The 57,671-nt window shown below is 55.1% G+C and carries 51 protein-coding genes, 1 tRNA gene and 7 pseudogenes (1 of these 59 running past the window's edge); 24 read left to right on the forward strand and 35 right to left on the reverse strand.

All coding sequences use genetic code 11. The features are described from left to right. Positions 1-52 precede the first annotated feature (52 nt). A complete protein-coding gene (locus JCM17844_RS11780) occupies positions 53-1,807 on the reverse strand; it encodes a M2 family metallopeptidase (protein WP_210431892.1) in 1,755 nt (584 codons plus the stop codon). A gap of 462 nt (positions 1,808-2,269) precedes the next feature. Between JCM17844_RS11780 and JCM17844_RS11785 the strand changes: the two genes are divergently transcribed. The 4 genes and pseudogenes from JCM17844_RS11785 to uvrB all read left to right on the forward strand — a co-directional run bounded on the left by JCM17844_RS11785 (position 2,270) and on the right by uvrB (position 8,251). Next, positions 2,270-3,658: a CHASE2 domain-containing protein gene (locus tag JCM17844_RS11785; protein WP_210431893.1), complete on the forward strand. Its 1,389-nt coding sequence runs from the start codon at positions 2,270-2,272 to the stop codon at positions 3,656-3,658. A 159-nt stretch (positions 3,659-3,817) separates the two neighbouring features. Beyond that, positions 3,818-4,315, forward strand: a complete 498-nt coding sequence (locus JCM17844_RS11790) for a hypothetical protein (protein ID WP_150001143.1) — start codon at positions 3,818-3,820, stop codon at positions 4,313-4,315. 228 nt (positions 4,316-4,543) lie between these two features. Continuing rightward, positions 4,544-5,959, forward strand: coding sequence for a M48 family metalloprotease (locus JCM17844_RS11795; RefSeq protein WP_210431894.1), 1,416 nt, complete (start codon positions 4,544-4,546; stop codon positions 5,957-5,959). Between the two features lie 100 nt (positions 5,960-6,059). Then, positions 6,060-8,251 (forward strand): annotated as a pseudogene (gene uvrB, locus JCM17844_RS11800) (excinuclease ABC subunit UvrB). A gap of 103 nt (positions 8,252-8,354) precedes the next feature. Here the strand turns inward: uvrB and rpsU are convergent. Further along, complete coding sequence (rpsU, locus tag JCM17844_RS11805) at positions 8,355-8,561, reverse strand: 30S ribosomal protein S21 (RefSeq protein WP_150001145.1); 207 nt, start codon at positions 8,559-8,561, stop codon at positions 8,355-8,357. 322 nt (positions 8,562-8,883) lie between these two features. Between rpsU and JCM17844_RS11810 the strand changes: the two genes are divergently transcribed. Further along, the gene (locus JCM17844_RS11810; protein ID WP_150001146.1) at positions 8,884-9,543 is read left to right on the forward strand and encodes a COQ9 family protein; all 660 of its coding nucleotides are present in this window, start codon (positions 8,884-8,886) and stop codon (positions 9,541-9,543) included. Here JCM17844_RS11810 and JCM17844_RS15285 read toward each other — a convergent pair. The 7 genes from JCM17844_RS15285 to JCM17844_RS11840 all read right to left on the reverse strand — a co-directional run bounded on the left by JCM17844_RS15285 (position 9,528) and on the right by JCM17844_RS11840 (position 15,067). After that, entirely contained in the window at positions 9,528-9,722 is a 195-nt protein-coding gene (locus JCM17844_RS15285; protein WP_371864764.1) for a hypothetical protein, read from the reverse strand. The genes JCM17844_RS11810 and JCM17844_RS15285 overlap by 16 nt on opposite strands. Next, complete coding sequence (locus JCM17844_RS11815) at positions 9,692-10,111, reverse strand: TetR/AcrR family transcriptional regulator (RefSeq protein WP_210431896.1); 420 nt, start codon at positions 10,109-10,111, stop codon at positions 9,692-9,694. The genes JCM17844_RS15285 and JCM17844_RS11815 overlap by 31 nt, the downstream gene beginning before the upstream one ends. Positions 10,112-10,149: 38 nt before the next feature. Further along, entirely contained in the window at positions 10,150-10,821 is a 672-nt protein-coding gene (locus JCM17844_RS11820) for a DJ-1/PfpI family protein (protein ID WP_150001147.1), read from the reverse strand. 132 nt (positions 10,822-10,953) lie between these two features. Further along, entirely contained in the window at positions 10,954-11,721 is a 768-nt protein-coding gene (locus JCM17844_RS11825) for a Bax inhibitor-1/YccA family protein (RefSeq protein WP_150001148.1), read from the reverse strand. A gap of 99 nt (positions 11,722-11,820) precedes the next feature. Then, positions 11,821-13,719, reverse strand: coding sequence for an ABC transporter permease (locus tag JCM17844_RS11830; protein ID WP_150001149.1), 1,899 nt, complete (start codon positions 13,717-13,719; stop codon positions 11,821-11,823). Then, the gene (locus JCM17844_RS11835) at positions 13,716-14,354 is read right to left on the reverse strand and encodes an ABC transporter permease (protein ID WP_150001150.1); all 639 of its coding nucleotides are present in this window, start codon (positions 14,352-14,354) and stop codon (positions 13,716-13,718) included. Before JCM17844_RS11835 ends, JCM17844_RS11830 begins: the two co-directional genes overlap by 4 nt. Then, positions 14,351-15,067, reverse strand: coding sequence for an ABC transporter ATP-binding protein (locus JCM17844_RS11840; protein WP_210431897.1), 717 nt, complete (start codon positions 15,065-15,067; stop codon positions 14,351-14,353). Before JCM17844_RS11840 ends, JCM17844_RS11835 begins: the two co-directional genes overlap by 4 nt. 136 nt (positions 15,068-15,203) lie before the next feature. Here JCM17844_RS11840 and JCM17844_RS11845 point away from each other — a divergent pair, with 136 nt between their 5' ends. Further along, entirely contained in the window at positions 15,204-15,809 is a 606-nt protein-coding gene (locus tag JCM17844_RS11845) for an arylesterase (protein WP_210431898.1), read from the forward strand. Positions 15,810-15,834: 25 nt separating this feature from the next. Further along, the gene (gene thpR, locus JCM17844_RS11850; RefSeq protein WP_210431899.1) at positions 15,835-16,371 is read left to right on the forward strand and encodes an RNA 2',3'-cyclic phosphodiesterase; all 537 of its coding nucleotides are present in this window, start codon (positions 15,835-15,837) and stop codon (positions 16,369-16,371) included. A 2-nt stretch (positions 16,372-16,373) separates the two neighbouring features. Here the strand turns inward: thpR and JCM17844_RS11855 are convergent, their stop codons facing one another. From JCM17844_RS11855 to JCM17844_RS11875, 5 genes are all read right to left on the reverse strand, one after another. Further along, complete coding sequence (locus JCM17844_RS11855; protein ID WP_150001153.1) at positions 16,374-17,900, reverse strand: UbiD family decarboxylase; 1,527 nt, start codon at positions 17,898-17,900, stop codon at positions 16,374-16,376. Positions 17,901-17,988: 88 nt separating this feature from the next. Continuing rightward, on the reverse strand, positions 17,989-18,516 hold the full coding sequence (ppa, locus tag JCM17844_RS11860; RefSeq protein ID WP_150001154.1) for an inorganic diphosphatase: 528 nt from the start codon (positions 18,514-18,516) through the stop codon (positions 17,989-17,991). Between the two features lie 254 nt (positions 18,517-18,770). Continuing rightward, positions 18,771-19,658 carry a 4-hydroxybenzoate octaprenyltransferase gene (ubiA, locus tag JCM17844_RS11865; protein WP_210431900.1) on the reverse strand — a complete coding sequence of 296 codons (888 nt, stop codon included), beginning with the start codon at positions 19,656-19,658 and terminating at the stop codon, positions 18,771-18,773. Continuing rightward, positions 19,655-20,029, reverse strand: a complete 375-nt coding sequence (locus JCM17844_RS11870) for a VOC family protein (RefSeq protein WP_150001155.1) — start codon at positions 20,027-20,029, stop codon at positions 19,655-19,657. Before JCM17844_RS11870 ends, ubiA begins: the two co-directional genes overlap by 4 nt. Before the next feature lie 112 nt (positions 20,030-20,141). Next, positions 20,142-20,648 (reverse strand): low molecular weight protein-tyrosine-phosphatase, encoded by a 507-nt coding sequence (locus tag JCM17844_RS11875; RefSeq protein WP_210431901.1) that lies wholly within the window; start codon positions 20,646-20,648, stop codon positions 20,142-20,144. Between the two features lie 414 nt (positions 20,649-21,062). On the opposite strand from JCM17844_RS11875, the gene JCM17844_RS11880 reads away from it, so the two are divergent. Both JCM17844_RS11880 and JCM17844_RS11885 read left to right on the forward strand, forming a co-directional pair. After that, positions 21,063-21,356 (forward strand): hypothetical protein, encoded by a 294-nt coding sequence (locus tag JCM17844_RS11880; RefSeq protein ID WP_150001156.1) that lies wholly within the window; start codon positions 21,063-21,065, stop codon positions 21,354-21,356. 149 nt (positions 21,357-21,505) lie between these two features. After that, positions 21,506-21,793: a 4a-hydroxytetrahydrobiopterin dehydratase gene (locus JCM17844_RS11885; protein ID WP_150001157.1), complete on the forward strand. Its 288-nt coding sequence runs from the start codon at positions 21,506-21,508 to the stop codon at positions 21,791-21,793. Positions 21,794-21,821: 28 nt separating this feature from the next. Here the strand turns inward: JCM17844_RS11885 and JCM17844_RS11890 are convergent, their stop codons facing one another. The 9 genes and pseudogenes from JCM17844_RS11890 to JCM17844_RS15295 all read right to left on the reverse strand — a co-directional run bounded on the left by JCM17844_RS11890 (position 21,822) and on the right by JCM17844_RS15295 (position 30,495). Further along, positions 21,822-22,427: a septation protein A gene (locus JCM17844_RS11890; protein ID WP_150001197.1), complete on the reverse strand. Its 606-nt coding sequence runs from the start codon at positions 22,425-22,427 to the stop codon at positions 21,822-21,824. Positions 22,428-22,849: 422 nt separating this feature from the next. Further along, a complete protein-coding gene (locus JCM17844_RS11895; protein ID WP_150001158.1) occupies positions 22,850-23,632 on the reverse strand; it encodes a succinate dehydrogenase iron-sulfur subunit in 783 nt (260 codons plus the stop codon). 34 nt (positions 23,633-23,666) lie between these two features. Beyond that, a complete protein-coding gene (gene sdhA / locus JCM17844_RS11900) occupies positions 23,667-25,457 on the reverse strand; it encodes a succinate dehydrogenase flavoprotein subunit (RefSeq protein ID WP_150001159.1) in 1,791 nt (596 codons plus the stop codon). 5 nt (positions 25,458-25,462) lie between these two features. Next, entirely contained in the window at positions 25,463-25,846 is a 384-nt protein-coding gene (gene sdhD, locus JCM17844_RS11905; protein ID WP_150001160.1) for a succinate dehydrogenase, hydrophobic membrane anchor protein, read from the reverse strand. Between the two features lie 14 nt (positions 25,847-25,860). Then, positions 25,861-26,256 carry a succinate dehydrogenase, cytochrome b556 subunit gene (gene sdhC / locus JCM17844_RS11910; RefSeq protein ID WP_150001161.1) on the reverse strand — a complete coding sequence of 132 codons (396 nt, stop codon included), beginning with the start codon at positions 26,254-26,256 and terminating at the stop codon, positions 25,861-25,863. Between the two features lie 337 nt (positions 26,257-26,593). After that, positions 26,594-27,955: an anti-phage deoxyguanosine triphosphatase gene (locus tag JCM17844_RS11915; RefSeq protein ID WP_210431903.1), complete on the reverse strand. Its 1,362-nt coding sequence runs from the start codon at positions 27,953-27,955 to the stop codon at positions 26,594-26,596. A gap of 421 nt (positions 27,956-28,376) precedes the next feature. After that, positions 28,377-29,248, reverse strand: a pseudogene (locus JCM17844_RS11920) (HpcH/HpaI aldolase/citrate lyase family protein). Positions 29,249-29,296: 48 nt separating this feature from the next. Next, entirely contained in the window at positions 29,297-30,049 is a 753-nt protein-coding gene (locus JCM17844_RS15290; protein WP_210431904.1) for an amidohydrolase family protein, read from the reverse strand. Continuing rightward, entirely contained in the window at positions 29,983-30,495 is a 513-nt protein-coding gene (locus JCM17844_RS15295) for an amidohydrolase family protein (protein WP_210431905.1), read from the reverse strand. The genes JCM17844_RS15290 and JCM17844_RS15295 overlap by 67 nt, the downstream gene beginning before the upstream one ends. 187 nt (positions 30,496-30,682) lie before the next feature. Between JCM17844_RS15295 and JCM17844_RS11930 the strand changes: the two genes are divergently transcribed. From JCM17844_RS11930 to JCM17844_RS11940, 3 genes and pseudogenes are all read left to right on the forward strand, one after another. Then, positions 30,683-31,459, forward strand: coding sequence for a 16S rRNA (uracil(1498)-N(3))-methyltransferase (locus tag JCM17844_RS11930; RefSeq protein WP_150001162.1), 777 nt, complete (start codon positions 30,683-30,685; stop codon positions 31,457-31,459). A gap of 55 nt (positions 31,460-31,514) precedes the next feature. Next, positions 31,515-32,869: pseudogene (locus JCM17844_RS11935) on the forward strand (glutamate--cysteine ligase). A 47-nt stretch (positions 32,870-32,916) separates the two neighbouring features. Further along, on the forward strand, positions 32,917-33,621 hold the full coding sequence (locus JCM17844_RS11940) for a phosphorylase family protein (RefSeq protein ID WP_150001163.1): 705 nt from the start codon (positions 32,917-32,919) through the stop codon (positions 33,619-33,621). On the opposite strand, the gene hpnH is transcribed toward JCM17844_RS11940, so the two are convergent. The 4 genes from hpnH to JCM17844_RS11960 all read right to left on the reverse strand — a co-directional run bounded on the left by hpnH (position 33,571) and on the right by JCM17844_RS11960 (position 37,938). Beyond that, the gene (gene hpnH, locus JCM17844_RS11945; RefSeq protein ID WP_150001164.1) at positions 33,571-34,740 is read right to left on the reverse strand and encodes an adenosyl-hopene transferase HpnH; all 1,170 of its coding nucleotides are present in this window, start codon (positions 34,738-34,740) and stop codon (positions 33,571-33,573) included. The genes JCM17844_RS11940 and hpnH overlap by 51 nt on opposite strands. A gap of 465 nt (positions 34,741-35,205) precedes the next feature. Further along, the gene (locus tag JCM17844_RS11950) at positions 35,206-36,315 is read right to left on the reverse strand and encodes a hypothetical protein (protein WP_150001165.1); all 1,110 of its coding nucleotides are present in this window, start codon (positions 36,313-36,315) and stop codon (positions 35,206-35,208) included. Next, the gene (locus tag JCM17844_RS11955) at positions 36,269-37,279 is read right to left on the reverse strand and encodes a general secretion pathway protein GspK (RefSeq protein WP_150001166.1); all 1,011 of its coding nucleotides are present in this window, start codon (positions 37,277-37,279) and stop codon (positions 36,269-36,271) included. The genes JCM17844_RS11950 and JCM17844_RS11955 overlap by 47 nt, the downstream gene beginning before the upstream one ends. After that, positions 37,276-37,938 (reverse strand): prepilin-type N-terminal cleavage/methylation domain-containing protein, encoded by a 663-nt coding sequence (locus tag JCM17844_RS11960; RefSeq protein WP_210431906.1) that lies wholly within the window; start codon positions 37,936-37,938, stop codon positions 37,276-37,278. The genes JCM17844_RS11955 and JCM17844_RS11960 overlap by 4 nt, the downstream gene beginning before the upstream one ends. A 502-nt stretch (positions 37,939-38,440) precedes the next feature. Here JCM17844_RS11960 and JCM17844_RS11965 point away from each other — a divergent pair. The 5 genes from JCM17844_RS11965 to JCM17844_RS11985 all read left to right on the forward strand — a co-directional run bounded on the left by JCM17844_RS11965 (position 38,441) and on the right by JCM17844_RS11985 (position 42,432). Then, entirely contained in the window at positions 38,441-39,094 is a 654-nt protein-coding gene (locus JCM17844_RS11965) for a hypothetical protein (RefSeq protein WP_150001168.1), read from the forward strand. Beyond that, on the forward strand, positions 39,084-39,647 hold the full coding sequence (locus JCM17844_RS11970) for a hypothetical protein (RefSeq protein WP_150001169.1): 564 nt from the start codon (positions 39,084-39,086) through the stop codon (positions 39,645-39,647). The genes JCM17844_RS11965 and JCM17844_RS11970 overlap by 11 nt, the downstream gene beginning before the upstream one ends. Positions 39,648-39,791: 144 nt before the next feature. Further along, the gene (locus JCM17844_RS11975) at positions 39,792-41,960 is read left to right on the forward strand and encodes a secretin GspD/PilQ domain-containing protein (RefSeq protein ID WP_150001170.1); all 2,169 of its coding nucleotides are present in this window, start codon (positions 39,792-39,794) and stop codon (positions 41,958-41,960) included. 20 nt (positions 41,961-41,980) lie between these two features. After that, positions 41,981-42,247 carry a type IV pilus modification PilV family protein gene (locus tag JCM17844_RS17375; RefSeq protein WP_210431907.1) on the forward strand — a complete coding sequence of 89 codons (267 nt, stop codon included), beginning with the start codon at positions 41,981-41,983 and terminating at the stop codon, positions 42,245-42,247. Next, positions 42,172-42,432, forward strand: coding sequence for a hypothetical protein (locus tag JCM17844_RS11985; RefSeq protein ID WP_210431926.1), 261 nt, complete (start codon positions 42,172-42,174; stop codon positions 42,430-42,432). The genes JCM17844_RS17375 and JCM17844_RS11985 overlap by 76 nt, the downstream gene beginning before the upstream one ends. Positions 42,433-42,465: 33 nt before the next feature. Here the strand turns inward: JCM17844_RS11985 and rfbD are convergent. The 6 genes and pseudogenes from rfbD to JCM17844_RS12015 form a co-directional block, all read right to left on the reverse strand. After that, a pseudogene (rfbD, locus tag JCM17844_RS11990) lies at positions 42,466-43,352 on the reverse strand (dTDP-4-dehydrorhamnose reductase). Then, positions 43,349-43,894: a dTDP-4-dehydrorhamnose 3,5-epimerase gene (gene rfbC, locus JCM17844_RS11995; protein ID WP_150001173.1), complete on the reverse strand. Its 546-nt coding sequence runs from the start codon at positions 43,892-43,894 to the stop codon at positions 43,349-43,351. Before rfbC ends, rfbD begins: the two are co-directional and overlap by 4 nt. Beyond that, positions 43,891-44,779 (reverse strand): annotated as a pseudogene (gene rfbA / locus JCM17844_RS12000) (glucose-1-phosphate thymidylyltransferase RfbA). Before rfbA ends, rfbC begins: the two are co-directional and overlap by 4 nt. A 76-nt stretch (positions 44,780-44,855) precedes the next feature. Continuing rightward, the gene (locus JCM17844_RS12005; RefSeq protein ID WP_150001174.1) at positions 44,856-45,503 is read right to left on the reverse strand and encodes a LysE family translocator; all 648 of its coding nucleotides are present in this window, start codon (positions 45,501-45,503) and stop codon (positions 44,856-44,858) included. Then, positions 45,500-48,267, reverse strand: a pseudogene (gene polA, locus JCM17844_RS17380) (DNA polymerase I). The gene JCM17844_RS12005 and the pseudogene polA overlap by 4 nt, the downstream one beginning before the upstream one ends. Before the next feature lie 78 nt (positions 48,268-48,345). After that, positions 48,346-48,540, reverse strand: a complete 195-nt coding sequence (locus JCM17844_RS12015; protein WP_150001175.1) for a zinc-finger domain-containing protein — start codon at positions 48,538-48,540, stop codon at positions 48,346-48,348. 171 nt (positions 48,541-48,711) lie between these two features. On the opposite strand from JCM17844_RS12015, the gene JCM17844_RS12020 reads away from it, so the two are divergent. From JCM17844_RS12020 to JCM17844_RS12030, 3 genes and pseudogenes are all read left to right on the forward strand, one after another. Next, positions 48,712-49,656 (forward strand): ABC transporter ATP-binding protein, encoded by a 945-nt coding sequence (locus JCM17844_RS12020; protein WP_150001176.1) that lies wholly within the window; start codon positions 48,712-48,714, stop codon positions 49,654-49,656. Positions 49,657-49,658: 2 nt separating this feature from the next. Further along, a pseudogene (nadB, locus tag JCM17844_RS12025) lies at positions 49,659-51,288 on the forward strand (L-aspartate oxidase). 130 nt (positions 51,289-51,418) lie between these two features. Beyond that, a tRNA-Arg gene (locus JCM17844_RS12030) sits at positions 51,419-51,495 on the forward strand. Positions 51,496-51,603: 108 nt separating this feature from the next. Here JCM17844_RS12030 and JCM17844_RS12035 read toward each other — a convergent pair. Beyond that, on the reverse strand, positions 51,604-52,947 hold the full coding sequence (locus tag JCM17844_RS12035) for an arylamine N-acetyltransferase (protein ID WP_150001177.1): 1,344 nt from the start codon (positions 52,945-52,947) through the stop codon (positions 51,604-51,606). 191 nt (positions 52,948-53,138) lie between these two features. Then, complete coding sequence (locus tag JCM17844_RS12045; RefSeq protein WP_150001178.1) at positions 53,139-53,900, reverse strand: sulfite exporter TauE/SafE family protein; 762 nt, start codon at positions 53,898-53,900, stop codon at positions 53,139-53,141. Positions 53,901-54,033: 133 nt separating this feature from the next. Between JCM17844_RS12045 and JCM17844_RS12050 the strand changes: the two genes are divergently transcribed. The 4 genes from JCM17844_RS12050 to JCM17844_RS12065 all read left to right on the forward strand — a co-directional run. Continuing rightward, positions 54,034-55,122, forward strand: coding sequence for a bifunctional transcriptional activator/DNA repair enzyme AdaA (locus JCM17844_RS12050; protein WP_150001179.1), 1,089 nt, complete (start codon positions 54,034-54,036; stop codon positions 55,120-55,122). A 225-nt stretch (positions 55,123-55,347) separates the two neighbouring features. Then, positions 55,348-56,448 (forward strand): dTDP-glucose 4,6-dehydratase, encoded by a 1,101-nt coding sequence (rfbB, locus tag JCM17844_RS12055; RefSeq protein ID WP_150001180.1) that lies wholly within the window; start codon positions 55,348-55,350, stop codon positions 56,446-56,448. Positions 56,449-56,487: 39 nt separating this feature from the next. After that, on the forward strand, positions 56,488-57,459 hold the full coding sequence (locus JCM17844_RS12060; protein ID WP_150001181.1) for a Wzz/FepE/Etk N-terminal domain-containing protein: 972 nt from the start codon (positions 56,488-56,490) through the stop codon (positions 57,457-57,459). A gap of 30 nt (positions 57,460-57,489) precedes the next feature. Continuing rightward, positions 57,490-57,671, forward strand: partial view of an oligosaccharide flippase family protein gene (locus tag JCM17844_RS12065; protein ID WP_150001182.1) — the beginning only. 352 nt of this gene lie beyond the right edge of the window; only the first 182 of its 534 coding nucleotides appear in the window; it begins with the start codon at positions 57,490-57,492; the stop codon falls past the right edge of the window.

The raw sequence follows: 57,671 nt of genomic DNA on the forward strand, positions 1-57,671 counted from the left end.
AGCGCCAAAAGCGCTCCCTTTTTATTGTCAAATCAAAGCCTTCATGAAGGGCTTACCAGCCGCACTCACGGTCGGCATTCTGTTCATCCAACCATTCTTTCAGCGGTGCGAAATAGGCAAGGATCGCCGTGGCATCGGCTTCAGACTTGCCGGTAAAGGCAGCCAAAGCATCTTGCCAGGGTTTGGATGCGCCCATTTCCAGCATTTCGTTGAATTTTTCACCCACGGCTTCATTGCCATAGATGGAGCAACGATGCAGTGGCCCTTCCCAACCGGCCAGATCGCATGCGGCTTTCTGGAACTGGAACTGGAAAATATGCGACAGGAAATAGCGCATATAAGGCGTGTTGCCCGGAATATGGAACTTTGCACCGGGATCAAAGGCATCGGCGGGGCGATCATTGGGGGCCCGCACGCCCTGATATTGTTCGCGCAGCTTCCACCAGCCATCATTATAGCTATCCGGTGTCAGTTCGCCGGAGAACACTTGCCAGCGCCATTTGTCCACCATCAGGCCAAAAGGCAGGAATGCCACTTTATCCAAGGCTTGGCGGAGCAAAATCCCCAGATCCGCCTCTGCGGGAGGCAGATCTTCCAACAGGCCGATCTGCTGCAGATAGTCCGGCGTGATGGACAAGGCGATCATGTCGCCAATGGCTTCATGGAATCCGTCATTGGGATCATTGCGGAACAGCGGATCCTGCACCGAATAGGCGCGCTGATAGATATTATGGCCGATTTCATGATGGATGGTCTGGAAATCTTCGGCATCCACCTTGATGCACATCTTGATGCGGATATCGTCGATATCGTTCAGATTCCACGCCGAGGCATGGCACACCACATCGCGGTCTTCGGGTTTGAGGAACAGTGACCGCTCATAAAAGGTTTCGGGCAGGGGGTCGAAACCCACCGAGGTGAAGAAGCCCTCGGCGGTTTTTACCATGTCCAATTCGCTATAGTTCTTTTCCGCCAGCAAAGCGGTCAGATCATAAGCGGGGGCGGTGCCTTCGGGGGCCACTTTATCATACACATTGCCCCAGCTTTGCGCCCACATATTGCCCAGAAGATGCGCCGGGATTGCTTGATCCAGCGGCACCACCTCGTCGCCATAGCTTTCATTGAGCTTGGCCCGCACATGGCATTGAAGCGCATCATAAAGCGGTTTCACTTCGCCCCATAAGCGATCCACATCACCTGCGAAGGCATCGGCATCCATATCGTATTTGGAGCGCCACATGGTGCCCACATCTTTAAAGCCCAGCCCTTCGGCCCCGGCATTGGCGATATCCACCATACGGGCATATTTGTCTTTCATGGCGGGCGAGATCGTGCGCCAGCCGCTCCATGCTTCCAGCAATTCATCGGGGTTGCTGGAACTGCCGATCACATGCTCAAGCTCGGTAAGGCTAAGGCAGCCATCGGGGCGGGCATAGGAGCCAAGCACCGTCTTGCCGTCTTCGGGGCAGTATTTGCCCTTCCCGTAAGACGCTTCAAGGTCGGTGGTGATTTGGGCCAGCTCGGCGGTGGCTTCGGTGTCACCAGCGGGAGCGGGCAGGGTCAGTCCCAGCCGCAAAAGATTGATCTTGCGAGCCACATCGGCGGGAAGGTCCAGATCGCGGAACGTGCTGGCTTTCTGTGCCAGCTCCACGCCCAGAGTGGTCATTTTCTCGCTGCTTTTGGCGCTCAACCAGTTGGTGTCATAGGTGATGAAATTGGAATTCACCCAAGCGGTGCGCGCCGCCGCTTCCGATTCGCGCGATACCGTGGCTTCGGCCTCCTTGACGAACTGGATGGCGTCTTCCACCGTTGGCGCCGCTTTGGTGGCGTCGGCATTTTGCGCCGTGTTATTGTCACAGGCTGCCAGCAGGCCAAGGCTGCCATGCTCAGCACCAGCCGAGAGGCCAGCCCAAAGCGTTTTTTCCCCAAATAAGCTGTCATTGTCCTTACTCCCTTCTCACCGCACATGGATCGCGCGGCCTTTGTCGGTGCTTAATGGAAACCGGACAGCCTCTCTTGTCAACGGAGCATGGTAGAGAGATGGATTTGGCTCATTATTGTGAGGGGGGGAGGAACTGGTTATGATTTGCTGTCGAGTGATGGCTGTATCGGGGGGCTGATATGGCTTTAGGGGAAAGCGATGTCAGACAAGAATGGGAAAACATGCCAGAAAGACCGGGCGGAGAAGTCGGTCAGGAAGATGTCATGGGGCGATCGATGCGAGGAACTCGCTAAAATTTTTATATTTGCCGCATCCTTGTGGACGATTATGGCATTGGACCCCTTGGGGCTTGTCAGTGCCGCGGACCATTTTTCGCAAGATGCTTTTAGCAAGCTGACAGGACCGTTTCATTCTCAGGACGCCGTGGACCGGATCACTGTGGTGCTGATCGATGATGCAGATATTCCAATCTGGCCCGGTGAATCACCCGATAATTGGCCTATTTCCCATGCCGACCATCTGTGTTTATTGCGCTTGATCTTGTCTTACGAACCGCAATCGGTGTTTGCCGATATTTTATTGGCCGGGGAAAGAGAGGATGAAGGAACCGGACCGTTGATTTCGTTTCTTTCTGCCTATGCTCAAGGCACCTCCTTACCAGACGACGCTCTGTGTGGAACGGATGTGCCTGCCTTTGAAATGCGCCCCCCCATACTTTTCGCAGATATTCCCCCTATTCTTGATGCTATGGGGAATGCGGAAACCGGGCGGGTTCACAGCCGTGAACGCGGGCTTCGGGCTGATATTGCCAAGAGCGGGGTAGAGCGTGTGATGGTGAAATGGGCCGGGTATGGAAATCTATATCCTTTCCAAGTGCCCGATGGCACGGGGGGCAAAATTATGACGCCCGCAGTGCGCATGTGGCAGGCTTCGCTTGAGGATGAACGCCTTGCAGCTGATCTTGTTCAGGCGATCGAGACGGGAAATGATACATCCGGGTTGGGGCAGCCCTTGGAGCTTATGTGGAATGCGCGGCCATATCCGGGGGCGCCTGTGCCACAGAATATGCACCGATGCCCTTTTGGAACGCCTTCTGTCGTCGGACGTTTTTTTGAAATGCTTGGTTTGTTGGCAAAAGGCATTTTTCATTCTTCCGCACCGGGGACAAAATGGGATATTCCGCAAATTTGCCAAACATTTGATACCGTGCATGCCAGCGAATTGGTGCGGCAGGATCTGGTGGCGCCTGAGCAGCTTTCACAACGCCTGAAGGGGCGCCATGTGTTGATCGGTGCCAATGTATCCAGCTATCCAGATTTGATTGAATCGCCGGTTTCCGGGCTTGTACCTGGTGTGTATTTGCATGCCACGGCGCTGGATAATTTGCTGCTTTACGGGGCTGATTATATGCGCAAAGCCCCTGAAAAAATGGCCAATTTCATCGAGGTTATATTGGCCGTCATATTGGCCATACTCCATGCACCGATGCAGGGCCTTTGGAAGTCATCAAAACAATCTTTTTTGGGCCAATGTGGCGGTATATTGGCGTGCCTTTCGGCATTTGTCGGGGTTGTTTTTCTGATCGTGTGGGTGGAGGCGTCTTTGTGGGATTATATGCCTGCCAATTGGGCGCTTTTGGTGGCGGCAGCCATGGGAGGAGCGTTACCACCACTGGATTGGATCACGAAGCGTTTGCGGGGCGGGCTTTCTAGATAGGTGCGGCTCAGTCGGACTGTCCTGTCTATGCTAAGGGTGTGTTGGGGGATGAATTTTTTGAAATTTTTTGCATTTTTTTAAGAAATAGAGTCAAAGTAATATGTGCTCTGTGGTTGTAGTGGACGATGCTGGATGTGGGGCAAAGTCATGGGGAATACAATGACCAATTGGCTGGTTTCAAGGCATGTAAAAGCTGTCTGTCTTTTGGGCTGTGGCGTTTTGCTTGGCATTGGCAGCTTCGGGTTTGTTTTAAGTGAAGATGCAGATGCACTTGCCGCTACAATGGAAGCCAAAGCATCAGAGCCCGCGTTGGTTATCAGCGGATTTCGTGAGGTGCCGCTTCAGACCTACCATATGAATGGCAGCTTTGCGGAAAAGTTGGGTGCGGAGCAATTGGCCGATCCGCAAAAGCGCGTAACCGTGCGGGGGTTCAATAACCGGTCCAAGTTGATCCTGATTGAATTGGCAGATCAGGGATATTTTTTTGTGCATCGTGATGATGTGATCGCCAGTGATGAAGAGGCATTGAAGGCGCATACGCGCAAGAAAAGCCGTGGACTTGTGTGCTTGGCGCGTAGTGATAATCACAGACAAATCTCGCAACCGCGCGATACACGCCGAGCTTATACCAAGGGGCTGTCTGACAATCCTTGTTAATCATCTTGCTAAGAGGGGTTAGGTTGTGTTTGGGGGATTTATGATGAAGCGGCCATGGATAGCATTTGGCTTGTTATTTGGTCTGTCCGGCTGCCTTGGCAGCACGAGCGGTTCTGAGACCCGCTATCTGGTGAGAGCAGAAGCCAATCCTGTCGATTATAGTCGCTTAAAGGAACGTCGAGCAGACGCCTTTTCTCAAGTTGATGGGGGCGAATCGGGTACCTTGGCTTGCGGGCGGACCCCACCATTGAATTGCCACCTGGGGTGAATATTCTTGTTGATGAGAAGGTGGAAGAGCATCTGGCTAAAAATCTGCAACAATTGCTGGCACATTGGCCTGGTGATGTGCCGGATATCACATTGGTTTTGAATGATGGCTCCGCTTATCACGCCAGTGCTGTGCCCACCGGGCAGATTGTGTTGCAGCTTGGTGTTTTGAAAAACGTTGAAAGCTTTGACGAACTGTCTTTCGTTCTTGCTCATGAAGCGGCACATATCTTGAAAGATCATTTCCGGTCTGTGGAAAAGCGTGAAGAGTTGGATTCAGCCATGGTTTTGGGGCTGCAACTCGTTGCAACCGGCGATTCCCTTGCCCATGATGGCTCAGCGTCGGAGGTTACCCAAAAGGCTGCGTTGGCAACGCAATTGGGGGCTGTGGCCAATGATTTGATGGGGTTTGGCTGGGACCGTGGACAGGAAATAGAAGCGGATGGAATTGCCTATGAATTGCTGCTTGATGCGGGATTGTCCGGGGATGGGGCGATGGATAGCATCGACCGGCTGATCTCCGAAGAAGATAAGGTAGAAAAAGCGTTGGAAGAACGCTGCGGTGGCAAGCCATCGATCGCCCGTGATTTTTTGGGTGGCCTTACAAAGAGTTTTTCAGACGCTATCGCTAAAAAAGAAGCTGTTCCTGCTGATCCTTTATGTTCCGGTGTGAAGCGGACTTTAGCGTCTTTTACCAAATCGCACCCCAAAGCATCAGATCGGCGTAAAGCGCTAGAAGCTCATAATGATCTGCATTTTTCGGACCGTGCGGTGGTGTTGCAACAGGTTTTTGAGGAAGGGGGCTATCTGGCCCAAATTTCTCCCAATGGCAGTATTTCCCGTACAGAGCGGGCGCGGTTGGTTTTAGCGGCGCTCGAGCGGGATGATGTGAGCCAAGCTAAAAGTCTGGTCTCTGGGGTGCTTCTGGATGAAAATGATCCACTCCCATGGGGGCGGTATGCACGGTATCATTATCGTATGCGTACCGGTGATCGCGCCGGTGCGATCAGAGATTTGGAATTCTCTGTCGCTGATGGGGGCGCTTTTCGTGAAATATATAAAGAATTAGCGGAACGCTATGCACAAGATGGCCGTTTTCATGATGCCATTGCGCATGTGGATATGGCGGCAAGCCGTTTTGGCTATCCCGAACTCCATTATGTAGCAAAGCTGCGTTACCTGATCCTTGCTGAAGATATCCCGGGTGCATGGACAATTTACGGCCAATGCACCCGTCAGCGTGCGCTTGCTGAACAGTGTGGGCAAGTGGCAGACATTCATGACTTGGATACCCGCTATAAAGCATATAAAGCCGAAAAAGAAGAAACGGAGCTTTTGAAGGGGGAAGGCGGTGAAGTGGTTTCTGGTTCTTTCTGAGGAGTGAAGGCAGGAGGGGGATTTAGGATGCTGGCTGCTTATTTGGGATCAGTATAAGGGCCGTCTTCCATTCCGCAGGAGAAGACTCCATATTGGGGGCATGTCAGCATCACAGCCCCATATCAATCCCCATGTGTTTATCCCGAAAAAGCCGGTGCGTCCGGAAAAGTCCGAAGGCGGTATCCGGTTTCGGCTGGATAGCGACTATGAGCCCGCCGGCGACCAACCCACCGCCATTGCCGAGCTTTTGGAAGGCTTTGGCGATGGCGAGCAAAACCAGGTGCTTTTGGGGGTCACGGGATCGGGTAAAACCTTCACCATGGCGCAGGTGATCGCTGCCAGCCAGAGGCCCACCCTGATTCTGGCCCCCAATAAAACGCTGGCGGCACAGCTTTATGGGGAGTTCAAAAGCTTCTTCCCCGATAATGCGGTGGAATATTTCGTCAGCTATTATGATTATTACCAGCCCGAAGCCTATGTGCCGCGCACCGACACCTTCATTGAAAAAGAATCCACCATCAATGAGCAGATCGACCGCATGCGCCATTCCGCCACGCGGGCGCTTTTGGAACGAGATGATGTGATTATCGTTGCCTCCGTGTCGTGCATTTATGGCATTGGCTCGGTGGAAACCTATTCCAATATGACGCTGAAAATCGCCATTGGCGATGAGATCGACAACCGGGCTTTGCTGCGTCAGCTTGTGGCTTTGCAATATAAGCGCAATGATCAAGCCTTCCAGCGCGGGGCTTTTCGTGTGCGCGGCGATGTGATCGAGATTTTCCCCTCGCATCTGGAAGACCGGGCGTGGCGACTGTCCATGTTTGGCGATGACGTGGAAAGTATTCAGGAATTCGATCCCCTGACCGGTGAGAAATTCCGTGGTCTGGAAGAGATCAAGCTCTACGCCAATTCCCATTATGTAACGCCAAAACCGACGCTGGATCAGGCCATTATCCAGATCAAGGCGGATATGTTGGCGCAGGTGAAACGCTTTACCGAAGAGGGCAAGTTGCTGGAGGCGCAACGGCTGGAGCAACGGACCCAATTCGATTTGGAAATGATGATGGCCACGGGCGCTTGTCCGGGGATTGAAAATTATTCGCGCTATTTATCGGGGCGCAATCCCGGGGAGCCCCCGCCCACCTTGTTTGAATATCTGCCCGATAATGCGCTTTTGTTCGTGGATGAAAGCCATGTCACCGTGCCCCAGATCAATGGCATGGCGCGGGGCGATTTAAAGCGCAAGGCAACATTGGCGGAGTTTGGATTCCGGCTGCCTGCCTGTGTGGATAACCGCCCGCTGCGGTTCGAGGAATGGGATGCGATGCGGCCGCAAACGCTGTTTGTATCGGCAACGCCGGGTCCGTGGGAAATGGAACAGACGGGCGGTGTGTTTGCCGAACAGGTGATCCGCCCCACCGGCCTTGTGGACCCGCCGGTGGAAATCCGGTCGGTGGAGCATCAGGTGGATGATTTGATGCGCGAAACCCACGAGATGGCGAAGCGGGGCCTGCGGGTTCTGGCCACCACCTTGACCAAGCGCATGGCAGAGGATCTGACGGAATATCTGCACGAAAACGGTATTCGTGTGCGCTATATGCATTCCGATATCGATACGGTGGAACGAATCGAACTGATCCGCGATCTGCGCCTTGGCGTTTATGATGTGCTGGTCGGGATCAATCTGCTGCGTGAGGGGCTGGACATCCCCGAATGTGGCTGGTGGCCATATTGGATGCCGATAAGGAAGGATTTTTGCGCTCGGAAACGTCCTTGGTGCAAACCATTGGTCGTGCAGCGCGTAATGTGGATGGCCGGGTGATTCTCTATGCGGATAAGCGCACCGGCTCGATCGAGCGCGCTTTGGCGGAAACCGAACGCCGCCGCACAAAGCAGGTGGCTTATAACGAGGCGCATAATATTACGCCGCAAAGTATCAAGCGCGGTATTTCCGATGTGATGGCCCATGTGGCCAATGCGGACTATATGACGGTGGATACCGGCGTGGATGAGTCCCTGCACCGTACCGGCGACAATCTGAAAACGGTGATTGCCGATCTGGAAAAACGCATGCGGGAAGCGGCGGGCAATCTGGAATTTGAAGAAGCGGCCCGGCTGCGCGATGAATTGAAGCGCCTGGAAGATGCGGATCTCGGAATTTTATCCGGAGCCCTGACCAAATTGCATCCACGGGATGCAGACCGTCCGGCAGCGTCCGGCAAGGGGCGGTCTACCGCAGGCCGTCCGGGCACCCGCACCCATAAGGCCAAAGCCAAGGCCAAATGGTGAAGGTTGTTTTCGGTCCGGGATGATGCATTGCGATGGCACAAAAAAAGCCGCCCTACCAAATGGTAAGGCGGCTTTTTGCTATCAACCCAAAGGGGACAGCGTTTTACCGGACGCCGTCACGCTCGGCACGCTTGCGCTCCAGCTTGCGGGCGCGGCGTACAGCAGCAGCCTGCTCACGAGCGCGGCGCTCGGACGGCTTTTCATAAAAGCGGCGCAGCTTCATTTCACGATAAACGCCTTCGCGCTGCAGCTTCTTTTTGAGCGCGCGCAGGGCTTGATCAACATTGTTGTCCCGAACGGTAACTTGCATGTGGTCGGTCTCTCCTATCTGGTCTTTTGGGCTGGCCAGCAGCGTCTTCTGTGGGCCAAATTAATGGGCGCACACTGACAGAGTCACCCAAAACGCTCGCCCCGATACCACAAGGACGCGCGCGAGGACAAGTCAGATAACGCCTGATACGAAAAAAGGTTCCGTGCCGCCGATAAATGGTGCACGAAAACCACAGGTGCTTTGATCTCGTATCTCCCTTATAACACATCCTGAACGATTTACGAATAGCCAAGGCAAACAAAAGGGACGGCGCTTGCTGCGGATCATATGCAGCGATAGGGTGCAAATAAAGGAGCCATCCATGACCACATCCACCGATCGTACGCCACAGGAATGGCAAGACGACCTGATCGAAGGCACCATGATGCATGCCGCTTTCGATGGCTGGACATGGACCGCCATCGAGCGCGCGGCGTCTGAACTTGGTTTGCCCGAAGGCTATGCGCGGCTGGTGTTTCCCGGCGGTCCTTTGGAGGCCATCGAGCATATGATGCGCCGTGCCGACCGGATGATGCTGGTGGAATTGGAACGTCGTGGCGGGGCAAGCATGCGCATCCGCGAACGCATCACCGCAGCGGTGCGTATCCGGCTGGAACAGGCCATTCCCCATCGGGAAGCGGTGCGACGGGCATTGGGTGTGCTGGCCCTTCTGCAACATGCGGCCTTGTCTGCCAAAAGCCTGTGGCGCACGGCGGATGTGATCTGGCGTGCCGCCGGTGATACGGCCACGGATTATAATCACTATACCAAGCGGGCGACATTGAGCGCCGTTTATTCTTCAACCTTGCTGGCCTGGATCGCCGACAGCTCCGAAGGATTTGTCGATACATGGGCGTTTCTCGACCGCCGCATCGACAATGTAATGCAATTTGAAAAGGTGAAAGCCTCTTTGCGCAACAGCACCGTCAATTTGCCATCGCTGACCCGTTTTTTGGGGCGTTTGCGTTATCCGGCGCGTTGACGGGCGGACAAAAGGGCGGTGATTTTCGCTTCCTGATGGGCCACCGCCTCCATAAAGGCATCCGGATGATCCAGCCCCCGCGCCAAGACCAGCCCGCCTTGAATGGCCACCAATGTTTCCCGCGCCAAGCGTTGGGCATGGGCTTGTTTTAGCCCGCCGCGCATAAGGCAGGCCGCCATGGCATCGCACCAACGCCCGAAATATCCGCTGATTTGTTCGGGAAAACGATCATGCTGTCATCCATTGCGAAGGCCCCCATCAGGCAGATACGCTGGCCGCTGTGGAAATAGTGGCGCACCGCTTCAAACATGGTTGCAAAGGCCGCCGCTGGGTCGCCTTGTTGTTCCAAAACGCTGAAAACGGTGTTTGAAAACCAGTCGTCAATGCTGCCCAGCACCGCATTCGCCATGTCTTCTTTGCCGCCGGGGAAGGCATTATACAGGCTGCCCTTGCCCAACCCCGTTGCCTGGGTGATGCGCGATAGGCTGGCACCATGATAGCCATAATGGCGAAACACCTCGCCAAGGCGGGCAATCACCTCATCATGATCGAAGCTGGGGCTGGGCACGGGCTGTTCCTAACAAGTTCCGGGCAAATCGGTTGGGCTTATGACTGGTCGATGATGTGGCGATCCGACCGGTACAAAGCATAAGCATCGGCATATTCCATGATTCGCGCCACATCTTCAATAAAGCTCTGGTCATAGCCTGCGCGTTCCAACAGATAAAAGCCCATCTCCATACCACTGGCAATGCCGCCCGCCGTGATGATACGACCGGCATCCACCACCCGTGACCGCGAGATCTGCGCTTTCGGGGCAATCTGTGCCAATCGGTCAATGGGAACCAAGCCCGCACCCGATGCTTCCAGCCGGTCCGGCTCTTTGCGGTTGGTGGCGGGGAGTTCGTCCAGCAAGCCCATCTGGCCATAAATCCAGCTGCCGGTACACACACTGGTCAACAGGCATTGGCTTGGGAGACTGCGGATATAGCTATGAAGGCGGCCATTATACATTTCTTGCCGCGTGCCAAAACCGCCGGGAATCAAAAAGGCATCCATGGCCGGCGCATCGGCAAAGCTGTAATTGGGTAGCACCGTCATCCCCGCTTGGGTCTGTACGGGGCGCAAGGCATCGGCGATCAAAAAGGCATCCAAAGCGGGATCAAGCCGCCGGGCTACGGAAAAGACACCATAAGGCGCTGCATAATCGACAATTTCCGCATCCTTGAACACATAGATGCCAAGGCGGAATCCGGCTTTGGGGGTGGAGCGTGACATGGCGCAAACCTCTTTTGTACTGTTCGGTAAATGTACCATATGGTACAAATGGAACGTCGCGCAAGAGGGGGAAGACACAAAAAAACCCGGCCTGTTTCCAGACCGGGTTTCAGATCATTATGCGCAAAAGGCTTAGTCGCGGGACGCACCCATGAAGCGCAACAGGAACAAGAACAAGTTGATGAAATCCAGATACAGGTTCAAGGCCCCCATGATGGCGTGCTTGGCGACGGCTTCGCCATTGCCACCGATCTGGAAATACAGGTTTTTCAGGCGCTGGGTGTCATAGGCGGTAAGACCTGCGAAAATCAGAACACCGGCGGCGGAGATGATGAAATCCATCATTGACGAGCCGATGAAGATATTCACCACCATGGCAATCAGCATGCCGATCAGCCCCATGAAAAGGAACTTGCCCATGGCGGTCAGATTGCGTTTGGTGCTGTACCCATAAATGCTGAGCGCGCCAAAGGTGGCGGCTGTCACAAAGAAGGTGCGGGCAATGGACACGCCGGTATAGGTGAAGAAAATCGACGACAATGACAGGCCCATCACCGCGGAAAAGGCCCAGAACAAGCCTTGGGCTGCACTGGCGGAGAGTTTGTTGATCCCGAAGGACATCACCAGCACAAAGCCAAGCGGTGCAAAAGTGACGATCCAGCCAAGTCCGGTCATGCCGGCAATGGCGGGGCCACTGGGCGTCAGCACGATATTGTAAAGCATTTCCTGCATGGCCGGAACGCGGTAGGTCAGCATGGCCATGATACCGGTCAGCAGCACACCGCCGGTCATATAGTTATAGATGCGCAGCATGAAAGACCGCAGGCCGGCATCGACCTCGGCCTGTGTCTGCGCAGGGGCTCGGCCTGTAGCAAAGCGCGGTTCAAATCTTTGGACCATTATTCGCCTCTTCCTTCTTAACAGATGCGCATTATGTTGTTTCCAATATCGGTGTCTTCACCGCGATCTTCAAGTAAAACCGAAAGAAATTCGTGATCCTTATGCCGCGCGGAGCAATCGCGCCGGACGGATGGAAAGCGCTGCCCATGTACTGATCAGTCCAAATGCGACTGTTGCCAGCACAGACAAGGTCACCACCAGCGCCATGATACCGGGCATCACCACAAAATCGATTTCCAGCACATGCTGCACCACCAGATAGCCGCCAATTCCCCCCAGAACCAGGGCCACAAGCCCGGTCAGGGCGCCCAGCAGAGCATATTCAAGGCAATAGGCGCGCAGCACATCCTTTCGCGTTGCCCCCAAAACCTTCAGGATCACCGAATCATAAACCCGGTTGCGGTGGCCTGCCGCCATGGCGCCCGCCAGAACCAGAATTCCGGCGATGATGGTGACGGCAGCGGTTGCCCGCACCGCCGTTGCGATATCGCCCAGAATATCGGTGACAGAGGCCAATACCTCGCGGATGCGCACCGCTGTGACATTGGGGAATTTGTCGGTCAAAATGCGGTAGGCGCGTTCTTCCGCGTCTCCTTTGGCTTCCAAGGTGGCCATAAAGCTGTGGGGCGCAGATGCAAGGGTTTTGGGATCAAACAGCACCACGAAATTGAATTGGAAGCTGTCCCATTCCAAATCGCGCAAAGAGGTGATTTCCCCTTCGATTTCCCGGCCCAGAATAGAAATGGTCAGCCGATCCCCAAGGCCTATGCCCAATTCTTGCGCTTCTTCGGCAGAGAAGGAAATCAGCGGCGGCCCCGCATAGTCCTTTGGCCACCAGGTGCCTGCGCTCACCACATTGTCTTTTGGAATGTCCACCGCATAGCTAAGGCTGCGATCACCGCGCAAAACCCAGCCCGATCCATTGCTGGTATCCCAATCTTCGGCGAGCGTATCGTTGATTTTGACGATGGTGCCGCGCAAGGATGGCACGGTTTCAAGGGCTGCCACACCGGGGATGTTTTGGGCGGTTTCGATGAAGTCATCGATTTGCCAAGGCTGGATATCCACAAAGAAAAACGCCGGGGCGCTTTTGGGGATTTGCCCCGTCACTTCGCGGGTCATATTGCCTTCCACCAGCGCCATCAGGGCAAAAAGGGTCAGCCCTAGCCCCAAAGACACGATCACAGGGGCAGTGGCTGCCCCCGGGCGATGCAGATTGGCGATGGCAAGGCGCAAGCCCGGCGAACGCACATGCTTGATCCGTGCGGCCGCTTTCATCAAAAGCCAGCCCATAAAGCGCAACACGCCCAAACACACCGCCGCGGCAACCATGAAGCCCATGGCCAGCTTTGGCTGCGGTGATAATAAAAGCGTTGCCACCACAATCAGCGCCACTGTCAGCGCCAGCATCAGCACATAAACCCGGCGTGGTCGCGCACCCGATCCCGCCACCAATTTGCGGAACAGCCGTGCCGCCGGAAGATCGCGCGCCCGGCCCAAGGGCCAGATGGTGAACGCCAATGTGATGAGAAACCCATAAAGCGCCGCACTTAAAAGCGGGGCCGGATATAGCCCGAATTGGGGTGGCACCGGGAGACGGTCGCTTAAAAAGCCTTGCAGGGCAAAGGGCAATCCCGCCCCCACCAACAATCCGATGGCAACCGCAAGGGCCGCCAATAGCATCACCTGCATCAGATAGATGGCAAAAATCATCCAGCCAGAAGCCCCCAGCACTTTGAAGGTGGCGATGGTATCGGTTTTACGGTCCAGATAGGCGCGCACAGCATTGCCCACGCCCACGCCGCCGACCACAAGTGCCGTCAAGCCCACCAGTGCCAGAAAAATTCCCATCTGGTTGACGATGCGGCGAATGCGCGGTGCCGAGTTTTCATGGGTGCGGATACGCCAGCCGGAGCCGTCAAAGCGGTCACGGGTATTTTCGGCCCACTGTTTGATATCCACCGTATCGGGCAGGCGTAATTTATAAACATAGGTCACAAGGCTGCCCGGCTGTACCAAGCGGTTTCGGGGATGGACGCCAGATTGATAATGACCGCCGGGCCAAGCTGGAAGCCGAAATTGGCCCGGTCCGGTTCGTTTTCAATGAAGGCCCGTAAGGTAAAATCCACCTGTCCCAACCGGATGGTGTCGCCCAGCGCGATTTTCAAGCGATCCGCGAGTGTTTCATCAATGGCAATGCCCCAGCGTCCGTCCTGCTTTCCAAGCAGATCCGCACGATCAAGGGCAGGGCGTGTTTCAAAGCGGCCATAATGGGGGTAGATATCATCCACCGCCCGCAGCTCTACCAAAGTGCGCTCGCCGGTTTTTTCCGCAAAGGCATTGGTGCGCATGGTGAGAGAGCGCGAGACCTGCCCTTGCTGTTCCATCCATTGGCGGTCTTCCGGGCTGAGTGTGTGGTGAAGGATGCGAATTTCCGCATCGCCCGCCAGCAAAACCCGGCTGTGATCGGCCATTCCTGCCAATAAGGCTGCACTGAGCGACCCCACCCCGGCAATGGCGGTGATCCCCAGAATAAGGCAGGCAAGAAAAATACGGAATCCGCGCAGCCCTTCGCGCATTTCCCGCAAGGCAAAGCGTAAAACCAGAGGCATGGTTTGCGAGCGCCCGATCATTGGGCGGCCTCGTTTTTGCTGTTTATGCCGCGGTCTTCCCGGACAATCACACCGTCCGCCATATGTAACACCCGGTCACAGCGGGCCGCCAAGGCCGGATCATGGGTTACAAGGATCAGCGTGGTTTGTCGTTCTTCATGCAGTTGAAACATCAAATCGATGATGGTGGACCCTGTTTTGGTATCAAGATTGCCCGTTGGTTCATCGGCAAACAAAATTGCTGGATCGGGGGCCATGGCACGGGCCAGGGCAACGCGCTGCTGCTCGCCGCCGGAAAGTTGTGCGGGATAATGCTCCAACCGGTGTGACAGCCCCACCTGTTCAAGCTCTGTGCGGGCGCGTTCAAAGGCATCTTTGCGCCCGGCAAGCTCCAGGGGTACCGCCACATTTTCAAGGGCCGTCATGGTGGGGATCAGATGAAAGGATTGTAAAACAATGCCGATGCGTTCGCGCCGATGCAGGGCCAGCGCATCTTCCCCCATTTTGGTCAGATCATGGCCATCCACCTCAACATAACCGTCGGTCACCTGCTCCAGCCCGCTCATCACCGCCATCAGGGTGGATTTTCCGGAACCGGATGGGCCGACAATCCCCACGGTTTCGCCTTCATGGAGCGTAAGATCAATGCCGCGCAGGATGTGGACCGGGCCAGCAGCGCTATTTAAGCGCAGGTCCACATTTTGCAGATTGATTATCGTGCGCAACACCGCCATCTTTTTCTCCATGATGAAAATAAGCAAACTGCGTGCATCATGCCCTGAAATGGGCTGGTCCCGATATAAACCATCGTTGAAACGATACACGACCGCTTTGTTGATTGGGTGGCTAGCCGTCTTCACGTTTGCGCGAATGGACAATGCCCTAGCCCAGGATGATCGGGAAGAAACGGTGATCGTCGGCTTTGGCGATAGTCTGATGGCCGGCTATGGCTTGGGGCCGGGGCAGGGCTTTCCTGCCCAGCTTGAACGCCGCCTGAATGGATATTTTGACAGTTCGGTCAAGGTGGTGAATGCGGGCGTATCGGGCGATACCAGCACTGGCGGACGGGCACGGCTCGATTGGGTTTTGTCGGCGCTTGATACCTCCCCTGATCTGGTGATTCTGGAATTGGGGGCCAATGATGCCTTGCGCGGCATTGCCCCTGAAATCACCCGTGCCAATATGGATGCGCTTATTGTCGCCGTGCAAAGCCGCGGCATTCCCGTGCTTTTGGCGGGCATGTTGGCCCCTCCGAATATGGGGGTGGATTATCAAAAGCGCTTCAACAGCATTTTCCCCGATCTGGCCGAAAAATATGATGTGACACTCTATCCGTTTTTTCTCGATGGCGTGGCCGCAGATCCATCGCTTAATCAGCGCGACGGTATCCACCCCACCGCCGAAGGCATTGCCATCATGGTCGATCGCATTCTGCCTTATGTGGAAAACGCTCTCTCCATGGAGGATGCGTCCTGAGACGACCATCGTCCAAGGGGGCCTTATGATGATTCGCTTGTTTGTCGGGCTGGAATTGCCAAATGAGGTGAAACAATCGCTTCTTGTGATGGGCAGCGGGGTTGATGGGGCGCGCTGGCAGGCTTTGGATCAATTGCATCTGACCTTGCGGTTCATCGGCAATCTGGACCCGGTTGCGGCCCAAGAGGTGCGCTTAAGCCTTCAGGGTTTGTCTGTCCCCGCCTTTTCCGTAACGCTGCAGGGGATGGGCCTGTTCGGAAAACCGCGCGCGCCCCGTATTCTTTATGTGGGGGTTTCAAATCCCGCCCCGCTGATTGCCTTGCATGAGAAAATTGACCGAAGGCTGATCAGGGCAGGGCTTGCACCGGAACGCCGCAAATATATCCCCCATGTCACCTTGGCGCGGTTCAAGGGCCGTTCATTGCGGGCCGCGGGCTATGTGGCGCAGCATATGGGATTTTCCTCTCAAGCCTTTGATATGTCCCATATCACCTTGTTTCAAAGCCATTTGGGCCATGAAGCCGCCGCCTATGAGGTGGTGGAGTGTTATGGGACGGCTTGATGTTATGAGGTCTTTTTTGCGCCTTTCCAGATGGGTGTGCCTGTGCCGGGCAGGCCAAGGCGGGACCATTTTTCCGTGACCTGATCCACGATATCGGTTTCCATGGCGATTTCCCGGCCCCATTCCCGGTTGGTTTCGCCCGGCAGCTTGTTGGTGGCATCAAATCCGATCTTGCCGCCAAGGCCGGAAACGGGAGACGCAAAATCCAGATAATCGATGGGGGTGCCTTCCACCATGGTGGTATCGCGCACCGGATCCATGCGGGTGGACATGGCCCACATCACATCGGCCCATGAACGGGCGTCGATATCGTCATCCACCACAATCACGAATTTGGTGTACATGAACTGGCGCAAATAGGACCAGACCCCCATCATCACCCGCTTGGCATGGCCCGCATAGGCTTTTTTCATGCTGACAACGGCGATGCGGTAGGAGCAGCCCTCCGGCGGCAACCAGAAATCCGTAATTTCGGGGAATTGTTGGCGAATCAGCGGAATGAACACTTCGTTCAAGGCTTCGCCCAAAACGCTGGGCTCATCGGGTGGGCGGCCGGTATAGGTGCTGAGATAGATAGGATCGCGGCGCATGGTGATGGCGCTTAAGGTGAACACCGGAAATGGCTCGACGGAATTATAATAGCCCGTATGGTCGCCATAAGGCCCTTCATCGCCATAGTCTTCAAGGCTGACATGGCCTTCCAGTACGATCTCGGCATTGGCGGGCACTTGCAAGGGAACGGTTTTACAGTCCACCAGTTCCACCGGCTTGCCGCGTAGCAATCCGGCAAATTGATATTCTGAAAGCGTATCGGGAACAGGTGTCACCGCCGCCAAAGTGGTGCCCGGATCGGCACCGATGACCACAGCAGCGGGCAAGGGTTCACGCTTTTCTTTCGCCCAGCGGCCATATTGCTGTGCGCCACCGCGATGCTTGAGCCAGCGCATCAGGGTGCGTTTTTGATCCAGCTTCTGCATGCGGTAGATGCCAAGATTGTAATTGTCTTCGGCCTTTTCCGTTGGTCCTTTGGTGACAACCAGCGGCCATGTGATCAAAGGCGCCGGCTCATTGGGCCAGCAGCCTTGAATGGGCAGGCTGTCAAGATTGATGTCGTCGCCGGTAAACACCAGCTCTTGGCACGGGGCGCGGCGTACGGATTTGGGCCGCATCGCCAGAACCTGTTTGGCCAAGGGAAGCAATTCCCACGCTTGGCGCAGGCCTTTTGGTGGTTCGGGCTGGCGCAGAAAGGCAAGGGTTTCCCCCACTTCGCGCAATTGGTCCGGCGTGCGGCCAATGGCCCCGGCAACGCGGGCCACAGTGCCATAAAGGTTCACCAGAACCGGCATTGTGGCAGGCTTGCCATGTTCATCATGCACATTTTCAAACAGAATCGCCGGCCCGCCTTCGGCAATGACGCGGGTCTGGATTTCTGTCATCTCCAGATGGGTGGAAACAGGTTCCGAAACCCGCACCAGATCACCGGTGCGTTCCAGATGGTCGATGAAATCGCGCAGAGAGGAAAAAGCCATGGCCGGGCGGTGCCTCCGATCAAATCAGGTCCGGCCCAGCCATAGCCCTTTGCCTTAGGCCGGGCAATGCATCACGAGGGAAAGGGGATTATCCCTTTGCACGCTCGATGGCTTTGACAATGGTTTCGGCCGCCACATCGGCATCTTTCCAGCCGGTGATCTTGGTCCATTTATCGGTTTCAAGATCTTTATAATGCTTGAAGAAATGGGAAATCTGGTCCAGCAGGATCTGCGGCAGTTCCTTATAGCTTGTCAGGCCCTTGTAAAAGGGGTGCAGCTTGTCGACGGGAAGCACCAGAACCTTGGCATCAATGCCGCCATCGTCTTCCATTTCCAAAACGCCGATCGGGCGGCAGCGCATTACCGCGCCGGGCACCACCGGCGTGCGGTTGGCCACCATGATGTCCACCGGATCGCCATCTTCTGCCAAAGTGTGGGGAATGAAGCCGTAATTGCACGGATAGCGCATGGCGGTGTGCAAGATACGATCCACAAACAAAGCGCCGGACTCTTTGTCCAACTCATATTTCACCGGTTCGGAGCCAACAGGCACCTCAATGATGGCATTGATATCCCAAGGTGGGTTTTCGCCAATGGCAATTTTAGAGAGGTCCATAACTGCACTCCTGATACGAAAATAAGATAGGCGGAAAGGGGCCGCCGGATGGCTCTTTTCCTAGCGCTCATGCTGCAATGCCACAAGGCCGAATTATGGAAAAAAGATCGTGGGCATACCCTTTTATCGGGGCGTGCGGCCTCACGAGGCTGTGAGTTTTCCGGCAATCGCAGAAAGAAACACGATCCAGCCCACCCAGGAATTGGCACGGAAAAGGGAAAGACAACGCTCTGGATCGTCGATATCAAGGCGGATCACTTGCCAGCCAGATGGCCCGCCAAAGCCACCAGACCCGGCCACCAGCCCCAGCCAAAGCCAGCCAAAGACCCGGCAAATCCGGTGGCAATCAGGAAAATCAGATAAAAGCCGGCGATCCAGCGGGCCGATTGATTTCCCAGCTTCAACGCGGTTGATTTTACACCGACAATGGCATCGTCCGCCTTATCCTGATGGGCGTAGATGGTATCATAGCCCAAGGTCCAGAACAGGCATCCCGCATAAAGCAGCAAGGGGACGGGGCCTAGCGTTCCAAAAGCGGCGGCCCAGCCCATCAAGGCCCCCCAATTGAAGGTCAGGCCCAAAACCGCTTGCGGCCAGTTGGTGATGCGCTTGGCAAAGGGATAGATCGTTACCGGAATCAGCGACAAAACGCCCAGCAAGATGGCAAAGCTGTTAAGCTGTACCAGAACAGCAAATCCCGAAAGGCTGAGGACGATGGCAAACAGAATGGCCTTTTGCACAGAGACTTCGCCCGCCGGAATAGGGCGCAAGGCGGTGCGGGCCACGGCTTTATCCAGCTTGCGATCGACAATATCGTTCCATGTGCACCCCGCCCCCCGCATGACGATGGAGCCAATGAAAAACAAGGCACAAAATCGCCAGAAATCGGGGGTGCTTGGTGGCAAGGCAAAGGCTGTGGACCACCATGCGGGCCACATCAACAACCAAAACCCTGCCGGACGGTCGGCGCGCATCAAGCGCAGATAGGGGCGCGTTGCGCGGGGCATGCGCCCCACCCAGCTCACCACACTATCCGGTGTTTTTATGGTATCGGTCATGGTGGCGACAAAGCCCTTTCCGTCCGCCCCTGTCAAGCCCGACGGGGACGGAGGGCGGTTGGTGTCGTCGATCCAGCCATTCAACCAATTTTCATATGGAAGACATTGAATTTATTGCCGTCCAGATCGCGGAAATATCCGGCATAAAACCCTTCCATACGCTCACCCGGCGCGCCTTCGTCGCGGGCTCCCAGGTCCAGAGCTTTTTTATAGACCGTGTCCACTTCCTCGCGGGATTTGGCTTCCAACGCCACCATCACGCCATTGCCAACGGTTGCGGGCTTGCCATCGAAGGGTTTTGTGACCCCAAGGCCTGCACCGTCCTGGCCTTTGCTCCAGGCGATGAAGCCGTCGCCTTCCATCATGCGCGCGCCGCCCATCAGCCCCAAAAGTGTATCGAAAAACGGGGCTGCCTTATCCAGATCATTGGTGCCGATTGTGACATAGCCGATCATTGTCGCCTCCTCGGTTATTATGAAAAAGCAGCATGGAAGAGTACGTGCCTTTGAGCAAGCCTGACTTATTGCTTAATGCGGTTTGTTTTTGGCGTTGATCGGGGGCGTTTCTTTAAGACGCATCTTGGCGATGGTCGGGGAAATGTTTGGCAAGGATCTTGTCCAAAAGCCCTTCGGCGGCCTTGTTGATCAAATGAAAGCACCGCTCAAAGCCATCCTCGCCACCATAATATGGGTCGGGGACTTCATCCAGCCGAACTTGGGGCGCATGGGACAGCATCAAGGAAAGCTTGTGCTGATGCTGTTCGGGGGCGATGCGTTCCAGATAATGAAAATTGTCGCGATCCATCGCCAAAATATAGTCGAATGTCTCGAAATCGGAGGCAAGGGCTTGCCGGGCGCGTTGGTTTTCGATGGAAAAGCCCAAGCGGCTGGTCAGGGCGATGGCGCGTGGATCGGGGGATTGCCCTGCGTGATAATGGGTGGTGCCTGCGGAATCGACGAAAATGCCATGGCTTTTTTCAAGCAGTCCAACGGCTTTGGCGCGGGCGCGAAAGGCCCCTTCCGCCATGGGGGAGCGGCAGATATTCCCCATGCACACAAACAATACCGAAACCACAATCTCTCCCTTTCCTGATTGGCTCTTTCTATATGGGCAGCGCCGGGGGCGTACTCAAGCTGTCTGTGATGCTGTGTTTTTTCAAGCCCGATAGCGGCTTGTTAAAAAAAGGCAGTGCCAATGCACTGCCCAAGTTCAGGGAGGAAAAATGCCAAATCACAAGAGGGGATCGTGTGACCTGACCTATGTGATACGCAAGCACAGTGAAAAAACCTGCGGCTCATCAACGCATAATAGGTTTGGAAGATGAAAATGCGATGAACATAGCTGTTTGAAAAAAGAGAGGGTTCTCCCTGCTTTGTTATTTGGCACGCTCTTTGCTTTTTCTTTGGGAAGGGCGCCCGGCGCTATGGCTATCTTGAAAAAGATACGTCTATGCGGCGGGCGAAATGATCGCAGAGATTAGGAAATAACATGTACCACGTGCCGTATTCTCCATTACAGGAAGTCTCCGAGGCCATGCCCGGCTACACAAAGGTCGTGGCAGACTTTGAAGTCTTTTCTCATAGCTATCATAAAGCCCGTTCAGATCTGGCGAGTTTGAGCATTGATTGCAAAAACGTCAAAGAATCCGGCGAACGTTTCAGAGAGTCGGCGCGGGCTTTGCGTCTGGCTGCCGATAAGGTGGATGTGGCTATTTCCCAATTGCAAAAAGCCGATCTTGTTGCCATGGCGCGGATGCTGATGGGTGCATCTCTTGGGCGCTAAGGCCGTATTGTTCTCCCGTGACCCCGGGCATGCTGCGTAGAAAAAGACGCAGTGTGTCCGGGGGCTATCCGCAAAGGCTTGATTGCCAATCCTTGATCGCTCACTGTGCCGCTTTATTGGTGAGGTGACCACAAGAAGGAGATGGCTCTATGGTCAAGGCATTAAGCGGCGCAGCGCGAGAAAACGCACTGGCCAGCCTTTCGGGATGGGAACAGGTGGAAGGCCGTGATGCGATCCGCAAAACCTTCCAGTTCAGCGATTTCAACGCCGCTTTCGGGTTCATGAGCCGGGTGGCGCTGCTGGCGGAAAAGATGGATCATCACCCTGAATGGTTCAATGTTTACAATAAGGTGGATGTCACCTTGAGCACCCATGATGCCGATGGGCTGTCTGAACGGGATATCAAAATGGCCAAAGCTATGGATGCCTGGGCCTAGGGGTCGTGTTCCATAGGCGGCGGATCATTTAATTTGCTTCGGTTTTTGTCGGTTGCGCCTCATCGGGGAGATGATGCCTGCTAAGAACGGGCGTTTGCGCAAGGGCGAACACAAAGGTCAGTGGGATTGCCCCGAAGGTTTTAAAGGCAACCCAGTTGTCTGTTGAGAAATTGCGCCACACAAGTTCATTCAAAACCGCCATTCCGATAAAGAACAGCGCCCAATTGCGGGTGAGAATGGTCCAGCCGCGGTCTGTCATGGGCGGGAAGGCGGCCCCCAGAACCGTGCGCAAAAACACCCGCCCGAACCACAGCCCCGTCATCAAGATGGTGGCGAAGAAAATATAGATGATGGTGGGCTTTAGCTTGATGAAGGTATCATCATGAAGCCACAGCGTTAGCCCGCCGAACACCACCACAAGAGCCGTGGATACCCACATCATCGGCGCAATATGCCGCGTTGCGTGCCAGCTATAGGCCATGGCCATCAGCATGGCGGCCATGAACGCCCCCGTGGCGGCGAAAATATCCATCTGCCAATTTACAAGAAAAAACACCAGAAGCGGGCCTAGCTCGGTCAGGAATCTTTGCCGTGCCGTGGCTTTGGGGCGGGATTGGTCGGTGGTGTTTGTCATGATCGGCCTGTGGTCCTCGTCATATCGGGCATGGTCTGTGCCATAGGATATGAGCCGGATCGGAGCCAATGGCAAGGTGGGAATGATTTTCTGTTCCCATAAGGGAAACAATGCGTTCATTTTTAATAGAATTGTATATTTTTGGCTTTGGAAGTAGGGGCTGTTTCGACCGTATAAACGAAAGGGTGGCCCCATGAGCCCGATATTTCAAAAGATAGAAGCCCCGTCGGGCCGCATTCGAGCGCCAAGGCAGGGCAGGGGGATTCTGAGGCATCGCGGCTATAATGCCGGCGATCAAAGGCGCGGGTCCAATAGCCGGGATGCCCGTTTGTCCAGCACATAAGCAGGGGCGGATAAGCCACTAAAAAGGCCGCAGCATTTTCGTGCTACGGCCTTTTTATATGGGGATCGGTACGTCGGCTTTAGATTTGCCGTTCGACCATCAGTTTTTTGATTTCCGCAATGGCCTTGGCGGGGTTAAGGCCCTTGGGGCACACATTGGTGCAGTTCATGATGGTGTGGCAGCGATAAAGCCGGAAGGGATCTTCCAGATCATCCAGCCGCTCGCCAGTCATTTCATCACGGCTGTCGGCAATCCAACGATAGGCCTGCAACAGCGCCGCCGGGCCCAGATAGCGATCGGAATTCCACCAATAGCTGGGGCAGGATGTAGAGCAACAGGCACACAGGATACATTCATAAAGACCATCGATCTTGGTGCGGTCTTCATGGGATTGCAGCCGTTCCTTACCCGCAGGATCGGGGGAGGTGGTTTTCAGCCATGGCTCGATGGATTCATATTGCGCATAGAAATTCGACATGTCCGGCACCAGATCCTTGATGATCGGCATGTGCGGCAGCGGGTGGATCGCCACATCGCCCTTCACATCATCAAGCGCCAAGGTGCAGGCAAGGGTGTTGGTGCCATTGATATTCATGGCGCAAGACCCGCACACCCCTTCGCGGCAGGAGCGGCGGAAGGTGAGGGTCGTATCCACCTCGTTCTTGATCTTGATCAGCGCGTCCAGAACCATGGGGCCGCACTTGTCCATATCCAGATCATAGCTGTCCATGCGCGGGTTTTCGCCACTGTCGGGATTGTAGCGATAGACGTTGAACCGCCGCACATTACTGGCCCCTTCGGGGGCGGGCACATGCTTGCCTTTGGTGACTTTCGAATTTTTCGGCAATGTGAATTTCGCCATGTCTCGTCCTCATTCAGCCAGAATTTGCGCGGGATTAGTAGACGCGTTCCTTCGGCTTCACATATTCAAATTCGTCCGATAACGTATAGTCGTGCACGGGGCGGTAATCGATGCTCACCTTACCATCGGTAAAGCGTGTCACCGTATGCTTCATCCATTCGTCGTCATTGCGCTTGGGATAATCTTCATGCATGTGCGCGCCGCGTGATTCATGGCGGTTTTCCGCGCAATGCATGGTGACCATCGCCTGACCGATAAGATTGTCCAGCTCCAGCGTTTCAATGAGATCGGAATTCCAGATCAACGAGCGGTCAGAGACATGCAGATCGTCCATACGAGCATAGACCTCGTCCATCTTCACCTTGCCCTCTTGCAGCACCTCCTCGGTGCGGAACACGCCGCAATTGGCCTGCATGGTTTTTTGCATATGCAAGCGCACTTCAGGGGTGGGCGAGCCGCCATTGGCATTGCGGAAATGATCCAGACGTCCCAGAGCCATTTCGGTACTGTTTTTCGGCAAGGGCTTGTGGTTGGTGTTGGCTTTCACCGTTTCGGCCACGCGGAACGCGGTGGCACGACCAAACACCACAAGGTCGATCAGCGAATTGGAGCCAAGACGATTGGCACCATGCACGGAAACACACGCCGCTTCGCCCACAGCAAACAGGCCGGGCACCACGCGGTCAGGGTCGCCAGAGGTTGGGTTCACCACTTCGCCATGATAATTGGTGGGAATGCCGCCCATATTGTAATGCACGGTGGGCACCACGGGGATCGGTTCCTTGCGCACATCCACACCGGCAAAAATCTTGGCAGATTCTGAAATACCGGGCAGGCGTTCGGCAAGGATTGCAGGATCAAGATGGTCCAGATGCAGATGCATATGATCCCCTTCATCGCCTACGCCGCGGCCTTCACGGATTTCCTGTGCCATAGAGCGCGACACCACATCGCGGCTGGCCAGATCCTTGGCCGAAGGCGCATAGCGTTCCATGAAGCGCTCACCCTTGGAATTGGTGAGATAGCCGCCTTCGCCGCGCGCCCCTTCGGTGATCAGAACGCCCGCGCCATAAACGCCGGTGGGATGGAATTGCACGAATTCCATATCCTGAAGCGCAAGGCCTGCCCGCAGCACCATGCCGCCGCCGTCGCCGGTGCAGGTATGGGCCGATGTGGCCGAGAAGAACGCCCGGCCATAACCGCCGGTTGCCAATACCACCGCATGGGACTGGAAGCGATGGATCGAGCCATCTTCCATGCAGATGGCAATCACGCCCCGGCACTGGCCTTCGTCGTCCATGATCAGATCGATGGCGAAATATTCGATGAAAAAGTCGGTCTTGTTTTTCAGGCTTTGCTGATAAAGCGCATGCAGCATGGCATGGCCGGTACGGTCAGCGGCGGCACAGGTGCGCTGTGCGGGCGGGCCTTCACCATATTTCGTGGTCATGCCGCCAAAGGCGCGCTGGTAAATCTTGCCTTCTTCGGTGCGCGAAAAGGGCACGCCGAAATGTTCAAGTTCGTAAACGGCCTTGGGGGCTTCGCGGCACAGATACTCGATGGCATCCTGATCGCCCAGCCAGTCCGAGCCTTTGACGGTGTCATAGGCATGCCACTGCCAGGCATCGTCGCCCATATTGCCAAGGGCTGCGGCAATGCCGCCCTGTGCGGCCACGGTATGGGACCGGGTGGGAAACACCTTGGTGATGCAGGCGGTTTTCAGGCCGGCTTGCGAAATACCCATGGTGGCGCGCAGGCCGGAGCCCCCAGCGCCGACCACCACGGCATCAAATGTGTGATCGATAATCGGATAGGCAGCGGACATGGGCGTCATCCCCCGAAAGACACTTTGAGAACAGACAGGATGCCGAGCAAGGCCAATCCGGCGGTGACAAGGTTGAGCGCAATGAGGCTGACGGCTTTCGTCCCCTCATTATGCACATAATCTTCGATCACCACCTGCAGGCCCAACCGGAAATGATAAAACAGGCTTGCGATCATCAGGACCAAAAGCACTGTCACGAGAGGGTCGCGTACCCACCAGATAAAGGTGGCGTAATCGGCCCCGCCCAGCGACATGATCGAGAAGGCAAACCACAAAACAAGAAAAAGATTGGCAATGGCGGTCATTTTTTGGTGCCACCAATGCACTGCGCCGGATTTAGCCGAGCCAAAGCCGCGAACTTTCGAGATCGGCGTGCGGAATTTCGACATGATCTGCCTCCCTCTTACAATGCGCCAGCGAACCAGTAGGTGCCACCCCACAGGCCCAGCGTAAGCACAATCGCGGCAAAAATGGCCGCATAGCCAAGCTTGCGGTTGGTTTCAATGTCCAGCCCGCGCCCGCTATCCATAATCAGATGGCGAACGCCGGTGCACAAATGCAGCATCACCGATAAGGTGACGCCGAACAAAACGATGCGGCCCAAAAGGCTGGTCATCACATCCATGAAGAAGGCAAAGGCTTCCGGCCCGGTGGCAAGGGCGCAAAATCCCCAGACAAGGATAAGGGCACCAACGGCATTGCCCGATCCGGTTACACGGTGGGAAATGGAAAGGCCCATATGCAGGCCCCACCGCCAGATTTGCAGATGCGGAGATAAAGGACGATGTGTGCTGGCCATCAGCAAGCTCCCTGAACGCATATGTTCCTGCGCGTATTCTTGGGCGAAAACCTTACGCGGCAACGATAAGAAACGAAACCATAGCCAGAAAGGCTAAAGGTTTCATGGATGAAGATAAAGGCCTTGAGGGGCACATTAAAAACGGTTGCACTTTGGTGTAACGGCCAGAGGGCGATGGTGCAAGGCGCGATTGCGTGAGCAGGGCAATCTTGCCCAAAATGGGGGCAATCCTATGTTTTTAGCCGAGCAATTTGGGGCGATCATCCATTCCGCCCCGCTGTTAATCGCTTACTTTGTTTTAGTCACCAAAGCAGGAGGTGTCTATATCAAGTAATGTTCAAAGTTGGTCAAATACAGACCCCATGCGCGGGCTATATAAGCGTTCAAAAATTTTTAAGAGATATGAATCTGTCATACCTGCAATATGATCACAAATAATTCTGCTATCTTTGTCATTTTCTTCGAATTTCTTATAAGTAGCCGTAGGCAAAAATCTCTTTGGGTCGTGCATGAAGGTATCAAAAACCTGAATAACCATTTGCTGTCCCTTAAATTCTAAATGTTGGACATTTGGGCTTTTTATCACATTGTTAACAACAAATTCTTGGAGTGAATCAAGAAATTTGCGTTGTTCGAGGGGGAGTGAGACGCGAAAACATAGCATTGGGTCATCAAATTTATCGCAAAAATTTCCTATTTCTATAAAAGATAAGAAGTAATTTACCATTCGACTTATTTGTCTTTTTCTGATTTTTCCATCGTTATCAAAAAGTTTTGTTGCATATTTGCTAATATCAAAGCCATCAAATTCTCCTTCGTATTTAGAGGAAAGGTATCTTGTGAAATGCTCTCCAGTTTCTTTCAATTGACATAAAAATTCGTCGAAATTTACAAGTTTGAGAGCGATAGCATCTTCTAAATCATGCACACCATAAGAAATATCATCAGCAAGCTCCATTATTGAACAATCAAAGGATTTATGTATTGTCTTTATTTTTCCATCTTCATTTTTTTTTGTCTTTATGAATTCCTCTCTATCTTTTTCTGATAACTCTCTTAATAACCATTCTACAAATTTTTCTTCTGTATCTAAATAGCACTTTGGAGGTTTGCTGTTTTTTATATCAAGTAATTTTCCACCAGAGGTAGTATATTTTAGTTGCGGATAATTATTTTTTACTTTAGAGTATGGCGCCGGATATTTAAGTATCCCGATATAAGATCTTCTCGTTAAATTTGACCCGGAGTTTTCAGAAAATTTTTCAAGTTTTGATAATATACGAAGTGTTTGTCCATTGCCTTCAAATCCACCATTATCTTTCATACAATAATTAAGTGCAATTTCACCGCCATGTCCAAAAGGTGGGTGGCCTAGATCATGAACAAGGCAAATTGTTTGCATCAATGTTTGCGAAGGAATGTATTTATTTAAATAATTAAATTCCTTACTTCTGGAGAGGTTCTGTATTATTCCGCAAGCGACTTGAGAAACTTCCATGGAATGTGTCAAGCGTGTACGGTAAAAGTCGCTATCTCCTAAGTTCAGAATCTGAGTTTTTCCTTGTAATCGCCGAAATGATGAAGAGTGAATCACTCGGGCATAGTCCGTTTCATATTCGTTGCGCTTGTCTCCAGGTTTATTTGAGAATTCTTCTGGGCGTGTGCACCATTTACGCTCCCATGCTGCCATTTGTTCCATACAGAGATTTCCTTATATTTTCTCAGAGTGGTTAAGAGTGGCCCGTATCCAAAATCGGGTCAAATTAATATTTAGTCTAATGATTCATCTTTAAGTAGGTTTGCATGTTATTAAGGTTTCTATCTATTTCTGAATAGAAATTAATGGTTCATTTGGGCCGTTACGAATTGCGTATTTAATGCAGAGCAATCTTGCCCAAAATGGGGGAGATAATACTGCACCGCCATGCCCAAACTTTTCCCCGGAATCCGGTCTATGTTGCAACGCCACGCCCTTCTGTCGCAAGGCCGGCCCTTCTAATGTCATTCCCGGGCTTGACCCGGGAATCCAGTTCTTTGTTGATGGGGCACCCCGGCCCCGCCGCACTGGACCCCCGGATCACGTCCGGGGGTGACGCAGGGATGGGGACTGGATTGTCTCCTTACCCCCGTGTTTTGATGGCATGGTCGAGGGCGAGCAGGCGTTGGGCATCCTGGATATGCAGATGCTCGATCATTTTGCCGTCCAGCGTTGCCACCCCTTTGCCTTGCGCTTCGGCGTCTTTCCATGCGGCCAACATGCGTGTGGCGTGGGCGATGGCGTCTGCCGAGGGGCGGAACAGATCATTGGCCGGGCCGATCTGTTTGGGATGCACCAGTGTTTTGCCATCAAATCCCAGCATGACACCTTGGCGACATTCCTGTTCAAAGCCTCTGCATCCTGCAAATCGCCGTAAACCCCATCCAGAATAGCCAGCCCAAAGGCGCGGGCCGCCAGCAAGGCCAGACCGAAACTGGTGGCAAAGCCTTCGCGGGCGGGGGTGGGGGCAAGGCGCAAGTCTTTTGCCAGATCATTTGTGCCCATCACAAAGCACGCCAAACGGTCGGTTCCTGCCGCGATTCTATCTGCCGCCAAAATGCCGCGCGGGGTTTCCATCATCGCCCAGATGGCCGTTTCCCGATCATAGCCCAACTTTTTCATGGCCTGATCGAGATCACAAAGCTGCTGCGGGCTTTCCACCTTTGGCAACAAGATCGCATCGGGACGGCGCGATGCGAAGGCGGCCAGATCCTCGCGCCCCCATGGGCCATCAAGGCTGTTGATGCGCACGACCACTTCCCGTGTTCCATAGCCGCCTGCGGTCAATGCCTCGGCAATTTGCTGGCGGGCCTTGGCCTTGGCATCGGGAGCCACCGCATCTTCAAGATCAAGGATGACCCCGTCGCAGGGCAGGGTGCGGGCCTTTTCCAACGCCCGGCTGTTGGCACCGGGCATATAGAGAACGGAACGACGAAGACGCGATGAGCCGGGCATGGCAAGGCTTTCTGTTAGAGGACGCACGCAATATATCATGGGTCAGGATCAGAAGGTGTTTTTCGCCACCCGTCCTGCGCCCATCACAAAGCCCACATCCAACAGGGCTTCGATATTTTCCAAAGGGTTGGTGGATACGGCAATGATATCGGCCTCTTTGCCCGGTGCCAGCGTTCCCAGACGATCGCTCATCCCCAAAAGATCGGCGGCATTCACCGTGGCGGCTGCGATCATTTCGCTGTTGCTCATGCCCAGATCGCGCATCAACAGAAATTCCTGCGCATTGGTGCCATGGGCCGACACGCCGCTATCGGTACCGAAAGCGATTTTCACGCCGGCTTTATAGGCTTTCCCGACATTTTCCATCACAATGGGCGGCAGGCCCAATGCCTTTTCGCGGATGGCGGGGGGGAGGAAATTCTGTTCGCGGATTTTATCCACCACGGTTTTCCCGGCCAGCAAGGTGGGCACCAGATAGGCCCCGCTTTCCTTGAACAGGGCGATGGAGCGTTCATCCAGCATGGAGCCATGTTCGATGGAATCGATACCGGCTTCCAAGGCGGCATTGATGCCATCGGCCCCATGGGCATGGGCGGCCACTTTGCGGCCCATGGAATGGGCGGTGGAGATGATCTCGGCGATTTCGTCGTCTTTCATCTGCTGCATCAGGCCGGTGGCGGAATCTGAAAGCACGCCGCCGGTGGAGGTGATCTTGATCACATCCGCCCCGTATTTCACCGTTTCGCGCACAGCCCTGCGGCAATCATAGGGGCCATCGCAAATGGTATCGGGGGTAAGCATATGAACGATCTCGGCATTATAGCATCCACATCCGCATGGCCGCCGGTGCCGGATATGCTGTTGCCCGCCGCAATGATGCGCGGACCGGCCACATAGCCTTTGTGGATGGCATCGCGCAGGCCGTAAATGGCTTCTGGCTCATCGCCCAGATCGCGGACGGTGGTAAAGCCCGCATCCAAGGTGCGCTTTGCGTATAGGGCGCCTTGCATGGCGGCATCGGTGGTGCTCATCTTCAGGCGTTGAAGGGCGGAAGTGGGGCTCAGCTCGAACAGGATATGGGTGTGCATGTCGATCAGGCCGGGCAGCACCGTGGCGGATCTAAGGTCGATCACCGTGTCATGGGCGGGGTCGCCTTTGACATAGCCCGCTTCGATCCGTTCGATCTTGCCATCGGCAATGATGATCGATTGTTCCTGTATTGGCGTTTCCCGTGGATCGGTAATCACGGTTCCAGCGTGGATGATGGTGTGGGCCTTGGCGCTTGAAGCATCAGGAAAAGCCCGAAAACAAGGATCAGCATGCGCATTGTGTGCCCCTTTCTTTATATTTCGGAAAGGATGCTAACCGCGCCTGTGTGCGAAGTACAGAACCCACGGGCTTGACGCCGCGCATTTGAAACGGCAGGCATCCTTGATGAGCAAAAAAGCATCGCATATCCGACTATATGTCGCGGACGACCTTTTGACCCAGCGCACCATAATTTTGGGGCGGGAGCAGGCGCATTATCTGGTGTCTGTGATGCGGCTGGCCGTGGGGGCAACTGTCTTGCTGTTCAATGGCCGCGACGGGGAATGGCTGGCGCGGCTTGTCAAGGCCGACCGCAAATCCGCGCAGTTGATGGTTGAAGGGCAAACGCGGCCGCAATCCCTTGATCCGGCATTGCCGGGGCTGACACTACTTTTCGCACCGGTAAAGCGCGCCAAAACAGACCTGATTGTCGAAAAGGCCACCGAGCTCGGGGTGGCGCGACTCATACCGGTGATCACCGAGCGCACCAATACGGACCGGGTGAAAATGGAGCGCTTTTTGTCCATCGCGGCAGAGGCGGCGGAGCAATGCGAGCGCTTGAGTACGCCGGTGATCGACCTCCCAACGGGTTTGGACGCGGCTTTGAAAGCATGGCCAGATGACAGGCCGCTTTATTTTTGTGATGAAGCGCGAACTGCCCCGCTTTTGTTGTCTGTGCTATGGGCCAAATCTTCACAATCCGGTGATGGATTAGGCCCTTGCGGACTGTTGATCGGCCCGGAAGGGGGCTTTACTGCTGCCGAGCGCGAGGCAGTTTGCGCCCACCGGGCAACCTGTTCCGTCAGTTTGGGGGCGCGGATTTTACGAGCGGAAACGGCGGCTATCAGCGCATTGTCCCTGATTGCGTCTGCCTATGAATTGGTGCGGACAGACTTGCAATAGCTGATCGCAGCGCCTAATTCGATGCGTCGATCACTCTATGCGGAGCTTAGGCTTTATGGCCGATAATGCGCACATGCCCCTTGGCAGGGCCGACCTCGTCACTTCATTGGAACGGGGAATAAAGCCAAAAGAGCGCTGGCGGATTGGGTCCGAACATGAAAAATTTGTGTTCGATCGCAAGAGCCACGCCCCCATTCCCTATGAAGGCGAGCGGGGGATCGGGGCTATTCTGGAGCGTTTGCAGCATTTTGCTGGGCGCCGAAATATGAAGGCAAGAACCTGATTGCTTTGGCGCAGGATGGGGCATCCATCACCTTGGAGCCGGGTGGACAGTTCGAGCTATCTGGCGCGCCTTTGGAAACGCTTCATCAAACCTGTCGGGAGGTGAACAGCCATCTTACGCAGGTGAAAGCCATTGGCGACGAGATGGGGATCGGTTTTTTAGGGATGGGCTTTCATCCCACCGCCAAGCGCGACGACATCCCCATCATGCCAAAAGCGCGTTACGATATCATGCGCGCCTATATGCCCAAAAAAGGCTCGATGGGCCTTGATATGATGCTGCGCACCTGCACCGTCCAGGTGAATCTGGATTTCGGGTCGGAAGCCGATATGGTGCAAAAATTCCGCATCGGTTTGGCTTTGCAGCCTTTGGCAACGGCCCTGTTCGCCAATTCCCCTTTTGTGGAAGGCAAACCCAGCGGGTTCTTGTCTTTCCGGTCGCAAGTATGGACCGATACCGATTCCGACCGCACGGGCATGTTGCCTTTCGTGTTTGAAGAGGGCTTCGGGTTCGAACGCTATGTGGATTATGCCCTTGATGTGCCCATGTATTTCATCGAACGCGATGGGGTGATGCATGATGTGTCGGGCTTGTCGTTCCGTGATTTCATGGCAGGAAAACTGCCCGGCCATGAAGGCTTGCTGCCCTGCATGAAAGATTGGGAAGACCATCTGACCACAGTGTTTCCAGAAGTGCGCTTGAAAACCTTTTTGGAAATGCGTGGCGCCGATGGCGGGCCTTGGGCGCGGCTTTGTGCCTTGCCTGCCTTGTGGGCCGGTTTGCTTTATGATGGCGCAGCGCAAGCGGCGGCGTGGGATCTGGTGAAAGACTGGACCTTCGATGAGATGCGCCAATTGCGCGATAATGCGCCCAAATGGGGCTTGGCAACACCGGTGCCGGGGAATCGCAGCTTGCGCGATCTGGCCCGTGATGTGCTCGACATCGCCGCACAGGGGCTGGATGCCCGCAACCGGCGCAATGATGCCGATGAAACGGAAGCGCATTTCTTGTGCACCTTGCGACAGATCGTTGAGGACAATCGCACTCTTGCCGATGAGATGTTGGCCGCCTATGAGGGGCGCTGGCACGGCGATGCAAGCCGGGCGTTCGAGGATTATCTGTACTAACGGCGCGCTCCTTTTGGAGGGCGATATTGGGTGTAACGAGTAAAATCATGACCAGACTTGGCATTGTAACCGGCCTTGTGTTTGAAGCGCAGGTGCTGACAGGGATGGCGCGTGCCGCTGGCTGCCTTGACCGCGTCCGGATCAAGGCCAGTGGTCCCGGGCGTTCCCGGGCCCGTGATGCGGCCAATGCCCTTTTGGACGAGGGCGTGGATATGGTGTTGTCCATGGGATTGGCAGGCGGGCTTGATCCGGCTTTACGCAGCGGTCAGGTAATTGTCGCCACCGCTGTGCGGAGTGCCGAAAATCGCATCTTGCCAGTGTCCCTTGACCATCATCGTCAGATCATGGCGGTTTTGGAACAAGAGGGATTGAACCCGGTTGCGGGGGATCTTGTGGAAGCGGTGGTGCCTGCTGCCAGCCAGGGGGCAAAGCGGGCATTGTTCCGGGAAAGCCGGGCCGTGGGCGTGGATATGGAAAGTTTCGGCGTGGCCAAGGCGGCCAGTGCGGCGGGGGTGCCGTTCCTTGCCTTGCGGGTGATTGCCGATCCTGCCGATCAGGAAATTCCGCAAGCGGCCCTGTTGGGAATGAGGCCCGATGGCAGTGTCCGTGTCTGGCCGGTTCTGCGCGGTCTTATGGCAAGCCCGGGGATGATCCCCGAGCTGCTGCGTTTAGGGCGGCAAAGCAGTGCCGCCCAAAAGGTTCTAGGCCGTCTTGGCCAAAGCGTCTTTACCGGATTTGGCCTTCGCGGCTGATGCTTTTGCCTTGTCTTCATGCACATCGCTCATGAAGTCTTGCACCTGATTGTCAAAGATGTATTTGGCCGGACGTTGATTATCCATATTGATTTCTTTGGCCATCGGCCCTGTGGTGCGCGGACCACGAAGGGCTGACATCAGGGCTTTCAGCGGATGGGCAAGGGCATCGGAGGCCGCCGTTGGCTCGTAACCGCAATGGGCCATGCAGTTGGCGCATTTTTCATAATTGCCAGTGCCATAGGTGTCCCAGTCGGTGGTTTCCATCAATTCCTTGTAGCTTGAGACAAAGCCTTCGCCCAACAGATAGCACGGCTTTTGCCAGCCAAAGATATTGCGGGTCGGCATGCCCCAGGGGGTGCAATGGTAGCTTTCATTGCCCGCCAGAAAATCCAGATACAGGCTGGAATGGTTGAGCGTCCATTTGCGGCCTTTGCCCAGGGCCAGAATGTCGCGGAACAATTCCTTGGTTTTCTTGCGGTTAAGGAAATGCTCCTGATCGGGGGCGCGTTCATAGGCATAGCCCGGCGAGATGGTGACACCCACACCGATTTCCTTGGCATAATCAAGGAAGGCCGCCACGCGCTCAGGTTTTGCACCATCGAAAATGGTGGCATTCACATTGACCTGAAAGCCTTTGTCCTGTGCCGCTTTGATGCCTTTGATGGCTTTTTCAAACACACCTTCTTGGCATACCGATTTATCATGCTCTTCTTGCAGGCCATCCAGATGGACCGAGAAGAACAGATAAGGCGAGGGCTTGAACAGATGCAATTTCTTTTCAAGCAGCAGCGCATTGGTGCACAGGGACACGAATTTCTTGCGTTTGACCAATCCGGCCACCACTTCACCAATTTCCTTATGGATCAATGGTTCGCCACCGGGAATGGCAACAATGGGGGCGCCACATTCATCGGCGGCATCCAGACAGTCTTGCACCGACAGGCGTTTGTTGAGAATTGGATCGGGATAATCGATCTTGCCGCAGCCGGCACAGGCAAGATTGCAGCGGAACAAAGGCTCCAGCATCAGCACAAGCGGATAGCGCTTATTGCCTTTCAGCTTTTGCTTGAGGATGTAGCTCCCCACGCGGATCTGTTGCAGGATAGGAACGGCCACGGATCTTCCTTTCTCGTCTACCCGATGGTGAGACGTTGCCGCATAAGCGGACTTTTCAATTGGACGGTTTCCACGATGCCGCATAAGCGGCCCCGGGTTGATATATTTTGTTCAGCGCAGGATGCCAGCCAATCTTGGCCATAGCGCCCCAGCCTTTGAAACGGCGGTCGTCAGGCGACCCTCCCTTTCCTTCTCTTTATCTGGCACGACATTTGATCCCCATGAAGCAGCCTGTCAAGGTTGCGTTGATCCGGATGGTGGTCATGCCCGATATTCCTTTTTCTCTCCTTCATCATGCCCTGATCGCCGGCGTGATTTTCTTTCCGTATTTTCTGCCTCCTTGTTCGGCTTTATGGGCACGGTCAAGGCGGTGCATCTACGGGGAGAAAAATCAGACCAAATTTGGGCGAATTTATGAACTTTATCGAGAAACGACAACCCGCTAGCGCGTTTGTGATGATTAATTCACGAGCCTTGATCACTGTCGGCGGCGGATTGTGGAGGGGCCATTTCGGGGCTGGTAAAGGCATGAAGGGTGCCACGCACGATCACCGTATTGCCGGTGGAGGGTTGCAGGCTGACATCGCTCCAGACCGGGCTGTTCTCCAATGCTTCAACAATTTGTGGGGCCTTGCTTTGTCCCTCTCCAGAGGCATAAACCGCCAGCTTGTTGTCTGAAAATTGCAGCCGCGAGATTTCCAGTTCGAAACCGTCCAGAACGCGCACCCATTCCATCAAGGCGTGCAATAACAGGCTTTCATCGCCCAAAGACATGGCCGTGTTAATGGAGCCGATGGCCGACAGGGCATCGCGCCGGTCTGCCAATAAGGGCTGGGCCGATTGGCGTTTTTGCGCCGTTTGCGCTTGATAATGCCGTTCCATCCATAAAGCGGCGCCCCATTGTGTCAGTTGATAGGTGAATGGGGCCAAAAACAGCAACAAGACGATCGGGACAAGATTGGCTGTGATGCTTTTTTTCAGCCAAGGCAGAAGCGGCCCATCAATGAAGGGCGGTGTCGTGATCTCGGCCTTGGTGGTTTTTACGGGCTGTTCCAGATTGTCCGGTGACAAGCGGCCCGCTTTTAAAAAGGCCTGCCAATCCCGCGCATTGGGCTCTTGCGCCCACCAGCGTGAGGTTTTCAGGCTGCCGTCTTTCCAGATCTGTCCTTCAACCCCGCTGAGGCATGCAAGCCTCCTTATCTGGCTGTCCGGCGCATTGATGGCGGGAAACAAGGCGCTTTCCGGGATCAGCCTTTTGCCGGATTTCGGGGGGATATGTGCGAAAACCGTATCTTGATCCCATGTCCAGACGCCGGCCCCCGATGTGCCTGCGCGCAGATACAGCCCGGGATTTTTGAAAGGGGTGTTGAATTGCACCTTTAATTGCAGCGCTTGCAAAGCCTTGGTGTTCTGGAAATCGCCGGGGAAAAACTGATGGCGGCACCATGCACGCGGCAAGACCAGCACAGACCCGCCAAAAAAACCACCGCTTTGCAGGGCTGTGACGCGACCGTCTTCGTGCAGGGCTTCAAGTGCCGGACGGAATAAGTGGTTCAGTGATTGTCGAAGCGTCATTGTAATCCTGCGGCTGTCGGCGCTCGCCGATGAAAAAACGGTAAAAAGGTCGGTCCGGTGCAATGGCCCGACGCTCCACCTCGATGATGCGTTCAATAAGGCGTGCCCCCGATGGACCGGTGACAGGGGCGTAGAAACTGAACCGTGCCCGGGCTGTGGGACTGGCCTGTCGTCGCCCGAACATGGTGTCGCTTTCGTTTAATTCCTCCTCGATCACTTTGTCTGTCAACAAGGCACGCACTTCCGGCGCGATCAGCCCGGTGACAAGCCCGATGGAACGGGTGTCTGTTGTGGTCACCGTTATTAGCCGTTCATTATGCCAGAGAACAGGCACTTCATCCCAGCCTAGAATATTTTGCGCTTCCATGGCACTGCGCAAGGGCGATTGGCTGGGGGCAGGGCGGTTGAGCAAGCGATAGGCGGGGGCTTCGGCCCCAAGAAAACGGCGGTTGTTATTGGCATCGGTATAATCAAGAAGGCGGGCTTCCAAACGGGCGGCGTCATTGCCGCTTTGGTCAAAAGCTTCCAGCAGCACCCGGATTTCCGGTTCAATATTGGAATTGAGGGAAATCAGCCCGCCCGTATCTTGGTAGCGCACCACAATGCCGGTGCTATCCAGACGCATACCGCCGCGCGCCGACCAGAAATTGCTATCGTCCGACGGGGCCTTTAATCCGTCTTGCAGGCTCAGGGCGTTGAATTTTGCATCCTCGGATAAGGTGATTCCCCCCAAAAGCGGTTGCGCCGTCAGCCAGAGAAACAAGGTGCGGGATTCGGTGGTCATAAGCGCCCGCTCGGCAGCAATGTCTTGTTGCTGCATCAAGACAAGAGCCTGTCCGGACCGGGAGGCGCGGACCCCGATCATGGCGATGGCGGCGAAGACCAGAACAAACACCAACACCATCGGCAAAACGATGCCCGCAGATCTTTCACGCGGGGGCTTTTGGCTTTGGTCCACTGTCAAAAGAGCTCTCCACTGGCAGAAGAGCCTTCCAGGCGAAAGGGAAGCCTGTGGCGGTTCTCAAGGGGGACGACCCACAAGGCCGGAGTGCCGCTTATCTGGAAGCGCAGGCGGATGGCTTCGGGCAGGGCGGGCGTTTGGAAGAACGCCTGATCCTGGAAAAAACCGTTTCCCGGATTGGCTTTTGGCGGCCATGCCTCATGCCATTGGCCATCCATTCCGAAATAGTCGAATTGGCCATTTTCGATGCCTTCGACCAGCGTTTGTTGCCCGTCGCCCGTGTCGATCACCAGTCTTTGCGGGGTGCTGTCGTTTTCCAGTGTGACTTTTATCACGGTGAGCTTGCGGTTTCCGGCAGATAGCGGACGTAAGGTCATGCCTTCAAAGCCGGCCCCGTCGCCATTGAAAACGCGTTCCGGGCTGTTGGGCCATGCGGGCACCAGTTCACGGGCCACATCACGAAAAAGTGCCGCACGTAAGGGCTGGCTTTGGGCGCGATCAAAAGCGGCAGACACCCGTTGCATATTTGACCATTGGGTGACAACCGATTGAAATAATATGGTAGAAATCAGAGATAGCAGCGCCAGTGTGACAATAATTTCCATCAGGCTGAAGCCAGCTTCAGTCCCTTGTTCTGAGCCACTTTCTACCTTGCGTTTCAACGGACTTTCTCGTAACTTGTGGATGGTCCTCGTGTGTCCGACCCATAAAAATATCCCACTTCGCTTAATTGAAGTGTGTGTGCCTTGCACGCTAAAAACGGCTCGTAGATGTTTCTGCGGGTCGTTTTTTTTCGGTGCTTTGCAATATAAGGCTGGGTCCATAGAACGCTTCGGGAATATCTTGGATACTGCATGATTTTACGGGCGATCACGATGGTTTCAAGATCGAAAATCTTGTCCGCTTTCAATATGGCGCGGGTGGCTTTACGCTCTCTTAGCATTGTTTGTGCCAGTTTGAATGATGATCTTTGGTGACCGGATCATCGTGGTGACGCGCACGGATGGTTTCTTTTATTCGATTCCCTTTGGGCCCAAGGCTATCATTGCGTCATGGTGCTTGCAATAAAAGGCCGGCTGCGATTAGGTGCATCCTTGGAAAATCTTCGTTATTCGATTTGCCATATAGGCATCAGATACCCTGTAGCTTTCTAAAGAGAAGATGATGACCGACTGGAAATCCTGGTTTAAGCAGCAAAGCAATGATCGCACGCTTCTGGGATTGAAGGTGCTGGGCTGTCTTTTGCTGTTCTGGGTTTATTTGCAGGTGCAGGATCAGGCACAAATGGCGAGCGGACGCGCACAAGCCGCACAGGCGCAAGCGCTTTCCTTGCGGGGGCTGGACGATGGCACTCTTTGGGCTTCGCGGGCAAAGCAGGCGCGTGGGGCTTTGGCCGATTGGCAAAAAGGCCAGTGGGTCGCCCCGACACCGGGCATTGCCGCCGCCATGGTGCAAGGGGAATTGGAAGCGCTGGTGAATGGTCTTGGGGCGCAGGCATCCAATATCAAGGTCAGCCCCGATGTGTTGACCGTTGATGGCCAAAGTGGCTTGCGCTTTGATCTTACGGCGCGTGGCGATCAGGCGACCATTGTGATGGTGCTGGTTTCTATGGCGCTGCATCAACCGCGCCTGATTCCCGGCGATGTGAATGCCAATTTCTCCAAACGCAGATCCAATGTCCGGCTTTCGGGATTTGCGCCGTTTCAGGCACAATCCGCTCAGGACCGGCCTGCGGCAACGGCGGCCTCTTCTGTCCTTGCTGCGCCCAAAAAAACCGCCTTTAACGGCGTAGCGGAAAGGCAGGCATATGCCGGTTGAGCGTTTACGCGGCCTTCTAGCTTTGGCCGGATTTTTGTTTTTGGCGGGGGTGATCGCGGGGGCCGGAACTTTTCTGGCATCGCAAACAGCCCATCGGCGCGACATGGTGTCCGCATCCTCGTGGCAGCCTCCCATGGCCCCCTCTGCGGTGCTGCTGGCTGTGGCGGGCCATGATCTTTATAGCCTGACCCATTTGCTGCTCAAAGACGGTGCTTTCGGGGCTGTTTCCGAAGAGGACTATGCGGCGAAGGCTGGACGTGCCGCGGGGGGAGCGGACGGCGCTGATGGGCGTCTGTCCGGACCTGAAAAAAAACCGTTTCCCGATATCATCGCGGCCGCCTTGGTTGACCGGACGCCGATGATCTATCTGCGCCATGCCGATGGCCGTGTTGCCGGTTGGTCTGAAAACACCAGTCCGGAAGAAGGGTGGGAGATCGTTTCAATCACTCTTGATGCCATCGAAGTGCGCTATAAAGACGATCCCGTACAGCATCTTCCGGTATTTGTTAAAATCCCCGATGCGGCCTTTTTGAAAGGGGTCGAGAAACATTGACCCTGCCTGTGCCGCGCCCTATCGTCCCTCGCGTGATGTGACCATAATGAACGCACAAGATATGCTCTGTTCTAATCTGATTTATTCTCGGCTCTCCCTTGTTGAAGGGGGCTTTTTGGTGCCTGCAATGCGTGGTGTTTTTCTATGATCTCATATGAGGGGGAACGTGCCGGGGCGCCTTGGGGGCGGATGCGGGTTGTTTCAACAGCGGTGGCATTTGGCTTGCTGTTGTCGAGCTGTAGCACATTAAACAAACAAGACGACCTGAAGGTGGATGAAAACACCTTGGGGAAACTGGTCCAGCGGCCAGAAGTGAAGGCGGCTCAAGATGCGCGGATTGGTAGCGGTGCCGATGATGCGCCGCGCCTGAAAAAGCCTTTCGAGGATCGTTTGCGCCGCGAGACTGTGCCGTCGGTCAAGACAACAGATCGCCGCGCTGAAGAGGATGGTGAGGCACCGCCCATTCCCGATGGGCTGGTGGATGCCTCTGTGCCGCCTTTGTCTTTGCCCGCCTTTATCGATGTGGTGTTTGGCGAAATCTTGAAAGTTCCCTATTCCACCGGCCCCGAGGTGGCATCGCGTAAAGATGTGATCCAATTGCGGTCTTCGGGAGAGATTCCGGCTCCGGATTTTCTGAGCCTCGTGTCTTTGGCCCTGAAGGATTATGGCATCCGTGTCAGCGCCCAGCATGGGCTTTATGTGGTTATTGGCGAAAGCAGTGCGCGGCAAAGACGGCCCAGCTTCATTCGCTCTCGCAGCCGACCGGGCACCCCGGCAGCTTTGCGTCCGGTGGTGCAGTTTGTGCAGTTGAAGGCCATCGATTCCAACAATATGCGCAATCTTTTGTTGCAGGCTTTTCCCCGCGGCGGTGCCTTGGAAGTGACCAATGACAGCGCCACAGGATCGGTGATTTTGTCGGGACTGCCCGAAGATGTGGATGCGGCGCTTGATATTATCGAAACGATGGATGATCTGGCTTTTGCCGATTCCGAAGTGCTGCAGTTTAAACCGATTTTCTGGCAAGTCGATGAGTTGGCCACCCAATTGCAGACCATTTTGCAATCTGAAGGGTGGCAGGCCTCTAGCGGAAACCGGCAAATTCTCCCCATTCATCTGGTGCCGGTTCCTTTTTCCAATAGCCTGATGATTTTCGTGAAGGAAGAAGAGGCCCGCAACCGGGTGCTTTACTGGCTGAATGTTCTCGATCAGCCCGCGGAAAAGGGCGATGTGGATCAGATTTTTGTTTATGATGTGCAAAATGCGGATGCCACATTGATCGCCGAAACCGCCAATGCGGTGCTGGACAATACCCGGCTGCGTGCATCGGATGACATTCCGGTATCCGGTGCCGCTGGCCCAAATACCCAGAACCGGACGGGGGGACGGTCCTCCAATTCCAGCAGTCTGGTGGTGGACCCGCAGGGCAACCGGCTGATTTTCTCTGGCTCTGCCAGCGATTATCAAAGGCTGCTGCAATTGCTGCGGCGGTTGGATCAGCCAACGCCGGAAGTGCTGATTGAAGTGACCGTGGCCGAGGTCACATTGACTGACGACACGCGCTATGGCGTTGAATTCTTTGTGGATTCCATTGGAACCAATGGTGCCGATGTGAATTTTGGCACCGATGGCGGCTTGGGGCTTGCCGGGTCCGGGTTCAATCTGGGCTTTGTCAGCGGCGATGTGTCGGCAGCCTTGAATGCTTTTGCGCAAAACCAGCAGGTGAATGTGCTGTCCACGCCGCGCTTGGTGGCCCGCTCAGGCGGCGCGGCGAATATTCAGGTGGGGTCGGATGTTCCGGTGATCACCACGCAGGCTGCAGCCGATCAGCAAAGCGGTGATGGCTCCCGCGATGTGTTGCAGTCGGTGCAATTTCGCTCCACCGGTGTTTTGCTCAATATCGAGCCGGTGGTGTACAGCACTGGACGGGTGGATCTGACCATCACTCAGGAAGTGTCCAGCGCTTTGCCCAATCCCAATACGGCCATTGCCAGCCCGATCATTTCCAACCGGAATTTGAGCACCCAATTGACCCTTGATGATGGCGGCACAGCCGTTTTGGGCGGTTTGATCCGGGAAAGCATCACCCGCGGCGATACGGGTATTCCGCTGCTGAAAGACATTCCCTGGCTTGGCAGCCTGTTCAGTGTGGATTCTCTGAATATCGAGCGGACAGAGCTTTTGGTGATCATCACCGCCTATATCATCCGGGGATCCGAAGACCGCGAGCGGTTCGTCGATTATCTGACGGACGAGATCAACCGTTCCTTGTCTGATCCGGTTCAGCTTCGCACCCGAATTCCCAAGCAGCAATGATGGGGGGGCGGCAAATCCCGATGGCCGCTTCAAGAATTGCGAAAAGGGCGGGTGCAGATCGCAGTGGCGGCTTCACGATCCTTGAGGTTCTGGTTGCCCTTGCGATTTTGGGAACGGCGCTGGCAGCCTTGTTCGGCTTGCAGCAAAGCGCATCACGCGCGGCGATTGCGGTGGAACGGGCGCAGCAAAGCATGGAGCGGATCGCACCGCCTTGGCCATTCTGGCCAGCATCAATCCCATGTTGCAGCCCGAAGGACGTGCCGATCTTGGCCATAATGCCCGCATGAGCTGGCAGGCCACGCCCATTGGGGATGCGAAAACCATCACCGCCGCCACCGGCGCACCGGGGCGCTTTTCCCTGCAACGCTTTGACGTGGCCGTAACCATCGAAGCGCCGGGCAGGGCGTCTTGGGGATGGTCGGTGGAGCGTTTGGGCTGGCGACCGGTCAGAGGCTATTCGCCGGGCGATTAAGCCCGTTCTAATCCCGTTATGGACCTGCCTTGTTTATTTTTGTGGATATGGGGCGGACTGTCGGGAAAAGGCACATAGCATCTGGCGTAGGGAAGTCCGCCAATGCACCGGCGTGGTGGCGGATTTTTGCCAACCGTCTGTGCTGTCCAGAACGGAAAAAGCAGGGCGACGGGCCGGAGTGGGATACTCGACGCTTTTGATGGGGCTGACGGGAACCGGACGGTCCAGCAGTCCAAGCGCCAGCCCTTCTTCCATGATGCGACGGCAAAATCATACCAGCTTGCAACGCCCGCATCGCTCCAATGTAGAATGCCGTTTTGCGGTTTTTCTGCCAAGCGCCATAAAGCATGCGCCAGCCCCTTCGCCCAGCAAGGGGTTCCAAGCTGGTCTGCCACCACAGATAGCTGATCGCGGCTGGCCATCAATTTCAGCATGGTTTTGACAAAATTCGTCCCATGAACGGAATACAGCCATGATGTGCGCACGATCAAAGCCCGATCCGGGATGTGGTGCAAAATAGCCTCTTCGCCGGCGCGTTTGCTTGTTCCATATACATTCAGCGGATGGGTGGGGGCGTCGGGCGTATAGGCCCTGTTGGCGGTGCCATCGAACACAAAGTCGGTGGAAATATGGATCAGTCTTGCCCCCGAAGCGCCCACAGCTTTGGCAAGATTGGCCGCGCCTTGTTCATTGACGGCGAAGGCCTGCTCTGATGCAGTTTCCGCTTTGTCCACCGCCGTATAGGCCGCCCCGTTGATCACCAGATCCGGTTTGTGTCGGTTGATGCAGTGAAAGGTGGCATCGGCATCGCAAATATCCAGTTTGCTTCGGTCCAGCGCCACCACTTCCATATCTTTTGGGGCGGTGTCTTGCAGGTCCCGGCCCAATTGGCCCTGTGCGCCGGTGATCATTATTTTCATGGATAGACCTCGGCATCTGCAAGGCATGGCGCCTTTGCATCCTTGGCAGATAAAAGGGGCTGGCGACCATTCAAAGGCCAATCAATGGCAATCTCCGGATCGTTCCAGATGACCGAACGCTCGCACTCCGGCGCATAAAAATCGGTGCATTTATAAAAAACTTCGGCGCTGTCGCCCAGCACCAGAAACCCATGGGCAAAGCCTTGTGGCACCCAAAGCTGCCGATGATTGTCCGCCGAAAGCTCCACCCCCACCCAGCGTCCAAAATCGGCGGAGTGGCGGCGCAGATCGACCGCCACATCCAGAATGGCTCCGGCAATGCAGCGCACCAATTTGCCTTGCGGTTTGCCAATTTGATAATGCAAGCCGCGCAAAACCGGGCCGGTGGAGCGGGAATGATTGTCTTGCACAAACTTGTCGGGAAGGCCGAGTTCGCCAAAACGTCGGGCGTTCCATGTTTCCATGAAGAAGCCGCGATCATCGCCAAAGACTTTGGGCTCGATGATTTTTACATCCGGCAAGGCGGTGGGGAGAATCTTCATCGTGCCCCCTCGCCGCGCAAGATTTGCATCAAATAATCGCCATAGCCGCTTTTCAGCAAAGGAGCCGCCAAGCGTTCCAGCTCCGAAGCGCTGATATAGCCCATGCGGAAAGCGATTTCTTCGGGGCAGGCAATTTTCAATCCCTGCCGGTCTTCTATCACCCGGACATAATCGGCCGCATCCAGAAGCGAGGCATGGGTGCCGGTATCAAGCCATGCAAAACCGCGTCCCAGCGTTTCCACCGATAGGGTTCGGGCTTCCAGATAGCGCTTGTTCACATCGGTGATTTCCAGTTCTCCCCGGGGGGATGGCCGGATGGATTTGGCAATGTCCACCACTTGATTGTCATAGAAATAAAGCCCGGTGACCGCATAATGGGATTTGGCTTTTGTGGCTTTTCTTCGATATCGCTGGCGCGCCTTCGGCATCAAAGCTCACCACGCCATAGCGTTCGGGATCCTTGACATAATAACCGAACACAGTGGCCCCGACATCTCGTTTGGTGGCTGTTTCCAATACTGTACGAAAGCCTTGGCCATAAAAGATATTGTCGCCAAGAATGAGGCTGACGGGGTCGTTGCCGATAAAGCGCTCGCCAATCAGGAAGGCTTGCGCCAGCCCGCCCGGTTCGGGTTGTGTGGCATAGCTTAAATCAATGCCGAATTGCGATCCATCGCCAAGCAAATGCTGGAATTGCGTCTGGTCTTCGGGGGTGGTGATGATCAAGATATCGCGGATTCCCGCCAGCATCAGCGTTGATAGCGGATAATAGATCATCGGCTTGTCATAAACCGGCATCAGTTGTTTGCTGACAGACCGGGTCAGCGGATAAAGCCGTGTGCCGGAACCGCCTGCCAGAATAATGCCGCGATAGGGCCGTGTCATAAAGCGTCCTTCACTTGCAAAGCTCCCATTGGTTGATAAAGGCACCGGGCAGGGTGTTGCAAGCATTGGCTCCCCATCAGGGGCGGTTGGAAAAGGCCAATGCGGCGGCAAATCCGAACAACAGCACGCTGGTGACATAGGATTGCCCGCGGAGCACGGTCGGATGGGCCATTACCCAATGGCGCACACGGTCTGCAAGGGCGGCCAAGAGGGCCATGATGACAAAGCCTATGCCAAAGAAAAACGCGCCCAGAACAAGAATACGCTGGGTGGGATTGTCCGCCTGCGCCGGAACGAACTGGGGCAGGAAGGCCAACAGGAACAAAATCACTTTGGGATTAAGGATATTGGTCAAGAATGCCTGACGCAAAAGCCGTGATGTGGGGCGCGGGGTGGCTTGGTCTGCATGGTTGAGATCCAGTCCGTTGCCATGGCGGGCGATCCCGATGGCCATCCACAACAGATAGGCCGCGCCCAAAAAGCGCAGAATGTCATAGGCGTGGGGCAGATTGATAAGCACAAGAGACAGCCCGAAGGCCGCGGCTGTCATGTGCATCATTCCACCCACCATGATGCCGAAAAGGGTGATCATTCCCGCCTTGAAGCCAAGGCCAAGCGAGCGGTTTATCACCAAAATCATATCCGGCCCCGGTGTCAGCCCCAGCACCAAAGTGGCCGAAAGAAACACCGATAATTGGGCGGAATCAGGCAAAAGGTCGGTCAATGTGCATCATCCCAATTTTCACCGGTGCCCACATCCACCAGCAAAGGCACGGCCAGATCAAGAACCGGTGCCGCGGCTTGCTCCATCACGCGGCGGATCACCGGAATGGCAGCTTCTACCTGATCTTTGGGGGCTTCGAAGATCAGTTCATCATGCACCTGCAAGAGCATACGGATATCGGGCAAGCCCGCATCCAAGAGCGCTTGCGGCATACGGATCATGCGCGTTTGATGATATCGGCGGCCGTGCCCTGGATGGGGGCATTGATGGCGGCCCGTTCGGCAAAGGCCCGCAAATTGGGATTTTTGGCATTGATGTCGGAGACATGGCTGCGCCGGCCGAACAAGGTCGTGACATGCCCCGTTTCATGGGCCTGTTCCTTGGTGCGCTCCATATAGGTGCGAATGCCGGGAAAGCGTTCGAAATAGGCATCGATATAGGCTTTTGCCTCGTCGCGCCCGATATCAAGCTGACGCGCCAAGCCGAAGGCGGAAATGCCGTAAATAATGCCGAAATTGATGGCTTTGGCTCGTCGGCGGGTGGCGGAATCCATGTTTTCCATGGGGACGCCAAATACCTGGGACGCGGTCAGGGCGTGAATATCCACCCCTTTGGCAAAGGCATCTTTCAAGGCATCGATATCGGCCATATGCGCCAATATGCGCAATTCTATCTGGCTATAATCGGCGGCGATCAACAGATTGCCCGTATCGGCACAAAGGCGCGGCGAATACGGCGACCTTCAGGGGTGCGGATGGGGATATTCTGCAAATTGGGATCGGTGGATGATAGACGCCCCGTCGAGGTGATGGCCATGGAAAAGCTGGTATGCACCCGCCCGGTCTTTTCATTGATGGCTTTTCCCAAAGCATCGCTATAGGTGCTTTTCAGCTTGGAAAGTTGCCGCCATGACAGCACTTTTTCCGGCAAAGCATGGCCCTCTGCCGCCAATTTATCCAGCACATCGGCACTGGTGGACCAGGCACCGGTTTTGCCCTTCTTGCCGCCTTTCAGGTCCATCTTGTCAAACAGGATATGCCAAGCTGTGCGGGGCTGGCGATATTGAAGCTTTCACCGGCCAGTTCGTGAATTTCCGTTTCAAGACGGGCCATGCCTTCGGCAAATTCCGCCGACAGGCGCGACAGTTCGGCGCGATCCACCTTGATCCCGGCGCGTTCCATATCCACCAGAACCGGCACCAGCGGGCGTTCAAGCCGTTCATAGACCGAGAGCAGCCCCGCCTCGGCCAGGCGGGGTTTCAACAGGCGATAAAGGCGTCCGGTGATATCTGCATCCTCAGCCGCATAATGGGCGGCCTTTTCTATGGGCACCAGATCGAAGGTGATCTGTTTCTTGCCCGTTCCCGCAACATCTTTGAAGGGGGTGGGGGTGATGCCCAGATGCAGTTCGGACAGTTCATCCATACCGTGGCCATGCAGCCCGCAATCGCGCACATAAGAGATCAGCATGGTATCGTCGATGGGATGAACCGGATGCCTTCATTGGCGAAAATCGCCATATCATATTTGATATTCTGCCCCACCTTCAAAATGGCGGGGTCTTCCAGGATCGGCTTCAAGGCCGCAAGGGCATCTTTGACGGGGAGTTGCCGGAGCGTATCTGTGCCGAAATCCAGCCCGTCGCTTTTGCGGTGGCGCAAGGGGATATAGCAAGCCTCGCCGCCTTTTACCGATAAAGAGATACCAACCAACTCTGCGCGCATGGGGTCCAGAGAGGTGGTTTCCGTATCCACGGCCACAATGCCGGTATCGCGGATGCGGGCGACCCAGTGCTCCAGATCCGCCATCTGGTCAACAATGCTGTAATTGGTGGCTTTGATCTCGGTGGTTTCCGCTTCTTGCGGGCTGGTGCCGGGGATGCCGTCCCCCAAATGCGACACCACACGGGCCCGCAGGGCCTTGAACCCGTTGTCGTCGGCAAATGCCAAAAGCTTTTCCGGCTCCATAGAGCTGACCGCCAGCTTATCCAGCGTCCAATCTTCCAGCGGCACATCGCAATGGAGTGTCACCAGCTTTTTCGACATGCGGGCATCATCGGCATGGGCCAGCAAATTTTCGCGCCGTTTGGGTTGTTTGATCTCGCCGGCGCGGGCCAATAATGTTTCCAGATCGCCATAATCGGCGATCAACTGCGCCGCTGTTTTAGGGCCGATGCCGGGAACGCCGGGCACATTATCTACGGAATCGCCGCAAAGCGCCTGCACGTCGATCACCTTTTCAGGGATGACGCCGAATTTATCATGCACTTCTTTTGCGCCGATGCGGCGGTTTTTCATGCTGTCAAACAGGCTCACATCAGTGCTGACAAGCTGCATCAGATCCTTGTCCGACGATACGATGGTCACTTTCCAGCCTTCGGCCCGGGCGCGGGTGGCAAAGGTGGCGATGATATCGTCAGCCTCATAGCCCTCCATTTCAATGGCGGGCACGTTGAAAGCATTGGTGGCTTCGCGGATCAGCGCGAATTGCGGCACCAGATCGTCCGGCGCCGGGGGGCGATGGGCTTTATAGGCATCGTAAATATCATTGCGGAAGGATTTGCGCGCCGCATCGAAAATCACCGCAAAATGGGTGGGGGCTTCCCCCTCATTCACGTCTTTCAGCAGCTTGAGCAGCATGTTGGAAAAGCCGTAAACCGCATTGACGGGGGTACCGTCCTTGCGGGTCATGGGGGGCAAGGCGTGATAGGCGCGGAAAATATAGCCCGACCCATCGACGAGATAGAGATGTTTGCTGTCTGTCATGGGGCAGTGCTTTCATAAAAGATGGCAGCCCGCAAAAGGGTGCCGGACGATAGTGCGAGAGACGATGTCGAAAGGGAGCTACGCGGCCTTTGATCTGCTTTTATCCGCAGGCCCGCCTTTCAGGATGAACTCCCGATCACAATAGCCACATTCCACGCGGCCTTCATCGCCCATGGTCAGATAAACGCGGGGATGGCCCAACGCGCCTTCTCCGCCATCGCAAGAGACGGTCTTTTTATCAACGATCAGGGTTTCCGGTGGAGGGGTGGTCATTGTTTGGCTGTCCTTCTTGACTTGAGAAACGCATCGCGCGCGTATTTTCTGTTTGTATAACCCTGCCAATCTGGCCACACAACTAGGGTCATGCCTTTATGGACGCATTGACCGAAGGCGGGGCTGGTGCTAGCGCAAGGGATACGATCCGATTGAAAGGAGTGTCCGGTTATGACGTCCCCCTCTGCCATCCATGTGCGTTCCCTTGAGAAAACCTATGGTGGCCCCTCGCCCAAACGTGCTTTGAAGGGCATCGATCTGGACATTCCGCAAGGCTCTATGTTTGGCCTTTTGGGCCCCAATGGAGCGGGAAAATCCACTTTCATCAATATTCTCGCCGGACTTGTGAACAAAAGTTCGGGAGAAGCGCGTGTCTGGGGCTTTGATTTGGATGAAAATCCGCGCAATGCCCGTGCCTCCATCGGGGTGGTGCCGCAAGAGCTGGTTTTTGATGCCTTTTTCACGCCGTGGGAAATGATGGAAGTGCAGGCCGGGATGTACGGCGTGCCAAAATCCGAACGGCGCACCGAAGAATTGCTGAAAGCCGTGCATTTGTGGGACAAACGCCACGCCTATTCGCGCACCTTGTCGGGCGGGATGAAGCGGCGTTTGCTGGTGGCCAAAGCCATGGTGCACACCCCGCCGGTGTTGATTCTCGATGAACCGACGGCGGGTGTGGATATCGAACTGCGCCAGTTGTTATGGACCTATGTGCGCGAATTGCATGCGCGGGGCACCACTATCGTGTTGACCACCCATTATCTGGAAGAGGCGGAAGAGCTGTGCGACACCATCGCCATCATCAATCATGGTGAGGTGGTGTGCTCTGAGCCGACGCCGGATCTACTGGCGCGGATTGATGAAAAGGAGATTCTGATCGATCTGGCCAGCGAGATTTCCGAGATCCCCCAACATTTCAATGGCTTCCGTGCCCGTTTGGCAGGGCCGAATCGCCTGGCATTCCAGGTGTCGCGGAAGGGCAATGATGTGGGCGCGGTGCTGGCGGCCTTATCGGCTTCCGGGCTTGAGGTGCGTGATTTGTCCACGGATGAAACCGATCTGGAGGATATTTTCCTGCAACTGACCCGTGGCAGCGATGCCGATGCAGCAGCCTGATCATGAAAGCTGAATTTGATGTTCTGGTGATCGGCGCAGGGGCGGCCGGGCTGTCCTTGGCGCTGAAAATTGCCCCCCATGGCCGTGTGGCGGTGGTTTCCAAGGGGAAATTGTCTTCAGGGTCCACCAAATGGGCGCAAGGCGGCATCGCCGCCGTTCTGTCGGTGGGCGATACGGTGGAAAGCCATATCGAAGACACGCTGATCGCCGGTGACGGGCTGTGCGATAAAGACGCCGTACGCTTTGTGGTGGAGCGCGGTCCGGCGGCCATCGAGGATCTGATCTCTTTGGGGGTGGAATTTACCCGCAGCGAGGAAGACAGCGATGCGGCGGGCTATCATCTGACGCGGGAAGGCGGCCATTCGGTGCGCCGGGTGATTCATGTGGATGATGCCACGGGACGGGCGGTGCAACAGGCGTTGGAGCGCCGTGCCCGCGCCGAACCGAATATCACCGTTTTAGAGCATCATGTGGCGGTGGATGTTATCACCAATCGGCATCTTTCCGGTGATGGTAAAGGCTCGGACCGGTGCCATGGCGCTTATTTGTTGAACCGGCGCACCGGCCATGTGGATGTGTTCGCCGCCAAGGCGGTGGTGCTGGCCACCGGAGGCGCAAGCCGGGTGTATCTTTATTCTTCAAATCCCGATGGCTCGACGGGGGACGGGATCGCCATTGCGTGGCGGGCCGGATGCCGCATTGCCAATATGGAATTCAACCAGTTTCATCCCACCTGCCTGTTTCATCCCAAGGCGAAAACATTTCTCATCACCGAAGCATTGCGCGGTGAAGGGGCACATCTGACGCTGCTGGACGGCACGCGCTTTATGGACCGCTTCGACAAGCGGGGCGAACTTGCGCCGCGCGATGTGGTGGCACGGGCCATCGACCATGAAATGAAGCGCTTGGGGCTGGATCATGTGTTGCTGGATATCAGCCACCGCGATCCGGATTTCGTGATCGGCCATTTCCCCACCATTTACCGGCGCTGCTTGATTATGGGATCGATATTACCAAACAGGCGATTCCGGTGGTGCCCGCCGCCCATTATACCTGTGGCGGTGTGGTGATCGATCGGGCCGGACGCACCGATCTGGAAGGGCTTTATTGTATCGGCGAAGCGTCCCATAGCGGTCTTCACGGGGCCAATCGCATGGCCTCTAATTCCTTGCTGGAATGTTTGGTTTATGGCCAATCGGCGGCGGAAAACATCGTCTGGCGGCTAAAGGATTTGCCAAATCCCGCCTTGGCACGCAATTGGATGAAAGCCGCGTCACCAATTCCGATGAAGAAATTGTGGTCAGCCATAACTGGGCGGAATTGCGCCGTTTCATGTGGGATTATGTGGGTATTGTGCGCACCGATAAACGTTTGGAACGGGCGCAACATCGTGTGGATCTTCTCGCCCGCGAAATCCAGGATTATTACGGCAATTTCCATGTGACCGGCGATCTGTTGGAATTGCGCAATCTGGTTACGGTGGCGGGGCTGATCGTGCGGTCTGCCATGGCGCGGAAAGAATCACGCGGTCTTCATTATACGGCAGATTATCCAAAGCAACTGCGCGAAGCCAAAGATACGGTGCTTACTCCGCCTTTTGCTGCCCGCCGTATCGATGGCCATAAGGTTTAAAAAGCCGTCTGGGACAGTCTGTTAAGGCGGCGTGCAAAAAATGCGCTTTGTGCATTTACAATGGCCGGGCATTTCCGCTAGTGTCCGCCAGCCTGATCTTGGCACGCACCATGATGCGACATGGCTCAAGGCACCCGTAGCTCAGCTGGATAGAGCGCTGCCCTCCGAAGGCAGAGGCCAGAGGTTCGAATCCTCTCGGGTGCGCCACTATACTCCAGAACTTTTCTGAAGAACCTACCGTATAGGGCCGACAACAGTTTGCACCCGGCTACCAGATTCAGAATGTCATAGCACGGCGTTCAGGTTAGCAAGGCGCTATGATTTTCCATCGCCATTGCTCAAAATATTTGAAACCAATTCTTTCTCTACCGCGCTGAGTGAAAGCGATATACCAAACCGATCCTTCAAAATAGCCTCCCAAGCGTCGAAGGACGCCAGATCGCCTTCGGTCATCTCGTCGCCGTGCCTGTCAGTGAGCCTGTTGTTCCAGAGTCCGGTACGACCAGTTGGATGAAACAGGCCGATGAACAGCCCATGGCGGAAATGGGATTCTGGATGCGTCGCCATATAATGATTGGCGGACTCTAGATCGCTATCGACGGCGGGTCGTAACTCAAAGCTGTATTGGTTTTTCCATGTGTCTTTGTGGAGCCGCTGGACCATCTTTTCATCGTCACTTATGGCAATCATGCGAATAAAGCCGTCGCCATCGTCCACAGGTGTGTCCGTTTGAATATTCAGAGGCGCTCGAAGAGCACGCGCGCCAAATCCGACATCCGTCAGAAACCGCCCCTCTTCGAGCTCAACAATATGTGTGAGATGGGTTCTTGGAGGGGTCTGCTGCGGATCGCGAATCCACACCCGCCCTAGATGTTGAGACACTCTAAAGCCGAGGGCTCTCAACAGGTCCGCATAAAGCAGGTTCAGTTCAAAACAGTATCCGCCCCTCTGTCCTTTGAGAATTTTCGCCACAAGCGATGCTCTTGTCAGGCTTATGCCGCGCTTCAGAAAAACATCGATATTTTCAAAAGGGATCACAGACATATGCAGACGCTGTAAACGCGCCAGTGCTTCCAGTGTCGCTTCTTCCGGCAGCGAAGCTCCAAGTCTGATGGCATAGGCATCAAGAAAGTCGGTAGCGCTAAGTGGCAGTGCCTGCGCCGTCAATGCTTCCTGACCTTCAGCCTCGCCGGTTTCGGCACCAAGTTGTGGTCCCCATTCGAGGCGCAGAATTTGCGCCATGCTTTCAAATCGCCTCAGCCCCACCACTTCGCGCAAATGGGCTTCAACTTCCGCCATGGAAACGCGCGTATCAAGGGCCACGCGCTCACCAAGGTCTGTCATGATGATCGTTTTCTGACGCTTGTCGTCCGGGTCCTCCCTCAGCTCAAGCGCGCCAATCCGCTGAAGCTCGCGTGTAATCTTGTAGACAGCCTGACGACTGATCCCCATTCGCCGCGCCACCTCAGAGGCATGTGTCACACCGCAATTGAGATGACAGAAAAAGGTCAGATGCGCGCCCGTGAGCTTGTCGTGCCCCTTAGCTTTCATCAGATGCAGCAGACTGGACGACATCCACTGATTCGCGCTGATCAGTGCCTGCCCAAGCGGCTGCTGTAAGGGAGCTTCAACATCTTTAATTGTTAACCTAGTTGACATTTACGTCTCCGTCTGATTTTCCAGTTTCGTGCTGCAGGTCGTTAAGTCTGAAACAGGGGTTGTAGCAGGCGCGGTATAAGCGGTTTGAACCGGAGCGGTGCATCCGTTGCTGCAAGGCAATCATTATAAGAAGGGTGATTTTATATGACACAGGCTGTCATTGCATTCATCGGGGATCCCCATGCGCCCAATCAAGCACCCGCAAGGGCTGCCCAACGGATCAGCAAGCGGACGGCAACATATAAGACCAGCACCGAGGTCAGCCGCCGCAAAAGCGTTTCCGATAGGGCTTGCGCCCCAAGGCGCGAGCCGATTTGTCCGCCGATCAGCACGGCGGGGATAAGCATCCAGTAATCTGTCAGTTGCCCCAGTATTTGCAGATTGTCGAGCTTCATGGCCTGACCGAAAAGACCGCTGATGGAATTGACGAGAATAAACAGGCTGCAGGTGCCTGCAATGGCACGCGCCGTATCCCAGCGCATCAGATGCAGAATCGGGGCGAGAAAAATGCCGCCGCCGATGCCCACAAGGCCCGATAGAAAGCCCAAGGCCCCGCCGATGGCAGCATTGAGCCACGGATTGGATGGTTTTATGCTGGCTGTACCATCTGGTTTTTTTTGCAAAAGCATACGCAAGCCGGCGGCACTCAAGGACAGGCCCAGCAGCCCGATGAACACCATTTCAGAGACGGGCAAGCGCCCGCCCATCCATGCCAAGGGGATCGAGGTGACAAGAAATGGGGCGATTTTCTTCAGATGAAGATGGCCGCGTCTTCCAAACTGCCAAACCCCGCCCGCCACCACGATAATATTGCACAGCAAGGCGATGGCCGGGAGCAGCCGGTAATCGGTGCCGGAGAGTACCAGAAGCGCATTATAGGTGGAGCCGCCGCCAAACCCGACGGTGGCGTAAAGCAGGGCGGTTAGAAAAAAGGCGAATAATAAAAAAACCATGAGGATACACGCGCGGCTTGAAGGACTTGAAATCGGCGGCTCCACCCTTTCCGGGGCGCAGCAAAATTGCAAGGCCCATTTCCATGCCTGATTTGCGGCGGACGGCATAAACGGGATCTGCTAATTTCCCCTTATGATATACCCATGGTCTTCCAATGATGAACTTTATGACGCCCTTTTGAACCGCGCCGCCGATTATGATGGGCGGGCGTTTGTGGGGGTGACCTCTACGCAGATTTTTTGCCGTCTAAGCTGCCCGGCGCGGAAACCCAAACGTGAAAATTGTCTGTTTTTTGAAACGGTGGGAGCTTGTATGGAAGCGGGATTTCGACCCTGTAAACGATGTCGCCCTCTCGAGAGCGCTGCACAGGCCGACCCTTTGATTGCGCGCTTGCTTAAGGCTTTGGAGGCGCTGCCGGGTTATCGCTGGTCTGAGGCTGATCTGGTAAAAATGGGCCTTGACCTATCGACGGTGCGGCGCCGTTTCAAACGGCAGTTTGGTGTGACATTTCTGGAAATGGCACGGCTGCGGCGTGTACAAGACGGGGTGGAGACACTGGCCCGTGGCGGACGGGTGATCGATGCGCAATTGGATGCCGGGTTTGACTCCGCCAGTGGATTTCGCACAGCCTTTGCACGCTTGCTGGGCGATCCTTTGAGCCAATTTTCCAATCAATCCCTTTTGAAAGCCGACTGGATCAAAACGCCTCTTGGGCCAATGATCGCGGTCAGTGACAAAAGAAGCCTGCATCTTTTGGAGTTTTTTGATCGCAAGGCCCTGCCCAATGAACTGAAAAAATTGCGTAAGGCGGTGCGCGGAGATCTGGGCTTTGGGCGGTTTGATCCCATTGAACAGATACAGGGGGAGCTTAAGGCGTATTTTGAAGGGGAACTTTGCAGCTTCCAAACGCCGCTAACATTTTGGGGCAGCCCGTTTACAAAAAGTGTCTGGCAGGAACTACAACGCATCCCCATGGGGCAAACCCGCAGCTATAGTCAGATGGCAGCCTTGATCGGTCGGCCTTCTGCGGTGCGGGCGTTGGCGCGGGCCAATGGAGCGAACCAACTTGCCATTATTGTTCCTTGCCATCGGGTCATCGGAGCCGGGGGCGATCTCACTGGTTATGGCGGCGGCTTGTGGCGCAAACAAAAGCTGATCGATTTAGAACACCGCACTATGGCAGCATTCGATGCCTCCCTTCCAACGTCTCATGCCACTTGACCATGGTCTTGCCATAATGGCTTGGTCATGTGCGCCCCGCTTTGTGGTTTTTCCGAGGAAGGGCTATGGCAATTGCGTTGCCATTTGTTGGGCGCTATCTAAAGTGGCGAAAGAAACAAGATAATCGTGACCACTTATGAGCCGGGAATGAACTGCCCGCGCGATGATGTCCTTGCCACATATTTGTGACAGGGCGCGGTCGGCCAAGGGAGCATGGGACGCCATATGCAGACATTTCTTGTCACAGGTGGGGCCGGGTTTATCGGTGCGAATTTCGTTCATTTTTTAAAAGCGCATAATCCGGCAGCCCGGATCGTTTTGCTGGATGCGCTGACCTATGCCGGAAATCGGGCCAGTGTTGCCGATCTGGATGATGATGACGGGTTCATCTTCATAAAGGGCGATATTGGCGATTATGATCTAGTATGTGATTTGCTGTCCGATTATGCGGTGGATGCGGTGGTGCATTTCGCAGCGGAAAGCCATGTGGATCGGTCAATCCATAATCCCGATGCCTTTATCCAAACCAATGTGGTGGGCACGCACACATTATTACGTGCGGCTAAAAAAGTTTGGTTGGATACGGGTAGTGGCCGTCCGCATCGTTTCCACCATATTTCCACTGATGAAGTGTTCGGCTCTTTGGGGCCATCTGAGCCAGCCTTTCATGAAGGCACGCCTTATGCCCCCAATTCCCCTTATTCCGCATCGAAAGCGGCGTCAGACCATTTGGTGCGGGCTTATCACCATACCTATGGCCTTGATGTCACCATCAGCAATTGCTCCAACAATTACGGCCCCTACCAGTTTCCTGAAAAGCTGATTCCGCTGTTCTTGATCAATGCGCTTCATGGCAAGCCTTTGCCCGTTTATGGTGATGGTGCCAGTATCCGCGATTGGCTGCATGTGGAAGACCATTGCCGCGCTATCCACAAGATTTTGACGCAAGGCACATCTGGCGCGGTTTATGCTGTTGGTGGAAATTGCGAGTTGACCAATCTTGCACTGATTGACCAATTGTGCGCGGAGATCGACGCGGCTTTTGTCGCGCACCCTTCTTTGGCGGAGCGGTTTCCTGATGCGCCGCCGGTGAAGGGAAAGCCAACACAAAGCCTAAAGCGATTTGTCGAGGATCGTTTGGGCCATGACCGGCGCTATGCCATTGATGCGCGAAAGATAAAACGGGAATTGGGGTTTGATCCGGCTTATGATTTTACCAGCGGATTAAAGGCCACGATAAACTGGTATCTGGAACACGAATCCTGGTGGCGTGCCCTTTTGGATGGCCGTTATAACCAATGGATCGATAAACAATATATATCATGAGCGGCCTTTAAAGACCGCCGGAAAACAGGGTGCTCAAATATGACGGCAGACCATGTGGCAGGCCATGCGGATAATCGCGATATTTATGTACGCGATGTGATCTTGGCGCTGCGCCGACGCTGGATGTTGATCCTTGCAACAGTGATGGTGGTGGGCGCCATGGGCCTTGCCTATGCCATTTTCGCAAAACCGCTTTATACGGCATCGGCGATCATTCAGCCTGCGACATCAGAGGAAGCGGGGGGAGCGTTTTCCTCGCTTGCCAGCCAGTTTGGTGGGGCCACGTCCTTGGCCGGGATCACTCTTGACGGGGGGGATGCGGAAGCGCAGGCCAATATGGCGATTTTGAAATCGCGAGAATTTTCCATGCGCTTTATCGCGCAAAATGATCTCATGCCCTATCTGTTTCACGAGCGATGGAACCCGGAAACACAGGATTGGCGAAGCGGTGAACCGGGGCTTCTTGCGCGCATGATTGGTGGTCTGTCGCATTTGATTGCCCGTCTGTCGGAGGATGAAGGCTGGCGTCCTCCCAGTTCCATTCCAAGCGATTGGGATGCCTTTAATATCTTCGATAAAAAGGTGCGGCATTTGCGGGAAGATACGGAAACCGGCTTGATTACCGTGTCTTTTGTGGTGCGGAACCCTGAATTGGCTGCCAAATGGACCAATGCCTTTGTGGCGCAGGCCAATGCTGAAATTCGGGCGCGGACCGTGAGCGAATCCAGCCGTGCCATTTCTTTTCTGCGCGAAGAAATTCAAAAAACATCCGTGGCCGGCGTCCAAGATACGATCTATGGCTTGATGCAAAGCCAGTTGGAACGGGTGATGTTTGCAAATTCTCGCCCCGATTATGCCTTTAAGGTGATTGATAAAGCTGTACCGCCTGAAGACCGCTCGCACCCCAAACGGCCATTGATTGTGTTGCTTTCACTCTTTTTTGGCCTGGCGCTGGGGGGCTGTTTGGCTTTGGGGGTTGAAGCCTTTCGGGGGGCATTCTCTCGTGTTTGATCCCGGCTTGGCCATAAACAGGGTTTTGTAATGGCAAGGGAGAACCGTTTCGCCGGGTTGAAACGCTGGGTTGCGCGACAAAGTGACGAGCATTTGAGTGAGGTTCTCTCGGGCGCCGCGATCACCTTCGGCGTGAAGATTGCCGGCGTGGGCCTGATGTTTTTGTTCAATGTTCTGGCGGCACGCCTTTTGGGCGTGGCGGATACGGGCCT

It is taken from the genome of Iodidimonas gelatinilytica (assembly GCF_008579125.1).
Taxonomy (GTDB): Bacteria; Pseudomonadota; Alphaproteobacteria; order Sphingomonadales; family Rhodothalassiaceae; genus Iodidimonas; species Iodidimonas muriae.

Excerpts from the sequence above, each read along its gene's own strand:
- JCM17844_RS11890 (WP_150001197.1), bottom strand. The coding sequence starts at position 22,427 with ATGACAAACACCACCGACCAATCCCGCCCCAAAGCCACGGCACGGCAA.
- JCM17844_RS11790 (WP_150001143.1), top strand. The coding sequence starts at position 3,818 with ATGACCAATTGGCTGGTTTCAAGGCATGTAAAAGCTGTCTGTCTTTTG.
- JCM17844_RS11810 (WP_150001146.1), top strand. The coding sequence starts at position 8,884 with ATGACCACATCCACCGATCGTACGCCACAGGAATGGCAAGACGACCTG.
- JCM17844_RS11930 (WP_150001162.1), top strand. The coding sequence starts at position 30,683 with ATGAGCAAAAAAGCATCGCATATCCGACTATATGTCGCGGACGACCTT.
- rfbB (WP_150001180.1), top strand. The coding sequence starts at position 55,348 with ATGCAGACATTTCTTGTCACAGGTGGGGCCGGGTTTATCGGTGCGAAT.
- rpsU (WP_150001145.1), bottom strand. The coding sequence starts at position 8,561 with ATGCAAGTTACCGTTCGGGACAACAATGTTGATCAAGCCCTGCGCGCG.
- JCM17844_RS17375 (WP_210431907.1), top strand. The coding sequence starts at position 41,981 with ATGGCCGCTTCAAGAATTGCGAAAAGGGCGGGTGCAGATCGCAGTGGC.
- JCM17844_RS11895 (WP_150001158.1), bottom strand. The coding sequence starts at position 23,632 with ATGGCGAAATTCACATTGCCGAAAAATTCGAAAGTCACCAAAGGCAAG.
- JCM17844_RS11785 (WP_210431893.1), top strand. The coding sequence starts at position 2,270 with ATGGCATTGGACCCCTTGGGGCTTGTCAGTGCCGCGGACCATTTTTCG.
- JCM17844_RS11880 (WP_150001156.1), top strand. The coding sequence starts at position 21,063 with ATGTACCACGTGCCGTATTCTCCATTACAGGAAGTCTCCGAGGCCATG.
- JCM17844_RS12035 (WP_150001177.1), bottom strand. The coding sequence starts at position 52,947 with ATGTCAACTAGGTTAACAATTAAAGATGTTGAAGCTCCCTTACAGCAG.
- JCM17844_RS11825 (WP_150001148.1), bottom strand. The coding sequence starts at position 11,721 with ATGGTCCAAAGATTTGAACCGCGCTTTGCTACAGGCCGAGCCCCTGCG.
- JCM17844_RS11835 (WP_150001150.1), bottom strand. The coding sequence starts at position 14,354 with ATGATCGGGCGCTCGCAAACCATGCCTCTGGTTTTACGCTTTGCCTTG.
- JCM17844_RS11870 (WP_150001155.1), bottom strand. The coding sequence starts at position 20,029 with ATGATCGGCTATGTCACAATCGGCACCAATGATCTGGATAAGGCAGCC.
- JCM17844_RS11975 (WP_150001170.1), top strand. The coding sequence starts at position 39,792 with ATGATCTCATATGAGGGGGAACGTGCCGGGGCGCCTTGGGGGCGGATG.
- sdhA (WP_150001159.1), bottom strand. The coding sequence starts at position 25,457 with ATGTCCGCTGCCTATCCGATTATCGATCACACATTTGATGCCGTGGTG.
- thpR (WP_210431899.1), top strand. The coding sequence starts at position 15,835 with ATGATGATTCGCTTGTTTGTCGGGCTGGAATTGCCAAATGAGGTGAAA.
- JCM17844_RS11885 (WP_150001157.1), top strand. The coding sequence starts at position 21,506 with ATGGTCAAGGCATTAAGCGGCGCAGCGCGAGAAAACGCACTGGCCAGC.
- JCM17844_RS15290 (WP_210431904.1), bottom strand. The coding sequence starts at position 30,049 with ATGCTTACCCCCGATACCATTTGCGATGGCCCCTATGATTGCCGCAGG.
- sdhD (WP_150001160.1), bottom strand. The coding sequence starts at position 25,846 with ATGTCGAAATTCCGCACGCCGATCTCGAAAGTTCGCGGCTTTGGCTCG.
- JCM17844_RS15285 (WP_371864764.1), bottom strand. The coding sequence starts at position 9,722 with ATGGCGGCCTGCCTTATGCGCGGCGGGCTAAAACAAGCCCATGCCCAA.
- ppa (WP_150001154.1), bottom strand. The coding sequence starts at position 18,516 with ATGGACCTCTCTAAAATTGCCATTGGCGAAAACCCACCTTGGGATATC.
- JCM17844_RS12045 (WP_150001178.1), bottom strand. The coding sequence starts at position 53,900 with ATGGTTTTTTTATTATTCGCCTTTTTTCTAACCGCCCTGCTTTACGCC.
- sdhC (WP_150001161.1), bottom strand. The coding sequence starts at position 26,256 with ATGGCCAGCACACATCGTCCTTTATCTCCGCATCTGCAAATCTGGCGG.
- JCM17844_RS11840 (WP_210431897.1), bottom strand. The coding sequence starts at position 15,067 with ATGGCGGTGTTGCGCACGATAATCAATCTGCAAAATGTGGACCTGCGC.
- JCM17844_RS11915 (WP_210431903.1), bottom strand. The coding sequence starts at position 27,955 with ATGGAACAAATGGCAGCATGGGAGCGTAAATGGTGCACACGCCCAGAA.
- JCM17844_RS11940 (WP_150001163.1), top strand. The coding sequence starts at position 32,917 with ATGACCAGACTTGGCATTGTAACCGGCCTTGTGTTTGAAGCGCAGGTG.
- JCM17844_RS11970 (WP_150001169.1), top strand. The coding sequence starts at position 39,084 with ATGCCGGTTGAGCGTTTACGCGGCCTTCTAGCTTTGGCCGGATTTTTG.
- JCM17844_RS12050 (WP_150001179.1), top strand. The coding sequence starts at position 54,034 with ATGATATACCCATGGTCTTCCAATGATGAACTTTATGACGCCCTTTTG.
- JCM17844_RS11965 (WP_150001168.1), top strand. The coding sequence starts at position 38,441 with ATGACCGACTGGAAATCCTGGTTTAAGCAGCAAAGCAATGATCGCACG.
- JCM17844_RS11820 (WP_150001147.1), bottom strand. The coding sequence starts at position 10,821 with ATGTCACGCTCCACCCCCAAAGCCGGATTCCGCCTTGGCATCTATGTG.
- JCM17844_RS11855 (WP_150001153.1), bottom strand. The coding sequence starts at position 17,900 with ATGGCTTTTTCCTCTCTGCGCGATTTCATCGACCATCTGGAACGCACC.
- JCM17844_RS11950 (WP_150001165.1), bottom strand. The coding sequence starts at position 36,315 with ATGACGCTTCGACAATCACTGAACCACTTATTCCGTCCGGCACTTGAA.
- JCM17844_RS12015 (WP_150001175.1), bottom strand. The coding sequence starts at position 48,540 with ATGACCACCCCTCCACCGGAAACCCTGATCGTTGATAAAAAGACCGTC.
- JCM17844_RS12060 (WP_150001181.1), top strand. The coding sequence starts at position 56,488 with ATGACGGCAGACCATGTGGCAGGCCATGCGGATAATCGCGATATTTAT.
- rfbC (WP_150001173.1), bottom strand. The coding sequence starts at position 43,894 with ATGAAGATTCTCCCCACCGCCTTGCCGGATGTAAAAATCATCGAGCCC.
- JCM17844_RS11845 (WP_210431898.1), top strand. The coding sequence starts at position 15,204 with ATGGACAATGCCCTAGCCCAGGATGATCGGGAAGAAACGGTGATCGTC.
- JCM17844_RS12020 (WP_150001176.1), top strand. The coding sequence starts at position 48,712 with ATGACGTCCCCCTCTGCCATCCATGTGCGTTCCCTTGAGAAAACCTAT.